Raw genomic sequence first — 57,671 nt, 5'->3', positions numbered from 1 at the left:
CAAGGTGCCGACATCGGATAGCGACACGGCCTGCAGCGCGCCTTTCCGACTGACCGGTAGACGCGCAACATGGCTGCGTACGAAGGGGCGCTTAAGCAATCGCCCGATGTCCTTCGGTAGTTCGAGCCCGATCACGCCTGGCTGGCCCGACCACACGAGCTGTACGGTCGCGCGTTCACTACCGACGGACAAGGCGATGTCGAATTTAATCTGGATCGCGCCCCGCGCGGTAGACTCGTTTCGGCGATATTTCTTCTGACGCGCCTTGGCGCGGTCAAGCAACTCTTCATAGGCGAAGAGGTACGGTACATCCCACTCGACTGCGGGGCCGATCAAATCCTTGAGGCCGCGATAGCGTAGGCCGAAGGACAGCCCGACATCGGCGTTGAGATCGAGGAACTGGTTGCGTGTGCGCCGCGAAGACTTGATCACAAGCTTTCGCGATCCGCCAACAAGATTAACCTGTCCGAACAGGCGTTCGATAGCGCGTAGCAGACCTTCAAGGAAATCCGTACATTCAATCGGGCGGCCGAAGATGAACCGTTCCCATTTGACGCGCAGCGCCTTGTCTTGTCCGAGGTCGTCGCGATGGGCCTCGAAGAAGTCGCGGTCGTCGTCGCGAGTTTCCTTGAGAGAGCGAGTCTTGAGGGTCGCGAGATAGTCTTGGTCGGCCGCGCTCAACCTGTCAGGCAGCGTGAAATCGAAGAAATTTATCGTTTCCTGAGCGAATGACGTCTTCTTGAGCTTGATGCCCGAGAAGAGTTGGAGAACGCTCTGCCCTTCCCATTCAAAGCTCGCCAGCGCTTCGGCCTCAGGCCCCCAACCGGGCGCAGTATCGATAAAGGCATGGATCGTTGGATGGACTTCGGCCGGGATGTCCTCACGCACCTCGTCGAACTGGCTGCGAAGTTCCTCGCTCTCGATTATCTGCCGATTGGGGCGCTGTTTGACCAGCAGCGGTTTGCGGTCGGAGACGAGCTTCTCAAACAGCTTTTTCCAGCGCCGGGGCTGCTCGCGATCCTTGTCGCCGAGCCCCATAAAATAGCCGCTGTCGCGCGGCAAACGCAGTGCCGGCAGTGCCCACCCCAAGGCTGCTGCAACTGGAACCGCCTCTGTATCGATTCGCTCTCGCGTCATCGCGACATAGGTGCCAATTTGATGCAGCGTCCAATCATCAGCGCTGTTCAAACCCTTTAGCGCTGCCTTCCATCCTTCGATCTGGCCTTCACTCAAGCCCAAACCAGCTGCAGCGGCATCGACCCAAGGACCGGACTCCTCGGTGAGCTGCTTTGCCCCAATCAATGTCACGTCACCAAGCGATGCGCCCTGATCGTCGTCGGTGTTCGCCAGAAGCATTGCGGGCTGGTTACAAGCCGAGTTGCGGACCCGCACGGTACGTTCGTCGGTGATGACCGTCTCGGGCAACCCAAATGGTCCAACAAGATCGCGTGGAAGGGCAATCATCAGCTTACTCGCGGTCGCCGGGTCGGCGAGCAACGCGCGTGTGATCGCAGCAACTTGTTCACCGGTCAGCCGGTCGAGCAAATAGCGCGCCAGTTCATCGTCAGGCGTTAAAGCCTCGAGGCGAAAGCGGATGGAGGTCGCGCCAGCGGCACCAATCAGGTCTGACGGGGTCACGCGGCTACGTCTCGCTGGAAGGGGTTCTCTACATAGGCGCAACTATCCGAGAGCCGTTTCAGGAGACCGAGGCTGGCGAGCCGCTCTTCCAAGCGATGGGCGTTGTCTGAAAAATCCTCTTGGTCGGCAGTACCAGAATCAATGAATTGGCGCGCCTGCGCGTCGCCGATTACAAAGCCGTAGCGCTCGTTAATGCGCACTAGAAAATCCTTGAATTCGAGGCGTTCACTTACACAGGCGATGACCAAAGTCTTGAGCAACCGGTCGGTCGGGGCATAGCGAACCCGGCGGCTCGAGCGCCGTGAAGATAATCCGATAGCGCGGGCCCACGTCATATGGATCTTGCCAACATGTTGTTTGTGGCGAACGGTTGCGCGCCCGACGAGTTCATCGACAAAGGCCTGCGGATCAGCAGAGAGTTGGTCGTCATCGCCATCGGGCCACCCAAATTCTCGCTTCAATATGTCGATGGTATTGAGCGTAGGGTCATCCGACGCCAGCGCTTCGGTCCAGGCATCGGTCTCGATAACTCGCCGCACGAAGCGCTCGATGGCTTGCTGAGGCAGCATGTTGTTATGCTGATAGCTATCGGCCGAGAGATCGCGCACCACCGATTTGCGCGGCGAAACGATCTCACACACTAGGCTGATTGGCGGCCGATCGAGCAATTCGCGGGCGCGGTCGAGCTGGTACAATAGGAGGTTCAGGCCGGTCATTGTGACCAGATGCGGTATCGCGTCGTGCGCCGGGATCGGAAGCCTCAGGATCGCCAGCCAGTCAGCGGCTAGCCGGTCGAAGATCGGATGGCTCGAGCAGGGCAGGTAAGCGCCGGCGCGTTCTTGCTTCGCAAGCTGCCGCTCACCCTGCAGCGCATGCGCCATGCTGTCGTAGGGTGCAGGGCTTTCGAGAAAGCGACTGACCAGCAAACCACGCAGGGCGTCGGCATGCTGGCTCCGGCTCAGCATCAAATAAAGCAGTTCGCCGGATCGCGCAAAAAAGCGCCGATCGTTCGAGACGCTACCGCTCGGCTTGACGTTCACATCCTCGTACAACGCGTGCGGGCCGAACGGAAAAACAAACTTCGAACTCCAGCGCTTGTTGCTCGTCCCTTCTATCGCCGAGCCTTGAAGAAAGCTCAGTACGGAGGCAAAATCGTCGAAACTCTCGAACCGGTCGCGCAGATATGCGAAGTCCGGCCTCTCGATACCGCCAGCACTTTCGGCCATTCTTTCGAGCCACATCGCCCAAGCTGCCTCGTCCGATCGAGCCTCGGCGCGAACAGTCATGATGTGCGGGTTGTTGAAGACGAGATTGCGAAGTCGCAGTTGCAGCTGCGGTTTGTATGAAAGGCTGTTGAGGCGGTCCTCCTTGAGCGCCCGGCCCTCGCGATGTTCAGCGAGCAAAACCGTCATAAATTCGAGGAAAATCAGCCAGGGTGCCTGCTCATCGTGCAAGCGGTGACCCCAAATAGCTTCATCGATCCAGAATGCCGGGCCGGAGCGGTCCTCGAACTCGGTCGGACGAGCCAAAATTTCCATTGTCATACCCGTACGATCACCCGGCGCGGCTGGGCGCGTCCATTGGAATTGAGTTCAATAAAGCGCAGGACCAGCTCGCCGTCAGGCGATTCCTCATCGCCGTCGAGCTTGCGGCGGTTTTCGGTCTCACGCAGAAGGCGCGCCTTGAAAGCCAGCAAATCCTCATGGCATTCGAGCGAGAAACTGCTCGGAAGTGCGCCTTCGGCAACACGACCTAAAAATTCGAAGCGTGTCGGAGACAAGGGCAGAAACACTGGGGCGATCTCGCTGCCTCTTACGAGTTTAACCAAAACGCCGAAGCCATCGGCTTGATCGGCCACAATGCTGACTTCTTCTCCGCCCGAGCGCGGGACCGAAATAAGTTCGTCAAGAAGCGGGCTGCGCTTCGACTGCGAGTAGCTGCCCGAAGTCGCCAGCACGAGCTCGTCTTGGTTTTGCACGAGCATACCGGTAAAAATGCGATTGAGACCGCGCACTACCATATTGAGCGCTTCCCGTGGCACCGCCTGCCGCGCCGCAATGTTCTCGGCGACCGCAAGATAGAGGCCGGCGTAGCGGAAGACGGTTAGGTCCCAGAGATCATAGTCGGCCGCTTTGGCATCTGGCAAAGTGAAGAATAAACGCTGTCGCTGCGCTCGAAGCACCCCTAGAAAGCCCGACCTGTCGCCATCATCGGCACCTTCGAGGTAGCTGCGCTGTGCTGTCGCATAAGCAGGCGTAGCGCCGTAGACCGGATCGTTGAGCACCAGCGCGGCGTAGTCGGCAGCGTAGGCAGGGTCATCGGCCCCATAGACAAGGAGATTGTCGACACGGTTGCTCGTCTCGGCACCGATGCCAAAGGCGTTAAGCTTGCGGAACAGCTCAGTCTTCTCAGCCTTGCTGGGTTTCAAGTTCTCACCAAAGACATTGCGGTAAATGCTAGCAAGATCGGACTTACCGGACGCCTGTATCGTCGTAACATCGTTGCAGCTCATCAAGCCATCGCGTGCGTCGGGATGTCCGAGGATCGCATTGGCGACCAGCGCAAGCAATTGCCGCACGGGGAAATGGCTACCATTGCGCTCGCTCAGTTCGATCAATTCCGTCAGTCTACGCTTGAATGGATCGTCCTGATCGTCACCGATCAGCCGACGGCGGTTTTCGAAGATCGGGCATGACCCGTCGCCGTTGGCGTTGCAGCTATCGCAACCTACCCAATCCTCATGCCCGGTTACCTCATTGATAATTGCCATTGCCATATCGGCGGCCGGCGATCTGCTGAGATCGGTCAGATCGAGTGCTATGCCCTCATCGGCGCTGACGTTGGTCACTAGCAGGTCTTCGACCACCTTGCCGACCCGCGTCACCTCGGGTGTGGATGGTGCGGATTTGAGTTTCTCGAGCAACTGCCCGTGGTTGGCTGCGAACAGGTAGAAAGTCTGAGACGCCGGATTCGCGACGTCGCGTGCAAACTCGACGATCAGTTCATCGCTTTCATCGTCGCGAAGCTCGCTCAAATCCTTGACGATTACGAGCGTTCGTTCCCCTATTGCCAGACGTTGAATCTTGTCGCCTTGGTTCCAGGAAGTAATATCTCCGCCGAGTTCGGTCCACACCTCCCGGCAATGATATGTTTTCCCATCGCCGGCGGTGCCTGTGATAATGTGGGATACGGGCGTATCGCCCTTGAACATCTCAACGAGTTCTTCACGGAGGGGCGCCGGCAACGTAATCGGACGGATCTTGTGGCGTCGCAAAGCCCGCTGGATCGACTCGTCGTACATATTGTCGTTGGTCGGTATCGGTCCGTAGTTCCGAAGGAAACGTACCCATGCCGCAGTTTTTGGATTCGCCGACAAGCTATGTCCCCAAAGTTTTCGAAATGACCCGCATGTTATGCATCGCCAGTCGCTCCCACACGCAGACCATAACGCCATATAGCCATCAATAGACTGCAAAATCTTGCGGAAATGATTGATAAAGCAAAATTTGGCTGCCCTGCTCACCAATCTTGGGTACCAATGAGCTTCCCTCCTTTGGGTGTAGTGGGTTGCGCCAGCCTATCGCAATGGCAGCAGCAGCGCGATCACAAAAGAACTCGACAGAAAAGCCAAAGCCGCTCCCTCTGCCAGAAATAGTCAGCCGACAGGGGTTTGTTACTGCCCTTGGACAAGGTGGCAAGCGACCGGTTGCCGTGCAAAAAATGCATTATCTCGAAGGCCCACGCATCCTTGGTAGCTAGTGATACAGTCTTGACATACGGCCAACCGCAAGGTGACTGATAACAGGGTCGAAACGAGCATTGAATGGCAAACTATGTTAGCGTCCGCGCTCGTGGTGTAATTTCCGGTGTAGGCGATGGTGTATTCCGGGGTGGGGCATGCCCCACCCCGGAATGCGGCGTCGCTGGTGGCCACCGGGTTCATCGTTATGGTGGAGTTTGCACACTTCAACCGTGACGAAGAGGAGTTCCCGATGACCGAGGACAGATTACTGATCGAAGAGCTTGCTGCGAAGGGCGGCCAACCGGATTTTTTGCGCACCATCGCCGAGAACGTGCTGCAGCTGATCATGGAGGCCGACGTTGATGGCCTGATCGGCGCGGGTCGCCACGAACGCAGCAGCGAGCGCGCGACCTGGCGCAACGGCTATCGCGACCGTTCGCTGGATACCCGGGTAGGCACGCTGAACCTGAAAATCCCCAAGCTGCGTGCTGGGTCCTACTTTCCGGGCTTCCTTGAGCCCCGCAAGATGGTCGAGAAAGCGCTGGTTGCGGTGATCCAGGAAGCGTGGATCGGCGGGGTCAGCACCCGGCGGGTCGATGAACTCGTCCAGGCCATGGGCATGACCGGCATCTCCAAGTCCACCGTCTCCAAGCTTTGCAAGGACATTGACGAGCGCGTCCATGCCTTTCTGAAACGCCCGCTCACCGGCGAATGGCCGTATCTCTGGCTCGATGCCACCTATCTCAAGGTACGCGAAGGCGGGCGGATCATCAGCGTTGCCGCAATAATCGCCATGGCCGTCAACACCGAGGGCCGGCGCGAGATCGTCGGCCTGCATATCGGCCCCTCGGAAGCGGAGGTCTTCTGGTCCGACTTCCTGAAGGACCTTGTTCGGCGCGGTCTTACCGGCGTGAAGCTGGTCATCTCCGATGCTCACGAGGGCCTCAAGGGCGCGATCACCCGCGTCATGGGCGCCACCTGGCAGCGCTGCCGGGTGCACTTCATGCGCAATGCCCTGTCCTATGTGCCCAAGGGCCAGAACACTGTCGTCGCCGCCGCGATCCGCCAGGTCTTCCTGCAGCCCGATCAGAAAAGCGCAACGCAGGTCTGGCGACAGGTCGCCGACCAGTTGCGCACCCGTTGGCCCAAGCTCGGCGCCTGCATGGACGAGGCCGAAACCGACGTGCTCGCCTACACCGGCTTTCCCACCCAGCACCGCACGAAGTTACACTCAACCAATCCGCTCGAGCGGCTCAACAAGGAGGTCAAGCGCCGCGCCGACGTCGTCGGAATCTTCCCGAACGAAGACAGCATCATCCGCCTCGTCGGGGCTGTGCTGATGGAGCAGAACGACGAGTGGCAGCTCCAGCACCGATACATGCAGATCGAAGGCATGGCCGAACTCAACCAACCCATGATCGAGGAGGAAAATCAGCCCCTACACATCACCGCCAAAGCCGCCTGACGATGGCCCACGGCCACAGCCGAAATTACACCACCTTGACGGACGCGACCCAAACTATGACGACGCCCTGAAAGTAATGGACGCGGTCGCAAAGTACCGTGAGGACGAGAGTTTGCCCGACGACCCGCACGAAATCGACCGCCTCTGCGAGCGGTTGTTCTCGGACGATGGGTTTGACGAAGTCGCCATCGCATGGAAACGTATTTCGAAATACGAGCGTGAGGTACACGGAGGTGATTGGCCAAAGGCCGATTGATGAGAATTGCTGTCATGCTACTATTACCGCATGGCGAAACGGATTGAGCTCTACCAGGAAGCTGCCAAGCGCATGGCGATCAGCCCTGACGCGTGCATGGAGCAAATTCGGCGCTGCAGCATCAGTTCCAAGTTCGGATATGAGGGCACTGACCCAGCCTCGCTTGCCGCGATCGTGGGAATGGACGCAGACTGGGGTGCCGCCGCATTTGCGGAACTGCGGAGCACCGGTTTCATCATAACGGACTGGGCCCGTTTCAAATGGTACCAGCCCAGCGGCAAGGAACTCGATGATAAGATAGCCGAGCTAGCGGCAATCGAAGCCGCGGCAATCATCAGACTGTCGTCCATGGACTGCGCGTCGGCACTACCTGCTATCCGCGCCTTGGTTGAGAACTTCCTCGAAGAAGCGGATGGCGGGGACAAGATTGCGACGAGCCTTGCTCATAACAGGATGATGCTGGCGGTTGTCAGCGCCACCGGCGAGCTTCGTCTCATGGAAGATTATGTCAAACATGCCAGTGTGGCGGTCGCCTATGCAGTTGCGGCTCGACTTGAGGCTGCCGACCTCGAGGGCATGAAACGTTCAGCTAATGTCATTGTGGACCTCATCGGGACGACCGAACCGCGGGACTGCGCAGCCGAAGCGGTCGCCATGCGGCTCCACCCCAGAGAGCCCGTGAACGCGTAGGACGCCTCACTCAGCAAAGGGGCAGCGTTACCTGACCGACCTCTTCCAGAGGCTCTATAATCGGCGTGAATGTGCGGGAACTGCCTGCATAGGTTGGATAGCCCGCGATGTTGTCCTCGATAGTCTGGAATCCATCCTGGCGGTCGTTGACCGGATAGATGCCCTCGCTCATCTTTTCGATCAGCATCTGGAGCGAAGGGGCGATGCCATCAAAGAAAAGCCGGCTAGCCGCGCGAACGCCTGCAAGGTCGCCTGTCCTGGCTGCATCAAGAAACCGGTCGCTAGCCTCCACCAGAAATCCTGTGCGGACAGAATAAGAGTCTGCCATCCAAAGGAGGCGGAAAAACGCCTGGGGGATGAACTGCGAGACAAGGTTGGCAAGGGTGCTTTCCTTGCCACCTAGGACGATATGCGTGAGCCCCATTGCACCGAGAAAAAATTCCTCGTGTTTCACAGAGACGTTCCGAATGCGTTCGTCGATGAATGCCGCGAGTGGGCCCAGAGTTCCGCCCCCGGACTGCGCCAACCGGACTGCCCCAATCTCGACGATTGCGCCCAACGAAAGGCGCCATTCCTCAACTTGGCTCTGCGAGAATGTTGAGATGACATAGGACGTGCCCGAGCGGGTAAGATAGCCGCCGACCTTCAAGGCGACCAGCAACCTGCGCGCCATATTGATATGAAGCCCGTAGTACGCAGCCATGTCCTGGGCAGAGTACGGCGCTCCAGCCTTGAGCTCGCCAAATAGAATGCGCTCTCGAAGATCGAGATATGTCGCGTCAGTCTTCGATAACATGCTCTCAACGGCTCGCTTGAATTCAGCGTAACCGCTCCCCTTCTGGTATGATTCTGGCACCCCACGCAATCGCTGATACAAATCGAATCGGCAATCGACTCCTAACCCCTCGCAGCGTTGAACCTATGATTGTCTTTTTGGCGTAAAAACGCTACGGAAAGGCTAGGAGAACGCCGATGGACGATTTCAACAACAGATCGAACATGGATCCGATTACCTATGCTGTGATGACCGGCGATACCTCGCGAGGCGCATCGATGAGTGACCTTGGACGAACCTATGGCAGTCTTGAGGACGACACAAAGGATCTGACCTACGGCGGAACCAACACAGGTGCTGGCTCACTCCTTGCCCTCGTGCTGTCGATTGCCTTCCTCGTAGTCGCTATTCTCAGCTGGTAGCCGATTGGGATGATCGAGCGCTCAGACAATCAACGCTGATCTTTGTCATAGAAGCGTTGATTGAAGCGATCGTCGGCACCGCCCTCACCTTTTCGATCCTGCTGAAAATCCTGACGGCGCTGGCCGGATCGCGTGACATTGGTCTCATAACGCTGTCCGAGAGACTGACCGCCTTCCTCAATTCGATTGCCGATCGCGCTGTCTGACGACCCCTCGACAAGATTGCGCGGCGATACGGCTGAACGACGGGGACCCTGTCCGCGTAAGTCTGTCTCCGTAAATGCGCCCGGGCCCGAGACATTGCCAACAAGCGAACCGGGCTGCGGGATCAGATCATTGAATGGCGCCACGCGCTGATCATAATAGTCGGCGATGATAGCCCGCGCGACCACTTCAGCAGTCGCCTGCTCTTGGGGGCTAAGATCTGTGCGTGCCAGACTCGGTGCCGTCAGCCCCAGTTCAGCGGCCTTTTCCTGATACCGGCTTGCGATAATCTGGCTGAGGTCAAAGGAGAGATTGGACCCATACCCATCCCTGCTCGAGGTATTGCTGCTGAGGGATTTCGAGACCTCGTCGATCGCCGCAATGCGCTTATCAATCCGCCGAACGTCCTCAAGAGCCTGTTCCCGGGAAAAGGCCGCCTCAGAGTACCCCTCGCTCCGGCTGAAGCTGCCGCTCTGCGAATAGCTGCCGCTGTCCTGCGTTGCGTTGGATCCATTCGAACGATTGTCAGATGTCGATGAGTCGAAGCCCTGGCTCTGATTGGCTTCAGTTCCTCGGGTGACCGTATCTAGCCGCGCACGAGCGCCAGTAATGCCAGCTTGAACACTACCACCAAGCGCACCATTGGCCCCACTGCCGCCTTCACCATTCGCAGCGCGCTTCCCGCCGCGCCCCGCTGAACCACCAACGCTCAGCGAGCCACCCTTGGTTGTTTCGAGCCGATCCGTATTGCTTTGCTGGGCACCCTGCGAGGAACTCACACGATCGCTCTCCGAGACGGTGTCGCGTGCATCAAGCGACTGGTTGTCAAACCGCTGCAGGTTCTCGCCCGACCGGAACCCTGCAGAACTCTCGGAACCGCTGGAATTGCGGGTGCCGGTCGTTTGCCGGCTCGAAGTTCGATCAGCCAACGATAGCGCGCGGGAACGCTCTTCGCTCAGCGTATTGCGTGCGGTTTCCAGTTCGGACAGCGTCTGCTGGCGCTCAGCATTCGCGAATTGGCTGACAGAGGATGCAAACGCGAGGCGGCTCATCGCAGGTGAGGTATCGTAAATCGTCGCACCATCTGATGTTGTTCGGGTTATCGCGGCATTCGCACCTACGCTCGAAATGATCGGCGCGCCCCCGGAGAAAGACGGTGCCGTGTTCCACTGATCAGACTGCCGGTTGGAGCTCGAGAGGTTCATATAGCTCTCGTTGCCGTAGGCATAATTCCCGGTCGTGCGTTCCACTGCTGCGGCCTCGGCAGCTGACTGGGCAGGCGCCAGCATCGAGGTTGCCTGTGACGAGACCGCCATCGCGCCTTTGGCCATGCCCGCAGCCAGGAACGGGATCGACATCATCAGGAAGCCAGCAATCGTTGCCGTATCCGTGTTGACGGCATCGATGCCTGCCATCCCGGCCATCGTCACCCCGCCAGGCGAGGTCGCGTTCATCGCATCAGCCGTCCGGTCCATGATGAACATGTGCAGGACCACGTAGAGCGGTCCCCAGGCGGCCAGGTAGAAGAAGCCGGTAAAGTACCCCTTCAACGCAGGCGTGCCGCTGCGCGGGATGAGGAAGAGCGGGAAGATCACCGGGAACATCGCATAAAAGACGACCGTCAGGACGATGTTGAGGAGCGGGACCCAGGTCATCGCCTGCTCCGCTATCGACGTATAGGTGTTGCGCGCCTGCTCCTCGGCACGCAGGACCGCGAAGGTGTCACCATCGGCCGCGCCGAGGTTGGCGCGTGCCTGAAGGAAGGCGTTGACGAGCGAACGCTGTTGAAAAATCTGCTGCGCGGACTGCGAACTGCCATGGAAATGGTTGGCGACAATCGGAAGGTCCGCAATCAGCTTCGAGCGCGCGAGCGCAGGGGTTAACCCAGGGAAAATCTTGCGACCTTCTTCCTCAAGTGCCGTGTCGGAATAGGTCGTAACGCCGGTGGCGATCGCCGTATAACCGGCCTGACAAGTGACGATGGTAGGAGGGCCGCTTTCAGGGATGAACTTCATCCCTCGCGCGGGCGAGCCCGGTCCCATCTCCGTCAGAATGTCGTTTGAGTTCGCGATTGTGTCGAAGGATTTGAAGCCGAGCAGGATATCGTAGAAGAGGCACTGCTTCATGTACTCTTCAAGATTGGCGCTGATGCGGGGATCGCGGATACGGAAGTCCTGGGTGCGGTCCCAAAGACGCGCGCCGTAGATCATGCCATTGCTCGACATTTGCAGCGAGCCCGGCATCACGAAAACCGTCTCAGCCGTGCGCGTGAGCCAATCACCAGCAGTCGAACTGACCGAGGCTATCATTGCCAGCCCCAGAGGGACGTTTGCGACCGTAGCGGGTGCCAGGGATGGATTGAGGCGGTCGGTAACCCTCACCGTCATCGTGGGTACGATGAGGGCGCCATACATCAGCGTCGCCCCCAGAAACCAGTTGAACCAGGCACGCCAGTTGAGGCTGAACGCCACCACTAGCAGCGTGTAGATCAAGCCCATGACCATCACGACGCGCAGCAGCGAACGAAAGCCCCCACCCCCTGTCCAAGCGGATACCGCATTGAAGACATTGACGATGTATTCGCCCCCGCCGATCGTGAAGATCTCCATCATGGCACGCGGTCCCTACTGGATGCCCTGGCGCGAAAGCGACGTGCTGAATGACAGCGCGGCCGACATCTGCGGCGACAGATTGTTCCTGAGCGTGCCCTCAAGAAACACCGCGCGCTGAACCACATGCTGGGTCCGGTCGAGGCGCAGCTTCATGCCTTGCGAGTATGTGTCGAGGACCTGTCGGACCGAATTGATCTGATCGCGCCACTGCGAAAGAGCTTCCTCATTGGCGTTCTGGAAGGTCCCAACCCCGCGCGAGGCATAGCCATAATACTGCTGCGCAAGCGCATCGAGGAGATCCATAGCCACGATTTCGGCGAGGTCATTCATGTCGTTGCTGGTCATGCCGCCGAGGGTTGCGGCAGCGTTGACCGTCATGATCTTGTAGAGCGGTATCGTGGTCGCCCCGAGCAAGCCAATCTCGTCACTGGTGAGCGCGGCATTGCTGCGAACCTTCGCGTTCATGCTCTCGATCATCGCCCGGACCCTGGGTTTCAACGCCTGCGATGCCGAAATCGACATGGCCTGAGTGGTCGGGTTGAGGCACTTGTCGTTGGTGTCGCAATTCAGCATCGTGACCGAGCTGGTGCCGTCCAGAAGCGCGGTCAAAAGGGCGCGGTCGCCCTGCCCCACGAACTGGAACCCACGTTTGCCACTGGCATCGCCATCCTGGTAGAAGATCACCGTTCCGACGAAGGTCATGAGGTACTCACGAAACTCGGTCGAGAAACTGGGGTAGCTTTGCTTGAGCATCTCCCAGGTGAAGTTGTAACTCTGTGCGGGAATGTCGGGATCGCTGTTGGCCGCGATCGTCGAGGCACGCTGCCCACCTGTCCCGCATTCATGGCGGCTCTTGGCCCAATCGGAGAACAGCCCCTGGCTGTTGCCGACCGACTTGCAAATCTCCGAGGACATCCGATCGGACTTGCCCCAAAGGCCGCCGACGAGGTTCTGCGCCACTTCGCAGCTGTTCATGTTGAACTGGTTCATCTGCTGAACCTTCTGTGCCATCTCCTCGATGGTCGAGGCGATCTGCGGGCTGATCGACTTGATTGCGAGCTGGAAGGCAAAGCCGAGCGCGTTGTTGGCAGTCGCCTTGAGCATCGCCACGATCTCATCGGTGTTGATGAAGGAGAAGCTGCCAGAAAAGACGTCGATACCACCGCATCCGGCCTTGACCCCGGGCAGCTGGAGATTGACCGGGTTCACGTTCTTTTGCGGAAAGCGGGTCCAGATGTTGCCGCCCGAGTAATAGCCTGCCGACTGGCCCTGATAGGCGACAGGGCCGGTGGCATTGGCAGCGGCACCCATGTCGTCGAAGAAGCTATTGAGCTCCGAGCCGACATTGGCACTGACCGGGGCTGCAGCGAAACTCGCTGCAGCAAGCACGGCAAGGGCCGTCCCCGACGAGCGGAAGAGGCGGGCGGCAAAGCCGCGCTTGGTCTGGCGTGCCATCAGTAGTCACTCCCGGGCTCAATCTGGGTGAGGTAGAAAATGCGCTGCATCACATCGTCGGCCGCCATCACGCCGTAACCGATGGGAATCGGCTTGCGTGTCTGGGTGTCGAAAAGGACCAGGGCTGGAACAGCGCCGCCCTGAAGGCCCATGCGCTGGTATTGGCCGCTATCGACGACATAATTGGGGAACGCTTCGTTGGGCCCGCCATCCATCGAGACCGCGAGCACCTCTAGCCCGTATGTGTCGGACAGTGCCCGCATTACCGGCGAAAAGGTTCGGCAAGCCGAGCAGGACGAGGAGTAGAAATAGAAGACCCCGTAGCGCTCGGTGAGCGCCGCCATCGAGCCTTCACGCTGGGCTTTGCGATCTTCTGCCCAAGTCTGCTTTGCGAGAGTCGAAACAGGCCGTTCGAGCGTATAGTCGAGATCGGGGTTCTGCCAGATCGAGCGACCCCACACATCCGCGAATGTCGAAGCGCGGTCGAGCTGCTCGCGCTGGAACCGGATATAGCTGACGATGTTTTCTGACGTTGGCTCAAGAATGGCCCGTGCTTTGAGCTCATCGAGCTTCGCCGTAATCTGAGCCATGCGCTCGGTCGCAGGAATGGCTGGCGATGCGGGCCTTGCCTGCTCGCGTGCCTTGCGCTTTGCCTCCTCGGAGTTGCAGTAAAACCAGCTCCCAAGCTTGCGCTCGTCGCAGTAGAACGCATCGCGATTGGCATCTGCCGGTGGCTGGGCGAGCAAGGGAACAGCCGCCGCCCCGAGGGCTGCCGCAAGGCTCAGGAGCGCTAATCTCGTCATGGGCATTTTCCTTTTTCAAGGTCGAGCATCTGCAAGAGGAAAGCAGTCTTGAAATGACCGCGGCCCCGGTCGATCATCCGGATCATTCCCCCCGACAGGGTGGTGGTCGCCTCCACACCTGCTGGCGTGAGGCAAAAGTCGAAATCACCATCACTCATCCGAGTGATGGTGCCGCGATCAAGAAGACGCTTGATCGATGCTGCGAGCTCACCGACCGTCGCAGGCCGCAAGAACCAGTCTTTGATGAGTGCGAACATCTCGGTCTCGCTGCGCGCCAGATCACGACCGATGGCGACGCTGACCGCGAGATCGAGCACCTGCGCGGGCGGAAACGGCTCGCTATGCGGGAAGGCTAGAATATCAGCACTGCTCATGGGTCAGGTCCCACCGTTGGTGTTGTAGTAGTTCTGAATTTTCTGCTGGATCTGGATCGACATATCGATCTCGTCAGGCAGCTTTGCCGCATCAACGAACTCGGCATAAACTTCCCGGAAATCCATGCGGCTCAAATCAAGCTGCTGGAACTGGGCGATCAGAAAGCCTTCGCAGTCAGGGCGCTGCGGCGTCCCCCACCGCATCCCAAGCTGCGCCTTGCCCTGCTCATTCAGAATCCGGACGAGCTTACTGCCGTAGCAGCAGTATGACTGCTTGCGGGTCACGCAAACGCCGAGCACGCGGGCTGAGCAATAGGTCCCGATAAAGCGGCACAGACCTGCATCATCCCGCTTGTCGACCTCACGGTCCTCGCGGTCGCACAGGAACGGCGTGAGAAGCGGCACGCCCTTGCCGCTGCAGCAGTTCGAAAGGCCAAAGACCTTGCGGGTGCAGCGCAAATGCTCGCCGCTGAAGATCTTCAGCCGGTCGGGATCAAACCCGTCCCGCAGCTCGCCCATGACGTTCATGGCGACCATCGCGTCCTTGAACTCGGTCGATGCCTCGCGCTCGACCTGAGTGCATTCCCCATTGATGCAATAGAGATCCCCTGCACAGACATAGGCGGGCGGCGGCGGCGATCCCGCGCCGGGAATGGCGCACTGATACCAGCGATCATGGACGTTGCAGGTCACACCATCTGCGTCAAAGCTCAGGCACTCGTCATGGCTGAACCTGCAATCGCCACGCGCCTCAAGGGCACCACAGTCATTGGCAGGAGCCACCCCTTCACACTGATAGGTACGCTGCCACTCCCAACAGCTGCGCGTCACCGAAAGACCATTGATGACCCGCGTCTCTCCAGGCGCCGTGCAGACCTCGCTTGCAAGCGTGCAGGTGGCACCATTCGTGGCGCTCTGACAGGCGGCCTCGTCAACGCTCTCGCCGACGATCCGCGAGGTATTGCGTTCAATCCCGCCCGGTACGCCGCTTAGCCGAAAGGGGCATTGCCAGAACTGGCGGAAGAAGGGCTCACCCGGCTCAGCACACCACCTGCGACCAAATTCCTCTTCCACCCACTGCAGGCACCTTTGCCCTACCCGAACGGTGCGCTCGAGAGTGCAAGAGCTGGAGCCCGGTGCTTGGGCAAGCATCGGACACATCTCATTGCGATCAGCAAACTCTTCGGTTTCGCAAGAATACTCCCAGGTGCGTCGTCCCTCGGTCTGGATCTGCAACGACGCATTACAGATGCGCGCCTCCGCAAAGGGCTGCGAGCCGGCATTGCAGCTTTCGAGATAAGTCGTGGTGCCCGTCCCTCCCGGAGGCAAGGGGTTGCAGGCTCCTGCTGCTCCTCCGGGCCCACCACCAGCGCCTAGATAGGCGTCGGGGTCAGCTTCAATCAGGCGACCGGCAGACAGGTCGACAGTGTCGGAATCGAACCGGGTCCTGTAGGGATCAACGATCACGCGGTACTCATCGCGATACCGCTGCGCTTCTCCCGCCGCCGTCAGCCCGACAGGATCGTCGACAAAATCGCGCGAAGGAATATCCGTGCCCTGAAAGCCCGGCACGTTTGCCGCCGAACCATTGCCAAGAATGCCCGATGACGTGGTGTCACGAACACCCTTTGCGATTGCTTCGCCTTCTACCCTCGCATCACTGGCCGCCATCTGAGCGTGCGCAAGATGACCGCAAGCCGCAAGCGCAAGGGAGACCGCAAGGATGCGCAGGCCATTCACCTTTTCCCCCTCAGATTGGCAAGAGCTAGACGGGCAACCGGCGCGCCCGGCCCGCCCGCCCCGGCGAAGGTCTCGAGCACATAAGCCACACTGGTATTGCCTGAGATGCGATCATGCGGCGGCGGCGCGGTCACACAATCGAGCTGATCGCAGGGCTCGAAATCGGTCGCGAGAGCCACATAGGTGGGAACCCGGTCGACACCGAAGGATCGAAACAGCCGGGGATCGATTGCCACATTGCTTGCGCCAGACTGGTCGACAACCTTGCGGATACCGCTGATGAAGGTCTGCGGATTGCCGGTGGAGAAGCCGCGGAAAACGACAACGCCGCCTGCCTTGGTCGTGTCAGCGATCATCTGTGCGAGCGCCTCTTCGGGCATCGACAGGCTCGCGAAGGCCACAAACAGCGGCGCACCCTTGGGGCGGGCCATGCCGGCCCTGGCGCCAGCCACCATTTCGTCGAAGTCGACGGGGCCATCTTTCCCCGCGATCTGCGAGACATCCAGGCCTTCAACCGCCTCATAGCCTTGCGCGACAACCGTCTGCGCCTCTTCGCCTTGGGTTTGCGCGTTGGCGGTAGCATAGTCGAAGAGCGCCTGGGCGTCGGCCTTGAATGTATCGGCCCGCGCCTCGATCGCTTTGGGATCAAAGTCCGTCAAATCCTGAGCAACGACGGCGGTCACACCAAGCAGCAGGCTGGCGGCGAGAGCGGGGAAGAGTCCTCTGCGATTCATTGGCGCGACCTCACAGCATGCAACAATTGCGTTTGCGCCAGAGGAGGAAGCCGACATCCTCGCCTTTGACGGGATAGACCTGCCCAGATTTGGGCAAGATCGTGGTCGCTCCAATCGGAGAACAGGCTTCGCGGCCACTCACCATGGGCGTCGGATTTACCTGCTGCATCCGGTACTGGCTCTTCTTGAGGATCGGCATGATGTACTTGGAACACAGCGCTTTCGATCCGCTGGTGCCCCAGGCCAGACCCTGACGGTGGAGCTTGTAGACCATGCGCTCGGCCGCGAGCCGCGCTGACTGCTTGATGCCGATATTGGCACCAACATTGCCGTTCATCGGATACATCGAACCCTGGCAACCAGAGCACCAGAACAGCTCGTCCATAGGCAATCTTGCGCTGGCCGAGATGCAATCGGCTGAGCAGGCGGCCTGCGCGATGACTGAGGTGAAAAGCGCGGCCTCGGGATTGAGGAGAGATGCCAGCTCGTCGTCCTGCCAAAGCGGATCGATCTCGCTCATATAGGCAACGTCGAACGAGCTCGCCTCGAGACACAGGAAATCGGTCACCACTTCGAGCCAGTACAGAAGCGGGTAGATGTAATAGTGCACGTGGTATTTGGCGGTGCGCTGGGACTGGCCCCCTAGCTGCGCGCCGTCCGAGGCATAACCGTTACCGATCGGAAAGCCGGGGTCGAGCTTGATGCCGCCAAGGTTCGGAAAGCACCACGGCTTGGTCGAGACATCAATCAGCCGGACCGGCTCCCAGAACCCGATCGCAAGGCCGATGCGCGGCACCGGCGTGCCGCAGGCGCAGATCGGAAGATCCGGATTGTCGGTGTCGGCACGCGATGATGGCCAGATCTTGAGCGAGCCCAGCGACAAGGGGAACATGCAGCCCCAGCACACATCGGTCACCGGATTGACGAAACTGCCTGAGCACCGACCAGGCCCGCTGGGAAGACCCTGAGCCAGAACCGGGGGAGCCAGCACGGATGCCGCCATGAACAGGGACGCAAAGCCCAGGAGGAGCGCAAGGAGCCTAGAGCGCATCGTCTCTCTCCCTCATCAACCAGGCATCATCCGCCGCGTTTTTGGCCCGGACCCAAAGGACCCCCTGAACCAGAGCGAAGGTCGTAGCGCCTGCGAACAGTGCGAGAGCAAAGATGCCGGATAGCGCCCGAAGTGCCCCGAACGAGACAACGAGGGCAGCGACCAGAAAGAGCCCTGTCATCGTGCGCAAACGTGCCGCCTTGAGCCCGCGCGTTTCGGGGGCAGCAAGGGGAGCCGGAACCAGATTGCGCCAGGAGTTCATGCCCCCCTCCCCTTGCGCGCAATGGCTTGCTCAGTGACTATGAGGACGTCGCCGCGCTGCTCGACCAGCGCCGGGGTCCGGCGTATCCCGAAATAGGTGGTAAGACGGCCGTCCTGATCAAAGTAGAACCGGCGCTGGTGAGCCTTCATGAGCTCGAAGGGAGAGCCATCAACGAAGACGATCTTGGCGCGCGCATCGCCCCCGTGCTTCATCGCCCATTCGACTTCTGCCGGATCGTCACCATCAACAAAGAGGAGCTTCTTGCTAAGCGCAGCGGCGGCAAGAGGATTGACGCGCTGACCCGCCACAGCAATCAGGTTCCCCTTGTGATCACGGATGTCCTTGTCGATCCGGATCGACGGATCGAACTCCCAACTCCGGGTCTCTTCTGCAGGCGAAATCCCGGAGACCGGGACCGGGCGCATCACCCTCGCCTTCACCTTCTCGGCGAACTGGCGATTCATCTGATCGAGTTTTCCGGTCGCAGCCGCATGGTCGAGCCGCGCCTTGATAACGCTCAGGAGATCTGGCTCAGCAATGGACCATGTCTGGCCCATCTGCCCGTGGTCGACGCTTTGCCCCGACACTGCCCCGCCGCTCGAAGCCGTCGCTGACACCGCAAGTCCGCCAGCAACAAGGAAGGAGAAAGCGACCCTCACAGGATTGGCTGCCCGGTGCCGACAAGCCGGTCGCGGCACACAAAACCGATATGCGCATAGCGGCTGTCGAACCCGTCCTTGTGCGGAGTGCCTGCAAAAATGCAGCCCTCCGGCACAACTCCAAGCGGGCCAGCGGCAAGAGGATCGGCTCGCTTCGTCATAGGTTTGATGGTCGCCACGCGCTTCCCGTTGACGTGCACATCATTGCCGATGCGCGTCACCGTGTCGCCTGGCAGACCAAGAGCGATCTTGGTGAAAGCCGCCGGCTTCGCCCCAAAATACTTGACCGTAATGGGATCATGACCGGGATGGAAAACCACATAGTCCCCGCGCACCGGAAAACGCCTCGCCTCTACCATGAACGCCCAGTTCGGGAGCGAGTCCGTCACGTTGATCATCAGCGCGTGGTTCTCGCTCCACTTCGAAGCTGCGCTGAGGGCACCTGCAACGAGACAGATAGCAGAGATCGCCATAAGCCTGCCGCCGGTCGAAAGGCGTCTGGTCCTGCCTGTCGTCGCAGGAGGCTCGTCGTCCGACAAAAGCGGAGCAAACCCCTTGCGCTGAGCCGAACGAAGGAGCGGATCAGGGTTTGCCATCGCGCTGACGTCCCTGATTGGCAGCCATAAAGGCCTGCATCTCTTGTTCAACGCGGGCCGCCTGCCCCTGAGGAGCAGCGCCGAGCGCCTGCGCCGGTTGGGGACGCGGAACCTTTGCGTAAACGGCAGTCTTCACGCTCTGCGTAACGTCGGGAACTTCGCCCCCCACAATCGCCTCGTGAACGAGCACGACTTTCCCGGATCTCGACAGGCCGGAGACGGTCTCATCCAGCGCTGCCATGAAGACAGCGGTTTGCCGTGCGGCGGTTTGCTCGTCAGCGTTCGAGCGTGCCTGTGCCTGGAGATACTCCCCGATGATGCCCTGCAGCTGAAGCTGGACGAATTCCTGCTGCCCTGACCCCTGTGCGGCAACACTCTTGGTGACCCAGGCCCCCCAGACAAAGGTCGTCGCCGCGCCCGCGAACAGGAGGATTTCGCGAGCCGACAGCGCGGCAAAGCGACTGCGAGGTCTGACCTGCGAGGCCTTTGCAGACGCGGGTGTGGCAGGCGCAGCCATATGGTCGAAAAGGTCCGTCATTGGTCATCTCCGGCTACAAGGAAGGCTGAAATCAGGCTCGCGCGGCGGAAGAAGGCGATCAGCACAAAGCCTGTGAGCATGACGCCGAAGCTGATGGCCGCGAACTGGCCGCGTCTCGAAGCGTCTGCTGCAACGAAGCGCGACGCGAGATTGTCCAGCTGGAGCATCAGGCCATCGAGAGTGAAGCCGCCAAGGACAAGGAAGAACAGGGTGGCGATGCCGAGGGTCGCAAGCGCGCTGGTGGCAAACCAACCGCTGAGCCGAAGAGCGATAACGAGAAGATCCTGAGCGGCCTTCTTGCGGCGCGCAGTGGCCGAGTGACGCATCAGGGAACGGCCAAGGGGACAGGCCAAGGGACGAGAAGGCGTGCTCATTCCGCAGCCTCCCTCATCGGAAGATCTTCAGGCACCTGATGTTGTTCAGGGAATGCGACTGCCTCGATCGCTTCGGGCATCCGGTAGCCACGGTGCAAATAGTCCTCGATCTGAGCGAAAACGTGCGGGCTCGATGAATAGAGCGTGCCCGAAAACCGGTCGAGGACGAGCCGAGCGACGCATTCGGTCTCTGGACCCCGGATGAAGATGTCCGAATAGTCGGTGCCGTTCCGCTTCAGTGACCGCAGCAAAGCCTCGGTCATGTTGTCCATCTCGAACCGATCCGAATTGCGAAAATCCGAGATGGTCTCGCCCTTCTGCTGGAGGATGAGGAACCAGTCGGAGTTTTCGAGGGCGGCCCGCGAGCCTTCGGATTTGTAGTAATCGTGGATCGACTGCGTCGCGGTGATCAGCGCGCCGCCATATTTGCGGCAGGTGCGCGAATAGGTCTCGACGAAGTCGGCCATCGCCCCACCCTTCAGCATCTGCCAGGCCTCATCGATGATCAGCGGTTTCGGGATCGCGCGGTCCATCCGGCGCATAACCTGCGAGGCAATGAACATGATCGAGGTCAGAACGACGCCGCGCAGCTCCACCCGGGTCGCAAGGTCCGAGAGCTCAAACACGGTAAGATCGGCCGACAGATCAAGGTTGGCATCGCCAAGGAAGAACTTCCCATAGGTTCCCTTTGCAGCGAACGGCAGCAGCGAGGTCGCCAGATCATAGGCGAAGGGATGCTCGTGGCCCTTGAGGGCCTGCATCACGTGATCGATTGTGCCGTCCCGCCCATGGGTGTCCCAAACAAGATTGACCGCCTGGTCGATCAGCCCGCGTTCTGTGTCATTGAGCCGGGTCTCGTTGCGCGCCATCTGCGAAACGATGGATTTGAGCATCGCAAGGCAGTCCACCAGATAATCGTCGTCCCCTTCGGCAAGGGTCTCGTCGATCATCCGAAACGGGTTGATCGAAATGCCCGAAGACAGCTTGAACTCGGTGAAGGTCCCGCCCAGCGCCTTGGCCATATGCTCGAAGCTGCGGCCGTCATCGATCACGATGGTCTTGGCCCCTACCCCTGCAAAACTAGCCGTGAGGTCCTGTAGCAGCACTGACTTGCCCGAACCGGACTTGCCCGAGATCGCGACATTGTGGTTGCCGGCACTGTTCTGGAAGGGTGACCAGAATTGCGGCTGCCCTCGGCGTCCGATGAAGAGCAGGTGCGGGATGTTGCCGCCGATGTATTCGCCCTGGATCGGCGCAATCGCGGCAAGATTCGCCGAGCGCATGGTGCGCATGCGCTTCATTCGCTTGAGGTCGCTGTCGAGCCCGTCAGCCAGCAGCAGCGGAAAGTGCGCCATGAAGGCGGGAAGCTGGATATGGGTTTCGTCAATCAGATCCCACCCGCTCGCCTTGTAGAGAGCCTTCAGGGTCCGCTCGCAGGGCTCGCCCCGGCCCTTCGGGGCGATGATCGTGACAGCATAGTAGCAGGACACGAGCTTCTCGCCCTGCTTGACCCGGTCGGCCACGAACTGCCACTCAGCCGCTTCGGTACGCAGCTTGGGCACAAGCTTCACGCCCTTGCCTTCCGCAAGCGAGCTGGTGCGTACGAACTTGTAGCCGGCCTTTGCTTCAGAAGACTCCTGGTTGGGGATCACCCCACAAGCCGTCTGCAAGACGGGACAGGGCAGCGAGAGCTTGGGATTGAAGATGTCCCCAATCACCTTCTGGCTATCCCAGGGTGCCCAGCGATCCGGAAAATTGCGCACCGCCATGGTGCGCACATCGAAGCGCTCAGGCACGTAGTCCTTCAACTCGGGCACGCCATCGACTGATGACCCGGTGGGCCGCAACGACTGTGCCTCAAGCACGAGGCGGTCTCGCCCGACATGGGTGACGAGATCCCGCCTGATGCATTGCTCATTGATGGGATCGAACCGGTTGTATCCCGGCACTTCATCGCCAGCGCCAGTGGACGGGGCGAGGACCTCATCGAAGAAGCGGATGAGGTCGGTCGGAGCGAATTCCTTGACCGGGACATCGATGGAATCGAGGGCAGAAATGATCCCCTCGCGCATGGTCAGGAGGTCATCGGTCGAAAGGCCCGAACCGTCACTTATCCCGACTGCCAGCAACACGCGAAAGCTCCGCACAAAGAACGGGCCATCGCTGGCAAGTGTCGACCATGCTCCATTGCGCAATTTGTCGACGCGATGGCGGGCGAGCGTCTGGAAAACCCCCGAAGCCTTGTAACGCGGCAACGCCCAGGTCTGCAGTTTCTCGGCAACGCGCGGGCTCGAATAGTTCGTTACCGAGAACTTGGTGCCGGGAAGAAGAATGTCGGAAAACAGCGACCCGATCACATCATTGACCCGGTCGTTTGCACCGACAAGCGGCGCGAGCTCGATGATGAAACCCTTCGAGCGGACCTGATGAAAGATACGCTTCTCCTCATCGAACGAGCGATATCCGAGGAAATGTGAGAGCATTGGAACGCTGGCAGGCCGGGCGTTCTGCTCAGGCTTGCGAGCATCGCCGGTTACCAGATCGATGATATTGGTGAAGGCCTGCAGCATGGCGCGTTACTCCGGCGTTGCAGGGAATGAGGTGGCCTCGCGCCTCGGCAATCGCTGCTGTGATGCGAGGCGCTCGGAGACCTTCGCCTCGATCTCAGCGATCGGGTTGGCAGGCTGAGAAGCCGCTTGCTGGGCTGGGGCCTGCTGGATCGGCGCTGGGGTCTTTGGAAGATTGGACGCCATGGCAGTCTCAGCGCTTAGGGAACCCGGCTGACCGTCATCCAAGATGCCAGGGGCAATCGCCATGAATTGCGGTGCGCTCTCGGCGGCCGCCAACAACCCCTGAGCACGCGCAGGCTTTGCACCTCGTAGCGCAATTGTCTCGAGAGCATCGCCCCGGCCCGGGAGCATCGCCTTAACTGGCACCGCGATGCGGGCATGGGCTGTGCCTGCGGCATCCGTGTAGCCCGGAAACACGACAGACAGCTCGTAACTCGGCGACGAACGCGCAACGAGTGCTTCGGAACCGAGCGACTGGCCCCGCACAGGCGCGGAGATCCCGTCGTCCATCCGGAATGGACCTGCAGGGTTCAGAAGATCAGCCGAGGTCGTTTCCTCGATCCGCGCAATTGCGCTGTCATCGATCACCAGCGAAGGCGCGCAGATACCGTCTGCAGCCTCGCAGCGAAACTTGCCACTTACGTTGGTACCGAGCGTCGTACAGGCCGACAGCCCGAACGTCACAGCCGCGATTGCCATTGCGCCTTTGGTGTTCATGACACCTTCTCCTTCAGCCAGGTTTCAAGGAACTCGCGAGGGCGGAAGCCGTGGAGGACAGCGCCATCGTCGCGCACAATGACCGGGGTGCCGGTGAACCCATGCTTCCTCGCAAAGGCCTCATTGGCATCGAGGCCCGAGGTATCGCAGCGCCGACCGCTCGTGATCGCGCCTCCGTCATAGGCTTCGTTCACCGCGCGGCGCTTGTCGCTCGCACAGATGACCGCCTCTGAGATTGGACGGGTGCCGAGAACCGAAATCGGTCGCTCAACGACCTTGACGTCGAGCGTCGCGAGGGTTTCGTGGAGGCGTTTGCAATACCCGCACCGGAAATCGCTGAAGACGGTGAGCGTCCGGCCACCCTTGCCCATCACGACGCTGCCGCTCGAGGGCAGAGCTGCCAGCGCTGCGAGATCGATACGTGGCAGTGGCCCTGCGCCGCCCGCCCCTGCCTGACGTGCCTGTGTTGGTTCGGCCGCGCCCTCTTGGCTCTCGCCAGCGCCCCCAGCGCCAACCAGCATGTCCGGGTTCATTTCGAGCAACCGAGCGGCTGTGAGATCCTGCTTGGTTTCCATGTCGTAGACACGGCCAATGATGAGATAGCGCGCCGAGCGGTCGATGTAGAAGAGGTTCTGGCGTGCCTGAACTTCGCAAACGCCCTCGATCTTGTCGCAGTCGATCGTGGTGATCTCGGTCTTGGGGAGACGTTTGACCAGCGCTGCCTTGATCGTCGCAGCGTCGTCTGCCGCCGCGGCATGAGCGGCGGCTGCAATTGCAGCGAGGGAGCCAGTGAGCGCGAGGGCGGCCCCTGCCACCTTCCATGTGGTCCATTTGAATTCCATGACGGGCCTCAATTCCTGATAAAGGTGCCGTCGAGGAAAACGACCTCGACCGCAGCACCGGTGGGCATCTCGACGACCGGCTGATATTGCTCGGCCCGTTCGATCAGATAATCGGAGAGAGTGTTCCCGGCGTTCGCCGCGCCGCCGCCAATGGCCTGAATGCCGACATCGGAAGCTGACGGGAGCACGGGATCTTGGGAAATCCGGGGGATCTGGTTGGCGCCCTGGAAGGCGTTGCCCACCCCGCTCACCAGCCCTGCGAGAAACGCTTGCGTGGTCAGCGAGCCTTCACGGCTGACAACGCGTCCGCGAACGCCGACTTTGCCGCCAAAGGCAATGAAGCCCTTGACCTCTGACACCGCAAAGCGCCCGCCGGGCTGCGCGCAGGTCATGCGCTGCAGCTTCACATAGACCTTTTCGCTGGAGAGATCGCCGTAAGCCGCACCATTGACCATGCAGCCCTGCACGCGGGTCGCGAGCAGCTTGCCGTCACCATAGACCGAGCGCGCCGGCCCGGTGATACGCAGAAGAACCGGTAGAGGGTCACTCTGGCTGCGGGTATTGGTCGTCGCATCAACGCCGACCACCACGGTAGCATTCGCGATCGAGTTGGGTGGGAGGTAGTTCGGGGAGTCGGTGTAAACCGCAGGGGCCTTGGCCGGATCAATGCGCGAGCCCGTCCCGCCCGCTTGCGCGAAAGACACCATCTGCACATCGTTGCCGCGGCGGGGCAATGCGGCGGAAGGTGCGCCGGACGCAGCCGGCGAAGGCACGCCCATCTCACGGGCAGCCGCGACCGGCCCGGGGGCAGTCGGGCGGGGGTTGCCCCTGGTAACCTGCTGGCGCAGTTGCTGGTTCTCACGCTCATAAGCCTCGAGCACCTGCTGCCCGTCGCGCGCCATCGCGGCATTTTCACCCCGCAACGCCTGAATCTCGCTCTGCAATTGTGCAACCTGACCGGCCTGCGCCTCTACGCCTTTGAGGCGCTGATCCTGAGAATTGACCTGGCCTTCGTAGATGGCCATCCATTCCTGATCGACGCGCTGGCGGTTCATCAGGGCATCGGTTGACACCTCGGTCTCGTGCCCAGGCTTGGTTGCCTCTTCGACCACGGTTTCCGTCCGCAAGACATACATGGTCGAAGCCACGACCGCGACACCACCGAGCCCGAAAAACAGCATTCTCTGCCGCTTCTGTGCCTTGTCATTGTCGATGATCGAACCCGTTTCATCGACCGCATCGCGGCCATCGGTCTCGGCGCCATCCAGATCCTTGGACTTGCGCTTGAGAAAATCCATGAGGCTTACCTTCCTGCAGGCACGACCACGTAAGCAGCAGTCGCCTGCCCGCTTGCGAGGTTGGGGTTGGAAATTGTGACGGCGATTGCGCCGTCACCGGCGATGAGCTCTTCACGAAGCGCGACCGGTGAGGCGCTGGTATTCTCGATGCGCAGGACCTTTCCGGTCATCGTCGGACTGCGATACTCGGTGAGGAGCTGAACTTTCATGTCCCCGACGTTGACCGGGGCACGCGCCGCATCGCGGATCTCGAAGCCGGTCACCGGGCGCTGTTCGAACATGGCCCTGACGAGCCCGACAGCGCGATCCTGCAACGAACCCGATGCTGTAAGGACCTCAGGTTTGGCGGACGGATTTTCGATATCGGCGTTGCCCACGAAAACCTGCACGGCGCTTTCACCGCCAATCTGGCAGTCGAACTTGTAGACAAGGCCCTTTTGCGTCGTCCCGAAAAAGGAGATGTTCGGCTTCGAATAAGCTTCGGGGACCGAGATGTAGATATCGCCGCGGGTGGGTTCATGGACGATCGAGAAGTCTTGACCCTCGACGCCAGTTTGCACTCGGGATACCGACACGAACCGGTCATCCTTCAGCGAAATACGCGTCAGGTCGGCCTTGGATGCCCGGCAGCGAACCTCTCCATTATCGACGGCGAGGATGTTTTCGTCAGCAAAAGCTGGCGTGGCCGCCATGACGAATCCGACAGTGAAAAGTGCAGCGCCAAGCCCGCGAAGAAGATGGCTGTCGATGCGGAAAAGCAGCGGCGCGCCCGAGGCAAGGCAGAGCGTCGAGACAGAGAAGGTCATTGGTTGGCTCCTTCCTTCTTAACGACGACACCAAACCCCTTCAGGCGCAGCGACACGCCGGTGTAGGTCCAGTGAAATTCGAAGATCTTGTGCTCGCGGCGCACGTCCTTGGATCCGACGATGGTATGAAGGACGCCGCCGACCTGGCTGGTGAGGTTTTCCGGATCAGTGCGGATCCAGTTGATCGTGACAAACTGGGTCACCTGCGACCCCTCCTGCTCAGCCACGATCCGCAGGAGCTTGGCCTTGAGAGCCCCGCGCGCCTCCGGCGCGGAAATGGCCACGATGCCATCAAGCCAGTACTGGAGTGTTTCGGGCGAGCGGTTGAGCGCGAGCTGCGCGGTGTCGCGCGTCACGGCCTCAAGATATTCGGGCGTGAGCGCCGCAGAGCTCAGCGTCATCTGGCTGGGCAGGATGGGCTGCAGCACGACCTCGCGGTCCCGCGTCGATGCCGCGGTGAACATAACCACCACGAGAATGCCGAGCACGACACAGATGAGCGCAAGCAGGTTGCGCTGCTTGAGGGTCCGCTGCGACGCCTCATGAGCAAAAGAGATTTCCATATCAGCCCGCCATCACACGAAGATGAGATGGCGGAGCGACCTTCAGACCGAAGAATTCTCCCGGCAAATGCCAATAGGCAAAATGCAGGACCCAATGCATCGAACGCCCAGCTTTGACTTTGCGATAGCCGAACCACGCAGCCAGGGCCAAAAGGAGCCCGATGACAACGTGCTGAGCGAGGATGCCCCAGGTGAAGGGTATGACCATCACCAGGAATTCATCGAGGGTCCAGAACCCGATCAGTTCTGGATCGTCGAGATGTTTTGGGATCGAATACTGGTCCAAGGATCAACTCCGCCAGAGGGAGGACAAGGAGCGGCAGCCCAAAAGGTGAACTGCGGTACCCTTGCCATCATGAAGCGAGGGCGCAGCGTTCAGACCGTGCCGGTAACCGAGGCGGTGACAATCGGAATGCCGGTCCCGGCGCCGACGCCGACTCCCACAGGGATTGCGACCTGGCCGAGCGAAAAGCGGCCCGACGCAAGCGCCACGATCCCGCCGGCGAGCGAGAGCACGGTGATGATCCGGCCACCGGAGCCTTCAAGGAAGCCGGTGAACTGAGCGAGAGCGGTGTTGAAGGTCGTGTCGGCCCCCGCCATTGCGGCATCAGCGCCGAACACGCTGGCGGCCGCGAGCGCCGCAATCGCAACAGCAAGCGTGCCGCTGCGATTCTTCAGATCGAGACTTGTCATTGAGATTTCCCTTTCGGTTGGATGCTGGCGTCTGCCGCCACAGCCAAAGTCCGCCCGGGAGGAACCATTTCTCAACACCGAAGTGTCAGGATTTCTAAGGAAATGAGAGGTTGGGGCAGAATTGAACCCCGCCCAGGATTCGATTCGCTCCCAGACTGGGAATGAGAATTTCCCACCGTGGTCCAATTTGCGACCCACACCGGGGATGTTTGTGCCCCACAGCGGGCGAAAATCAGCCCCAAGGTGGAGAGGAATCCGCCCCACGGGTAAAAATGCGCAAAAAGGATGACCCGGAAACCGCGCAGTTGCAGGATGACAAGTTCAGACGCTGCCACATCGAGAGAAAGGAGATCGAATTGAGCAAAAACACGTATGTAGCCCACGAGATTTCCATCAGCGCACACGCCTTCGAAGATATCGTCAGGGCCATCGCAGCACTCAGCCTCGAGCAGACGCGCTTTGTGACGTTCAAAGACGTCATTCTCCATGCGCTGGAGCGGTACCCAGCCCTCAAAGATGGACATTCCGCAGCGCTGGAGACCCTGCTTCCTGTGGACGGACCCGTTCGGATCTATGTCCGTCTCAATTCCAAGGACAATGCGGCGGTCGAGCGGCTGAAAGGCGAGCTGAACGCTGCTACCAAGGCTCATTGCGGGGTGCGCGAAACACTGATTTTCTGCGCAATGTTAGTAGCAGAGGGCGAATTTTCCGCTTGCAAAATGCAAATGGACAAAGTCAAACTATGAAACTGCATGGAGTGGAATACATGGGATCGTGGAGGCACACATGTGCGAAGGGACAGAAGATGGAGTCGCCAGCAGAGCTCACAGCGTAAACCAACTGTATGCAGCGCTCATCAAGGAACAGATGAGGCTGCAGAACACAAGCTTGCGCAAACTGACCGATGAAGGCGTGATCAAAGAGAGTCGGCGGAAGAAGTTCTTCGACAAGGTCGAAGATGGAAATCTTACGATCGACGAATTCCAACGCGTCCTGCTCCATCTGAAAATCGACCCTATCCGAGCAGGCCTCGTTCTGCTGTGCTATGAAAGCGCTAGCTCCTACGAAGACCCATGCTGCGAGACGACGGCATTGGTTGCGGTCGCACTGGCCGCCCGGCTACCAAGCGAACTCGCAGCCTGCGAAGGACAGTTCGAGACCATTCGTCAAAGCCTGTGTGACACGATCGCCCGTAAGACATCGTCGGCCATCGCCAAACACCACATGTCGCTTGAAAGCCGGCATAACGGCGGCGGTTTTGAACATGCGTATGCTTGAGCCTTGTACGGCGAAACGAGCCCACGCTGCATGACGAACCGCGTTACTGGTCACGGGCAGATGTCCTGTACCACACAGCGAAGCGCAAATATGGCGCAGCACCCGAAAGCGGAGCAAAGACGCAAACGCCGTCAGGGTCGTTTGCGCCCCCTCGAAATCTGGCTGCCAGGAGCCATGATTGCGATGATTGACGAGCTCAAAAAGGATGATCTGTCGTCCCGAGAGGCGATCATCGCAGCGATTGTGGCGACAACGCTCAGCGTCAGATCACCTGAACCATCAGAAGGACAACCGATGATGCTCTGAAATTGAAAAGGGGCCCCGCGCCAACGGGACCCCCTTTAACGCATCCTGTTGCCAGAGCGCCAAGTTCACCTCGCTTTCTAGCAACAGACCGAATGGCAAACAAGCGCTTCTGCGCGCGATGAAACGCGCCCGAACGCTGCCAAGGATCGCCGCACCAGCTGGTGCATATGAAAGGGAGGTCAGCGACGCAGACATGAAAAACCCGGGCAGCGCCCGGGCCTTTCGAAGGAAGCTGTAATTTGCCGCGCCAAAGCGTGGCGAGAGACAACGGCAAGCTACCTGCTCCCTGACAACTTGCAAGCATTTTCCGCAGATTTTGCGGGCAATGTTCTTTGTCTGTGCCGCACCTCAGGACTGAGGGAGCGAAGGGATGACTATTGTCCAGAATCAGGCAGCTTGGGAGGTGAATAGCCGCCGCCGGGGAGCCGCAGCGATCGGTGCCTGTCTGCCAAAACTGGGGATGGTCGAGACTGAACGGCTGACCATGATCACTTTCATGGAAGACCCGCTAGATCGGGCGAGACATGCAGCGCGCGTCAGCAAGATGATGCGAGCGTTCGGACATACCGGGGCCGAAAACGCAGGCAGAGAGCGTAGGCGCAAACTGCTCGATATCATCGAGACCTTCGCGAGAATGCCGCCCGTGACGATCGATGTTCCGAGGATCGTCTGGCGCGATCTTTACGATGCCGCCGCGAGCATCGCGGCCATGAATATCGACTGGGACAGCCGCTGCGGCCCGCTCATTGCCGCCTCGAACGACCATCTCAAATGCCGGATCGGATGGACCGCCGCGCGCAAGAACATCAGGCGCCTTGCCGAATACGGCCTGATCATCCCCCATTGCCTCGCCGGCAACGGCAAGCGATTTCTTGGGTCACGAGACAGCGAGGATCGCTCCGACGCATCAGGATGGTCGCTGGCGCCGCTACTCCTCCTTGAGGATTACCTCACACAGCTGGCCGCCACCGAGAAGGCCTTGGCCGCGCAAAACCTGATCCTGCCCAACCAAATTCGAAGGGCAACAAGCAGCGCGTACCGGCTGCTGCGGCCGTTCGAGCAGGGCCACCTTTGGGCTGACAAGGCCAGAAAGAAGCTCGATGCGATCGCTGCGGCGCGGCGCACATACCAGAGGCGGAAAGGATCCATGGACGCGATCGCAGTGCTCGGCCGCCTCGCCGAGGTCGCGACCCGGCTGCTTGATCGGTTGTCAGAGCGCATATCGCTCGACGACATTGCGTCGCTGACACCTTCCGGGGACACTAGGGTGCGCCGGGATGGCCACCATCAATACAGCCCTGAAGAAGCTCTTGAATCTGTATACGGCTTGGCAGAGGGCGCTTGCCGACGGGAACCTGATGACGTTCGAACCACGCCTGATGCCGACAGGGTAAAGCAAGAAACAGCCGATGCTTGTCAGAACGCGCAGGTCTCGGCCGACGCGAATGATGTCTACGGCATCCATCGATCGGGGTTCGTTTGGGCCGAAGCCCCTGCCCTCTTCCCCTTTATCGACGGCATGGTCGAAATTGGAACCCGACCGGGCCTGACCGAGCTCCACGAGGTCGCCCGCGTCTGCCAGATAGGTCAAGCTACGGCAGCGCGGGCAAGTGCGACACTGGGCACAGGGATCGCACTCCTGTGCGCGCTGATCACCGGGCATCACCTGGCCAACGGACAAATCCGCAAGACGCCCGATGCATACATGCAGGCGCTGGTGCGGCGCGCCCGCAGCGGTGAGCTCAATCTCGGCCACACGCTGCTCGGCCGCAGAAAGGCAGTATGCGGCCAGGGGGATACAAGAGCTTCGAAAATGCGTATCTCTCTTCGATCATCGCTGCACTAGGTCCGACTCATGAAGCAGGAAGCCCTTATCGCTTGGACATCGCTCTACATCGGCGTGGGAATGATGGCGCTGATCTGCGCAGTGCTCGCGGTGGTAGTGACTGCCGACGACTGGCGCAGTGGCAGATGGCGACCCACGCACCAAACGGGGCTCCAGAAAGCTCTGGTCATCCCGAAGCTCTGGCTGCGCTGGCAGCTCAACTACCTCAAGGGCGCGCCCGTCATCCTGGCGATCAGTGTGTACTATGCGTGGCACGTTGGGTTCTCAGTGTTCTGGAACGTCTGATCGTCCTTCGAACGAGGCAAGCATCACCCGGCGAAACGGATTGGGCGCGGGATGCGCTGCCGAGGTCAGTAAGACACCGCCAGTCGAATTCGGGGTGGCAATCGAGCCCATGATCGTGCGCACATAGTTGCGGGTCTCACGAAACGGGGGGATACCGCCAAACTGGTCCACACGGCCCGGGCCTGCATTGTAGGCAGCCAGTGCAAGCTCCCATGTCCCGAAGCGATCCAGCTGCTCGCGCAGATATCGCGCACCGCCCACAAGGTTTTGCCGAACATCCCAAGGATCGGTGACACGCAGATATTGGGCCGTGCCGGGCATCAGCTGAGCCATGCCCATCGCACCGGAGTTGCTGCGAGCAAAGGGGCGATATCTGCTTTCCTGCGCCAGTAAGGCGTCAAACAGAACAACGGGCACGCCGGCATCGCAAGCGACGTCGACGATCAGATTGAAATAGGCTGTCCGGCGAGCCTGGGCGTCTCTGCTGATACCATATCGCGGGAAGAAGCTGCGGGACTGGCAGAGTGTGTCATCCTGCACAGGGCGGAAAGGTGAAGAAGCAGGACCCATGAATGATGCACCTGCCCGCATCCACGAAGGAACAGCGGGACGCGCGGCATAGGGATTGATCGTGAAGCTGTGAGGGATCAACTCAAAGTCGCCGTTCAACTCTTGTGAAAACGCATCCACTGGAGCCGGAGGCGGTTCCACTGATTGCTCGAGATCGACCGCCCCGCGCAACTGTGGGGCGAGCACAGCGAAGTCCGGTTTTGCCTCTGGCGAAAACACGTCGAGAATTGCTTCGCGCGCCGATGATGGCGTCGGCGTCAAAGCAACCAACAAAAATAGAAGATTTTTCATGACCACACCTTTCGGCGTGGTTCGGATATCGCCTCACGTTTCTAAATGAACAGGCGGCGCATGGCAATCGCCCACAATCTGGCATCGCATAGACGAAAGGGGCATTGGCCATCGCGAGCCGTGCTGGAGAAGGTCGAGCCGATCCAAAGGGGAAAGATGGTGAGGCTGAGCTGAGAGGAGCGAGTTTATGCTGATTGCGCTCAAACCCACCCAGCAGACCATCGACATCGTTGCTGCACTGAAGGGCCGTTGGCACGGCTCCTACGCGATGTGCGTCTGCCCCGCGCACGCAGACAGAACCCCTTCCCTTTCTGTCAGGCAGGGCGAGCGGGGTATTCTGGTTCATTGTTTCGCGGGCTGCCGCAGCGACGATGTCCTGCGCGAAATCGGTCGGACCAAACCGATCCTGAACTCCCCTCCCCCGAGTTACCGTCCTGCAGGAACTGCGCCCAATGTCAGAAGGATCTGGGATCAGGGCACAGAAATCCGGGGGACCCTCGGCGAAGTCTACCTTCGATCGCGGCGACTGCCTTTCGACCTCCCCGACCTACGCTTTCATCCAAGGTGCCCGTTCGGCCACAAGCCCAAAACCATCTTCCGGCCCGCGGTGCTGGTCGCAGTCAGAACTGGGCACCAAATGACGGCTATCCAGCGGATCAGGCTCACGAACGACGGAACATGGCATGAGGGCAAGTTTATGCTCGGAAAGCCCGGACAGGGTGCTTGGGCACCACGGTTCGAAGGCAACGTGCTCGCCATTGCTGAGGGCATGGAGGATGCAGCAAGCTATACACTGATCAGGGAAATCCCGTGCTGGGCAGCGCTAGGAAATGAGCGCCTCGCGCTTATCGGAGTGCCGACCTACGTTACAAAGTTGTACATAGCTGAAGACAATGACGGACCGGGACGAACAGCGGCCATGGCAGCTGTCGACGCTCACGGCATGCCGAGGCGGTGCATCAATAGGGATGCGCCGCCGAGCGAATACCACGACTGGGCAGATGTGGAGAGAAAGCTGGTCAACCTATGGGATTGAAAGAAAGCCATAAAGCACGCCGCCTGCGCAGTCGACTTTTCTCGCTTTGATTAAGCTCGTCGGACTTCTCAGTCATTCACGGCGGATGAGCAGCGAAAACAGAATGGCGAAGTTTGCGAACTGTCCGAAACAACCGCTTTCAGATGTACAAATTGAATAGCAGACATTCGGACGCGTCGGTGTCAGTCGGCTTTGGCCGAACTCTGCCGTACAGCGCAAAGCTCTTAATAATCAGCTGCTGACCGTCCGCTTCCAAATTTCTTTTGCGGCTCATCAATCTGGTTTTGCAGAATCTCGAGAAAGTAGACCGGTAGGACCCACCTGCTTCACGTCAGCAACCGGCGGGGGGATATTTCCACTCGCCACTGCTGGCGAGGCCATGCTGCCGGCGCGATTTCATCTCCTCGATATCGTCGATCTCGAAGAATGAAATAGTTGCCTGCGGCTGTCCATGGGTGTGGAAGACCTGCCGCCTGTATGGGCCACCCTTCGGCATGTGCGCGTTGCTTCCTCCATAGGCACCGTTATTGGCGACCAGCACAAGCTGAAACATATGGTAATGCAGGGCCTGAGCCATCTGGTCAAAAGTCCCGACATCGCGATTGAGTGCGGGGATAGCGAACACATCCGATATATCGCGCAAGTCGCTGGCAAGCTTCAGGTCTGTAGCGTCGTAGCAGACTGAGCCGGTTAGCCACAACGGGTCCTTTGCCACGTCAGGTGACCACTCATATCCCACGAGCCACTGGCATGGTCGAAACCCGATGATCTGTTCAGTGGGGACATTGAACGGCTGCTCGACTGGCGAGAGGTGCTGTTTGCCTTGCCTGCGGATGATCGTTTGCAGTCCCTGTCCCTCGACAATCCGTGGGATGACCCACAGCGCCGAATTGACGAGCGGCTGCCCAGGCACGACCTGTTCATATACCATCCCAGCCAGGATCGCCGTCTTAAATGCACGCGCGAATGGCACGAGATGCGTAGCGACGTCATCAGGATGTACCGACAGTTCTGGCAGAATCAGCCAGTCTAGGCGCTTGTTGTCGGGCTTATGCGTTTCTCGCAGGTCGAGCATCTTCTCAACCGCAGCGAGCGCCGTCGATAGGTGCTTGCGGTGCTTGCGACGAAGACTTGGCTCGCGCATCTCAAGGTCGCTAGCAGAAAAATCAGCCTCTTCGGGCATGATCGACTGGACAACGCACGCCCGAAGCGGTCGACCCTTCCTCCGCGTGCCTGGAATTGGGGCCGCAACCTTGATCATCAAGAGCCCAGTCGCAGATCCAATGGCCGCGTGCGCGCTGGCAACCGCCGCCTTGACATTAGCAAGGGTCGTTTCCAGCGAAAGCTCGTCTCCGTCGTCCTTGCTGTCCCGGCATCCAGGCCAGATAAGAAGCGAAAATAGAAGGTCCTGGGTAAATTGTGAGATTGGAAGCCAATCGTCACCAAACGCCTCGTGGCCATTGTAGAAGCCGTACTGACGCTGGAGCCAGTGGCCACGCGTCGGGCGATACAGTGGCTGTGCTTCCTTCCAGGACAAACGACGTACCGGGAGGCTGAAATCTACACGCGTCGTCAGAATAAAGCGAAGCAAGTAGCCCAGTTGGAATCGCCAGTTCTGGGTTTGGTCTGCCCATGCTGGTGGCGCGTAGATTGATTTATCCCACATTTCCCAAGTAAGGCGCTGATTTCGCTGTCCTGACCATTATATTTCCTATATAAAACATGGTGTTGAAGGCTGCGAGGGGCGCGTTTCATGGATCACCCAGAGGGTGCGGGCTTGCAACGGGCAGATCGGGTGGATTTCGACCCTCGCGTGCGGCTGGAATTTCGCGGCACGCAGCTCAGTTCCGACGGCGGCCTTCTGGTGATGCGCGAGCTTGATGACGCGCTCGGGTTGTCCGATTTGGCGTCAGCGGCGCTGCGCGATACTCGCTCTGGCAAGAACACGGTCCATCGGCTCGACGGCCTGTTCCGGCAATCAGTCTTTGGGCGGCTGGCCGGATACGAGGATGTCAACGACGCCAACCGTCTCGCCTGCGATCCGGTCATGCGCCAAGTTGTCGGCGGCAGAGCGGTCGATGCACAAGCGGCCTCGGCATCGCAGATGGGACGGTTCGAGACCGAGACGCTGGCTCTGGCCGGGAACCGTGCCGCGCTGGCCGACCTGAACGGGCAATGGATCGACCGGTTCCATGACCGTAACGGGCTGAAGTACATCGTTCTGGACATGGACAGCTCGGTCAGCCCGACCCATGGCGACCAGGAAGGGTCCGCCTGGAATGGCCATTTCGACTGTAGCTGCTATCACCCCAACTTTCTGTTCAACCAGTTCGGGATGCTGGAACGCTGCGCCCTGCGCCATGGCAACGTCCACAGCGCCGATGGCTGGCGTGATGTTCTCGACCCCGTCATTGCGCGCTACGCGGAGCGCGACCTTGGTGGCAGGTTCTTCCGGGCCGATGCTGCCTACGCGATCCCGGCGATCTATGAGCGATTGGAAGAAGCGCGGTTCTTCTACGCCATCCGGCTGCCCGCAAACGCGGTCCTCAAGGACAAGATCGCGCATCGGCTAACGCGCCCTGTCGGGCGGCCGTCACTGACCAAGGTCAAGCGGTTCTTCGAGGAATTCGAGTATCAGGCGGCGTCCTGGGACAAGGAACGCCGGGTGATCGCCAAGATCGAATGGCATCCGGGCGAACTGTTCCCGCGTGTCGGCTTCATCGTCACCAACCTGCCGATGGAGCCGGACTGGGTGGTGCGGTTCTACAACCAGCGCGGCACCGCCGAGCAGCACATCAAAGAGGGCAAATACGCCTTTCGCTGGACGCGGCTGTCGTGCCGGAAGTTCCGCGACAATGAGGTGCGGCTGCAACTGCACGCCCTGGCGTACAACCTGGCCACCTTCTTGCGCTGCATCGAGCTGCCCGAGGCCATGGCCGACTGGTCGTTGACCAGCCTGCAACTGAAGCTGATCAAGATCGGGGCACGTGTGGTCCGTCACGCCCGCACCATCACCTTCCAGCTGGCCGAGGTCGCTGTCACCGGCACGATGGTACGCGCCATCCTCGCCGCTATCCGCCGATTGCGAGCGCCACCGCTATGCGCATGATCGCGATCCACGCTCAAACTGAACGAAAGCGGCTGGACAGATCTGTCCGCTGCGCTGAAAAACGCCGCCCCTGGGCAAGGAAACAGCGGCTTCGCGGTCTGATCCGTCCAGATCCAGCAGTCTGCGCGACCGCAGGTGCCGCTTGCGGCAGAAAATCCTTGTCTAGCGCTCGGATACAGGCGATCTTCACCTCAAACGCCACGCCACTTGGGGAATGCAGGATGAATCGTTTTTTCCTCGCCGCCGCCGCGCCGGTGGCTATCCTCGTTGCGACCCCGGCGCTGGCGCAGTCTGCCGAAAGCCTTGCGGAGATGCATCAACAGATCGCGGAGATGAAGGCGGAGCAAGCGCGCGCCGGTGCACGCATCGCACAGCTTGAAGCGCAGCTTGCCGCTGCCCAGCCGGGCAACGCTCAGACCCCGGCGCCCGCGGCAGCGGCGCCCGTGATGCAGCAGGCATCCCGCGCTTCGAGTTCACCAGTGCTTTTCCAGACGGCGCAATACACGCCGGGTGCCGCTGCGCCCGTCAACCCGGCGGGTGGGTCCGCCCCGGGCCCATTGCCGGCTTCGGTGCCCTCAAAGCTGACCGTGAACGGTGACTTGCGCGTGCGTTACGAGTCGAATTTCGGCCGCACCGGAGTCCGCGACCGCGATCGCGGCGTGCTTCGCGCACGTCTGCGCGCGGCATATGCGGTTAATCGGTGGCTGACGATCGGCGGGCAGCTCGGGACCGGCGACAACGACGACCCCAATTCAACCGACCAGACACTCGGCAATTTCGTGGACGACCTGACCGTCAGTCTCGACCAGGCCTATATGCGTGGCACTTTTGGCGATTTGACGCTGGTTGCCGGCAAGATCCCGCAGCCATTTGTCCGCACCGAGCTGGTGTGGGACGGCGACGTCAATCCGCAAGGCGTGTCCGGGGCGTACAGGCTGCCGCTCGGCGGGGGCGCTTCGGCCAAGGCGGTCGGCATGTATTTCCTCATCGACGAGGCCACCGGCGGTGAGGACAGCCGCATGATCGGCGGCCAACTGCAGTTAGAGACGGCGGCTTCCGCGCCGGTGAAGGTTGAGCTCGCGGCAAGCTATTACGACTATCGGCTGTCGAGCCTGGCCGGTGGCGACACTGGCGATTTCCGCACCAACCGTTTCGCGGCGGGGCAGTATCTGTCCGATTTCAACCTGCTCAACCTGATCGGCGCGGTCCAGTTCAACGGGCTGGGAGAGAGCTGGCCAGTGCGGATCGTCGCCGACTATGTCCACAACTTTGGCGCGACCACCGATCAGGATAGCGGCTTCGGCGTCGATCTGCTGTTCGGACGCGGGAGCAAGGTGCATGATTGGCGGTTCGGCTATGGCTATGCGGAAACGGGTGTCGATGCCGTGCTGGCGGCATTCAGCCACGACAACACCGATCTGGCGACCAACTATCGGCAGCACACGCTGCTGGTCGACTACGTCGTGGTGCCGAACGTCATCCTGAACGCCACTTATTATCGTTATCAAGCCAAGTCGCCGCTATTTACCCCGGCGTTCAGCGCAAGCGAATGGGCCAACCGTTTGCGGCTCAACATGCTGGTAAACTTCTGACGCAATTCAGGCGCGCTCCGAAATATTGGTTGATCAGCAACGCCACTTCCGAGCGCGCCATCCAACCGCGGGACACTCGCGTCGATCGCTTGCCATCGGATGCAGGATGCCTTGCTCGTCATCCCTGGCCGCCCATGCCCAACGCGTTTGTACGCGCTAGGCAAATTCTTTTGCCTTCCGGCAGCAGAATGGCAGCGATTTGCGTTATGGTAGTCGCTTGAAACAGAGAAGATTGACGTGGATGCATCTTCAAGGTAATCTCATCTCGATAGAGAGGCAGCATAACGGGAGAGCAGCCAATGAAACTCGCGCCGATGAACCCCAAATGTGGGGTCGAGATTTCTGGCACATCGTTGAGCGATTGTAGCGATGCCGAAATGGAGGAGATCAAGCAGGCGATCTACCAACATGGCGTAGCCGTGTTCCGCGACCAGGTGCTCTCGCCGGAAGAACATATTGCCTTTGCCAAACGCTGGGGCGGGATCGACATCAACAATTATTTCCCGCTGACCGATCAATATCCCGAGATCGCAGTGGTGCGGAAGAAGGCCGACCAGCAGACCAATATCGGCGGCGCCTGGCACACCGATCATTCCTATGACCAAATCCCGGCGATGGGTTCAATCCTGGTGGCGCGCGTCTTGCCGCCCACTGGAGGCGACACCTTATTCGCGCACATGGGCGCGGCTTATGATTCCTTGCCCGGCGATCTGAAGCACGAGATCGAAGGTCTGGAGGCGTTTCACACCGCCGACCATGTATATAAGGCCGATGGGATCTATGCGCAGACCGATATGGCGTCGGAGCTGCGTGGGCATGATCTCAAGACCGGCGCAATCCACCCGGTGGTGATCCGCCACCCGCACACCGGGCGCAAGCTGCTCTATGTCAACAGCGCCTTCACGATCAATTTCATTGGCAAGACGCGCGAGGAAAGCCTGCCGCTGTTGCATCGGCTCTATGATGCGGCCGTAAGTGCCGACAACCAATGCCGGGTCGAATGGAGGCCGGGCACCGTGGCGATCTGGGACAATCGCACCACCTGGCACAATGCCTTGAACGATTATCAAGGCTATGCCCGCGAGATGCACCGCATCACGTTGAGCGGAGAAGCACTGGCGGCGTAACTATTCGCCGCTGCCTGCGCCGCCAGTGCGCACATGCGGCGCGCAGCTATAGACCAACCGCTCGTTGGGCCGGGTCGGGAGCATGGAGAGCACGCCTTGTTGCTGTGCGCCCAATTCTTGTGCAGCGTTATCGGCCCCACACATCGGCGGCGAATATTCGGCGCGCGCGTCGCGCGCTTTAGCCATGGCGGCCCGGCCGAGCGGATAACGGTCGGTCCGGAAGGTCTGCGTCTGGGGGTCGAAGACATTAACCGAAATCGCATCCTCGTCGTCCGGCACGAATACCCGGCTCCATTCGCCATTGGCATAACCATATTGTGTGCGTGTGTTGACGCAGCCATCGTCCTGCCAATCGAACTCGACATCGTCGGTCTTGGCTCCGGTCACCCGGCTGCGTTCGGGAACGAGTGTGCACAGCAAATTGCTTTCACTTGCCTGCGCCACTGACTGGCCGACCAATCCTTGCTCGCCATCCATGGCCGCCGCCACACGTTCGTCTATTTCGCTCAGGCCCGGGCGGGTCAGCCAAACGGCAATCGCGCCGAGCAGCGCTGCAGCTGATACCGCGACGGCGATCTTGAAGCGTTGGTCGGTTTCGCCCTTCTGGCGCAATTGCATGGCGTAGATACCGGATGCGCCGGCCAGCATGATCAGTACCAGCGCCAATGCAACCATACTCTCGCGCTCGTCCTGCACTGCGACCTGCGCTTCCAATTGCGCGCGGGCGCGCTTGTCGCGCAGCTCGGCCTCGCGGAGAGCAAGTCTTTCGCGAGCTTCCGCACGTTGCTGCACCACTCGGGCCCGCTCCGCCGCATCGAGATCCTCTATGCTGCGGCAGGGGAGTGAATTGACCTGGGCGTCGATCCCGTTCTCGCGCAGGAAGGGCAGCAGCTCGCGGGTCGAAACGGCGAAGTAGAACTCTGCATCGCCGGCTTCGGAATCCGCGCCAAAGCTGTTGACCCCGATCACGCGCCCACAGCCATCGAGCAGCGGCCCGCCCGAATTGCCGCGCGCAATCGGCGCGGTGTGCAGGATCGAATCGAATTGGCGACTGGGTCGTTCGCCCGACAGGAATCCTCGGCTCTTGACCGGAGGTTGAGCGCGGAAGATGTCACTGATATCCAGACCCTGCGCACGATCGACATTCATCGGATAGCCCACGGCGGAAACTTCACCCATATCGCCCGAAACGCCGCCCGAAATGGTCAGTGGTGGGAAGCGCAGGCTGCCACCGGTGATCTGGAGCAACGCCAGGTCGTTGCGCGGACTGACCGAAATTGGTTTGGCATAGGCCGCCTCGTCACCTTCTGACGGGACAATCCCGATCCGCAATGTGTCGTCATGCAGCGCCTCGCGGATGACATGGGCATTGGTGACGATCATGGTCGGAGTCACGGCAAAGCCGCTGCCATGGCTTACCGGGAAGACTTCCTGCCCGTCGGTGCCAATCAGGACCACCCGCACCACGCCGCGCGCAGCTGCATCGATATCGGCGGGGTCAGCCCTGGCGATCATCGGCAAGAGGGCCAAAACAAGTGCCATCAGGAGAGTGAGAAGACGCATCATATTCTCGCTGTTTGACGGTCAAATGTTTTGACCGCAAGCTTCGGGACGCAATCATCCGGCGGATAGGTCAATGAAGTCTCAACAGACACAGGAGCAATTCAAATGACCTATCGCATTCGCGGGCTCGACCCGCAGCAATTCACGCCCGTGTTCGCGATGGACGCGGATGGGCTCAAGCGCGCACGCGGGTCGCGTCCGTCAAGGTGGTGTAATTTCGGCTGTGGCCGTGGGCCATCGTCAGGCGGCTTTGGCGGTGATGTGTAGGGGCTGATTTTCCTCCTCGATCATGGGTTGGTTGAGTTCGGCCATGCCTTCGATCTGCATGTATCGGTGCTGGAGCTGCCACTCGTCGTTCTGCTCCATCAGCACAGCCCCGACGAGGCGGATGATGCTGTCTTCGTTCGGGAAGATTCCGACGACGTCGGCGCGGCGCTTGACCTCCTTGTTGAGCCGCTCGAGCGGATTGGTTGAGTGTAACTTCGTGCGGTGCTGGGTGGGAAAGCCGGTGTAGGCGAGCACGTCGGTTTCGGCCTCGTCCATGCAGGCGCCGAGCTTGGGCCAACGGGTGCGCAACTGGTCGGCGACCTGTCGCCAGACCTGCGTTGCGCTTTTCTGATCGGGCTGCAGGAAGACCTGGCGGATCGCGGCGGCGACGACAGTGTTCTGGCCCTTGGGCACATAGGACAGGGCATTGCGCATGAAGTGCACCCGGCAGCGCTGCCAGGTGGCGCCCATGACGCGGGTGATCGCGCCCTTGAGGCCCTCGTGAGCATCGGAGATGACCAGCTTCACGCCGGTAAGACCGCGCCGAACAAGGTCCTTCAGGAAGTCGGACCAGAAGACCTCCGCTTCCGAGGGGCCGATATGCAGGCCGACGATCTCGCGCCGGCCCTCGGTGTTGACGGCCATGGCGATTATTGCGGCAACGCTGATGATCCGCCCGCCTTCGCGTACCTTGAGATAGGTGGCATCGAGCCAGAGATACGGCCATTCGCCGGTGAGCGGGCGTTTCAGAAAGGCATGGACGCGCTCGTCAATGTCCTTGCAAAGCTTGGAGACGGTGGACTTGGAGATGCCGGTCATGCCCATGGCCTGGACGAGTTCATCGACCCGCCGGGTGCTGACCCCGCCGATCCACGCTTCCTGGATCACCGCAACCAGCGCTTTCTCGACCATCTTGCGGGGCTCAAGGAAGCCCGGAAAGTAGGACCCAGCACGCAGCTTGGGGATTTTCAGGTTCAGCGTGCCTACCCGGGTATCCAGCGAACGGTCGCGATAGCCGTTGCGCCAGGTCGCGCGCTCGCTGCTGCGTTCGTGGCGACCCGCGCCGATCAGGCCATCAACGTCGGCCTCCATGATCAGCTGCAGCACGTTCTCGGCGATGGTGCGCAAAAAATCCGGTTGGCCGCCCTTCGCAGCAAGCTCTTCGATCAGTAATCTGTCCTCGGTCATCGGGAACTCCTCTTCGTCACGGTTGAAGTGTGCAAACTCCACCATAACGATGAACCCGGTGGCCACCAGCGACGCCGCATTCCGGGGTGGGGCATGCCCCACCCCGGAATACACCATCGCCTACACCGGAAATTACACCACGAGCGCGGACGCTAACCGCACGCGCAACGCGGGTCCAGGCAGGAGAAGACGGTAAGTATCCCTGCCGCGTCAGCTTACTTGATGCCGATCCCGGAGACGAGCTGGCGCTGGTCCACTTCACCAACCACGATGTCGAAACGCCCTATCGCAATGCATTCGCGATTTTCATTCGCGAATGCGCTCAGGAAGCCGCAGAGTATATCGATTTATAGGTCTTGGCGGTCTCTGCCGATCGAATCGTGACCGCTTTCACCGCCGCATAATTACCGACGCCTTCCAGTGAAACCTGTATCGTGGAGGGCGTGACCACCGAAGGAATGTTGCCTCGCTTTGCCTCCTCGAGGAACTTCTCGGCAAAGCTCAAGACACCCAGTTCATTTCGTAGCGCGTTGATCGGCCCCTGATCATGGACATACTGCTGCAGCGACTGCATGCCCGGTCCGCTGGACCATGCAACGATACCTAGATCCTCCGCAATTCCAGGCGCGACGATGACCTCGTGCCCGACGGCCCGATATAGGTCGCGCGCAAATTCGATGTCGCGAGCGGCGATTTCACTTAACCGTCCCGGCGTGAGCGACATACGGATCAAGTCAATGGCGCGTTCCTTCGAGAGGAACGATCGGCGAGCGACTACCGCAGTTATCGCGAATTCCCGATCCGCTAGCTTTGCATGGTTACCCTGAAGGAAAGTGATCATCCGCCAATAGGTGACATTAGACCGTGGAAGCCTAGGCGGACTCGCGAGCGCGGGATCGTGCACGGTAATGAACAGAAGAGCTTGCTGCACTACATACCAAGGGGCATTGCTGGCGCCCCCTACGACGATGCGGACTGCGCATTTCAGCAGCATCTGTCGATAGCCCTGCAGGTTAACATTGTCAGGAAGGCATTCCGGATCTTCGATGAAGCCTGTCTCCGTCGCGCCCGCACGCAGTACCTCAGCGAGGCAGTAATAGACGATGCGGCGCAGCTCAAAGGCACCGATGTCGCCAGCGAGGTAAGGCTCGAACAGCTTAAGAATTTCCGACAATATCTGGGGTGATGGCCAAAGATCCAAGGCAATCCTCAAGAGGCGCACGTTGGACGGATCGGTGATCCATCGTTCGATGAGCATGAGCGCGAACGCGTGAGCATCGTCGTCCAGTTCCGCTTGGGAGAGGCGAGTGCGCCTGAAAGTCTCCTCTCCCACATCCACCGAATCCTTGAAGGGGCGGTCGTCAAGCAACGGTCGCAGCGAGCGGAAAGTCGTCCGAAATCGACCGGCTGCAAAACGCCCGATTGTCTCGTCCTTCACATCGGGTACAGCTTTCAACGCCACCGGCCTCGATGCATCTGCTGATCCATGCAAGCTAGCTTGGGACCGAACCAATGCCTCAATGGCTTGGATGACTTCTTCGCCGCCACTTGCATCGAAGCCGCCCGATATAGCGCTCTGAATTCGCTCCATCTTCCTAGATTGACGCACCAGCGGCCGTTCCTCGCCACCGAAGGACGCCGTCGCCGTTTTCTCAGGGGCGACTTCGAGCCCCGCACTATACCGGTCGAGTAGAACGCCTAGCCATTCAATGACGCGTTCCTGCGCCTCTGCTGGCGTGACGCCCGCTGCCGTCGAGATGGTGAGCCTGATGTCATCGACATACCGACAGGCGTCGCGAAGCCACACGCCTGGCACAATCTCTCGTCCGAGCGCGGAAAGGACTGCTCGATCAAAATCGAGCATCACGATGTTCGAAAAGAACCCTGCGGCGACAAGTCCCTGCGGGAGCGCGATCCTCTCAAACTGCGGTATGCCGGCCCGCTGCTTATAACGAAATACCTGTTTCCGATCTGGGTCCGACCAGCCCCAATCGAGGATGGTTTCGGCGAGATCGAAGAATGCCTCGTCATCTCCTGGCTGCTGGAGCTGTCGAATCTTGGCATGCAGCGCCTCAGGTGTGACGCGGTCATAGAATTGCTTCAAATCGGTCTGGACGATGAGTACTGACTGATCCTCATCGATAAGACTTGCTGCCACGGTCTCGGGACGGTTAAGAAATATGCGATAGTCTTGGAAGAAGGCTCGATAAAGTTTCGATGATCCCCAGCGATGGACCATTAGATCGCCAGTTACCATAGGATCGCAGAACAGCCTGTTGCCATAGGACATGACCGATCGACGCCCGGCTGCCGATCGGTAGTCACAGCGTGGATCACCTTGAATGGTTTCGACCCTTTCGCTTAGGCAGAGAAGTACTGCGGTGGCGGCGACCTGATCAGGAAGCGATACATGTGCGAGAGGGCGAATCTTTGCCCCCCCGGTCTTTTGGGGTTGCCAGCGTCCCTTGCTGTCAACGTACCAGCGCTGGCTCTTGGGCGCCGGAACAAGTTTCAGCGCGCTGGTCTCATAAGCACCCGAGCGCAGCTTTTCCGAGAGCTGGGTCAAAAATTCAGGAAGGTTCGCGGCAGCACGATCGAGCTCTAGCGTATCGGAGAACCAATTATGGTGCCGAATATAGGATGCTGACTTCTTCCACGCTTGGACGAGTACATATTCCTGAGTGACTAGGTCCAACGACGGAAATAGGCGCTGCATGTCAATCAGTCCTCAAATCGAGTACGGCCAACACCGCTGAAGGCGCGTCGGTCTCTTGGCCATCGTAGCAACCTGTCACGCCTGCGCCACGAAACTTATGCGATTACAAAGTCATTTGTTGCCAAAAGCCAGAGAAACCTTGCCGCCATTGGCACGCATTGACGAGGTATCGGATTGTGCCGGTGCGTAAGATCTATGCGCGCGCCAAACGGCAACAGGCCACTTCAGAACGGAGGCTGATTATATTGAAACGCGCACCCAACAATGACGTCTGTCGGTTGATAGTCTCCACTCCAACCGCGACTGCGGCCACGCTCCGAAATCAGATGCAGGTTTTTGCGGGCCCGCGATGACACCACGTAAACGAGCTTCTTTGCCGTCTCGATCTGCGCTGGATCGCTGAAATGCGGAACCATCCCCTCCAGCAACCCGTAGGCAATCACCGCGTCAAATTCGGCTCCCTTAACCCCGTGAATCGTTGAGATGGTGATGCCAGTCCTGTCCGCAAAGACCTTCTTGAACATCGCGACCTCTGCGATCGCCGGGGAGCCTTCCTTGACCAGAAGATCGACGCGCCTTTGCGAGCAGCCGAAAAAGGCGTCATGATGCTCCTTCAGCAACGAATATGCGCCGTGATCGATGCCGAGCGCAGCGCATAGTTGATCGAAGAACGCCCTAAGAAAGGCCAAGCCATCGGTCTCACCGATCTCGATTGCATTGCAAGTCCGAAGCAGTCTCCTTCGATCCAGGCCTGCAGTGTCGACGCCAGCGTCGTGTAGGCCAGCGATCACATCGCCCGCCCATCGCATCCGGCGAACGTAAAGCTGCGGGGATGCTTCGGTCAGGATTATGCGAGCAAGCTTGTACCAGAAATTGTCCACGTCGCGCGCAAAGGGCACCATTCCCGGGCCATCAAACGAGTAGCCGGGGAGCGCAGCAACTAGCCGCCGTGTCATGCTGGCGAGGTGAACCCACCGTGGTGCTACGATGCAGACTTCGTGCGCGGCTATTCCCTGCGTCTCGACATTGTACTTTATAAGCCGCACCAACTCGGCCTCAAGGTCGTCGCGGTGAGTCTGCTGGTCAAACGACACGACGCTCGCATAATTTTTGTTGTGACCGACCGCCTCGATCTTCGAAGCGAAGACATTGTAATTGCCGAAATATCCAACGATGCGGGAGGATGATCGGTAATTGTCTACCAACTCCATCTCCTTGAACTGGATGCCGCACCGGGCTCCGAAGTCGGCTGCCGTGATCGCGTAGCCGCCGAGAGAGCTGTAGATCGCCTGATTAGGATCTCCGACCACGAAAGCGCGTACGCGACCTTGCGAGGCCTTCAGGATCGAGGCAAGGATCGCGTATTGGATCTCCCGCGTGTCCTGAAACTCATCAACGAGGACGCACTCGAAAATGGACCCGAGCAAAACACTGATCGAGGGGTTCTTCTTGATCAGCTGATAGGCGCAGAAAAGAATAAGCTCAAAATCTATCTTCCTCTCGTCGCGAAGCGTTCCCCAATATGTCTTAAGCACCCCCTTGATAACCGGGTGTTTATCTGTCGCGGTGCTCGTGAGCCGGTAGCCGGACGGCGTGAAATAATAAGCGCAGTCGTAGCGGTTGAGGTTCGTACCCTGCACCTTGCCGCAAATATCATCGAGCATTTGCTCCGTGTCATGCCCATTGATGACCTGGAACCCGTTTGCGAGCGCCGGGTAGTAGATCCCATAGGGCTTGAGGATCCATTCCAGGCAGAATGAATGGATGGTTCCGATCCAGAGCTGACTCGTATCGACCCCGAGTTGTTCGATCCGTTCGTGGATCTCGTCCGCAGCCCGGTGGGTATAGGTAATCGCGACGATGCGCTTCTTGTCCGATTTCAGCTCCGACAGAAGGCGTGCGATCTTGAAGGTGAGGGTTCGGGTTTTGCCGCTTCCAGGACACGCAACGAGAAAGACGCTGCCCGGCTGCTCGATTGCCGCCACCTGAGCGTCGTTGAGATCCGTCTTGTCCAAGACGAACACCTCAAAAGCTCGCGAGTATGACGTTGATGCCGTCGGCAGGGAATGCAGTGAGCATCTCGGATCGAACGCCAGCGAAATCGATCTCGCCACGGCTGTAACGGCGGATCTGCTCGCGCATAGCGGTGATCGCTTCGGGCGCATGGATGTCCGACTGAGCGAGAACGCCAACTCGATACTCCAGCACGTTTGCCCATGTCTGGGTCGTGACAGGCAGATGCGCCTGGAAGATCGCATCAAGGATATAGTCGGGAATGACCGTCTCCGGCGTGATCATTCGTCCGAGGATGATCGCAAACCACCCTTTGCCAGCGTAGCGGGCCATCGTCAGAACGCGCGTTCCGAAGCGCTCGATATCGCCGGATTCCAGCTCCTCCTTTGATACCGCGATTGTTCCAGCGTCTTTATAGATGTCACTGAGAACCGATACGACTGTCCCCGCGTTGCCAGCGGCCACGAAATCGACCTCAAACGTATTGTCAGCGAAATGAGCCGTGAGCCATGGATTGCCGTCGCACAGCAGCTTGAGCGCCGCTTCGCGCCGAAGGCCTGCAACCTGCGACCCCAACGCCTTCTTCTTCGCTGCGGCATCTTCTTCGCTGTCGAGAATGTCATCGTCCGTATCGATGAAGGCGCGATCGAGATCGGTGATGATCGCACAGCGCTTGCGAATGCGATCGTCGTGGAACAGGACCGCCACATTCTCGAAGCCGGTGCTGCGGATGTTGATTAGGCTGATGCCGAGCTCGTCCAGGCTCAGCCCGAGGACTCTCTTCACCAGAATCGGTATGAGAATTTCCTCGGCATCGCCTTCGACGAGCACCACGCTCTTTGCAAAAAGCAGATTGCTGCGAACCGCGTCGAGGTAACGCTGAATATTGCCTATCTGGCCAGAATCCAGACCCGCGGACGGCTGGAAGACATCACATCGTCCGCCTTGTCGACCAAGGATATTAATGTTCTCGACGTTGCTTACCTCGGAAATGTGGGTCGAGTGAGTCGAATAGATGACCTGAGTGTCGTCATAGTTCAGGCGGTCGAAAAGCGTCTTCTGGATATGGGTGTGGATGTGCGCCTCCGGCTCCTCGATGACGAGGAAGTTAGCGAAAGACTCCTTCTGCTTCTGATATTTGAACTCGAGCAGCTTCAACGTCAGGTAGATGAGGTTCGCGCCGCCTAGGCTGAGCTCATGGATCGCGCCTTCATATTGCTCATCGGATTCGCCCACAAACAGCTTGAGCGACTGGAACAGGCGGTCCGCCTCATCGGATAGGTCCGAGCGAATCGAGAGCGAGCGCGGTGAATAGGTTCCGCCCGCCGCATCGGTGATGGTCTCGCGGATATCAGCGCGAATGGTCCCGACATCGGGAAGACCCTCGATCGCGTCATTCAGCCCTTTGACCAGAGCGCTGATCGGTTGAAAGCTCGCCGCATCAATCTCGCCACTCCTGCCCTTGAGCAGGGTGAGCAGCGGATTGGTCCGGTTGTTCTGAAAATCAGCGACAACATCACGGAGCGCTTGGACGAACGTGAAGCACACTTCGCGCGAGATCGAAAGCATCCCTGGGATCACACCCCCAATCGCAGGATTCGACAACTCCTGGGGGAATTCCACCGCGTCGAAATCTCCGACGAGTTCCTTATAGGTAGCGGGATCGCGGAAATCCGCGACGCTCTTGCCGGTGAATATGGTCTCGTAATCGTCGAGCGTGATCTTGGATCTGACGGCGGCAAGGCCGGAGGTATCGCCAACGGGGAGATCACCAAAACTCCGCCGGATCGCTACCTTGGGCCGAAAGATCAGGTTGTACGTCGCCCTGCCAATGGTGCCGTCCGCGATGTTGCCGGTGCCGTGCAGAAATAGGGACTGGATCGCCTCATCTTGAGATACGTCCTCGAACTCGAGGCTGATGATCACCCAGTGACCGCGCCAGTCTCCCAATCCACGATGAAAGTCCTTCTCATCGAGCCGATACGCCGACCGTAGCAAAGTGTCGTCGAGCAGGAGGCGGATTGCTCGGAACAGGTTGGTTTTGCCCGACCCGTTCTCGCCGATGATCGTGTTGACGCCCTTGTTGAAGACGACGTTCGCTCGCTCGAAATTCCGGTAATTGACCAGCTGTAGTCTCGAAATATGCACGAACGACGTTCCCCATTTAATCTGCAGTCATTTAGTTTTGCCTGTCCGAAAACCGATTGTAGGCGTCCATCCTGTGCACCAGCAGCTCGACATCGCGTAGATAGATCTCCCTGCGGAGGAAGCCGATTTCCGCTTCGCGCTGAGCATCGTTCACGTCGATGTACCAGGCGCGTGGATTGGGGTTCCCGTCACCGTTCCAGCGATAGCCACGCGCCTTCAACGCATCCTTCAGGTCGAACGGGGCATTCTCTGCCCAGATCCGCCAGGTCGGTAGACGCGCGGAATCGAGCAAGCTCGCAAGTGCAGTCCGGTTCGTGACCGGCAAATCCGACGCGAGCAATTCGATCACTGCGCGGCAATCATGCTCGGCCCGGTGCCGATCGTAGAAGAAGCCCGCGCCCGCCGCGAGATAGTGGAGCTTCGTTCCCTCGAAGCCCTCGGCTGCCCAGTCGATCTGCGACATCGAGCATGCCCATGGTTTTGTCGTGAAAACATCGCTCAGCCGCTCCGCGAAGCGCCGGTCGAACGCAGCATTGTGGGCGATCACGAGCGCCGCCGGACCTGCGAACGTGGCAACTTCGGCAACGTCGATTTTATGCCCGGCGACCATGGAATCGGTGATTCCGGTAATCCGAGTGATTTCTGGTGAGATCGGAGTGCTAGGCTCTTGGTAGCGATGGAATGTTTGCCCGATCTCAAACACCCGCCCGTCCAGGGCGTAGGTGAAGGGTATCATCGCCAACTCGATGATCTCATCCTTTTCAAGATCGAGTCCGGTAGTCTCAACGTCGATGACAATTGCTGATTTGGTCGGCGTGCCGTCGGGCGGAGTCACGGTCGATCGTGGCGACAAACGCCGCTGGACGCGATAGTCGCCGCTCGCGCAGAGCAGATGAGCCAGTTCTTCAAGGTTGGGTGTGGACTCGTTCATTGAGGTTCGCTTCTAGCAAACCAATGTAGAGAAAGGCAGTTTTATAGTGGGAGCTTTGAGCTACAATAGGCTTTCGAAGCATTGCCCGCAGGCCAGGCCCGTCAGCATGGTTCCAACACTGATCGTTCCCCGTTTTACCCTCGCCCTAAACGTGGGCCTTGCACCGCCCTGCGTGGGATCAAAAAAACGCGCAGGCACATGTAACCCCGCCATCCGGCCCAGTTACTGTCATCCCACGGAAGCCAATTGGAGACGAAGAATCTTCTAATGACCGCTCATTCAAACCCAACAATGTCAGCAATCCGAGGGCAGTGGGCTTTAGGAAGGTCAACCCCAAATTAGCGACAAACGCCGACTAAAGAAAACTCTCCCCAGCATGATTGTCGAACAGCGCTGCGTCGCGGACATAGCCGAGCAGCACTTCAACCTTCTTCTGGCGCGAGACTTCCTGCATCTTCGGCAATGAGGCCCCTGCCTTTGCAGCTTCGGTCAGGAACCCCGACCGAAGGGAGTGCGCTCCCACTCCAGCAGGATCGAGTCCAACCTTGTCCGCATACCGCTGGATCAACCTCGCCACCGAGCGATCAGACATAGGCTCCTTCGTCATCAAGCCCTGAGCATCGGTTCGATAAAATAGGGGGCCCGCCTCTCCTCCCCTTACGCTCAGCCATTCGTTGAGGCGGGGACCGGGCTTTAGCACCTTGCCTGAGGGAACCGCGATGACCTGCCCTGCCCCCTCCTGGTCGGTCTTGGAATGCCGGATCGTCAGCTTGAGCCCTTCCCGGACCAGCTCGAGGTCAGCGAGTTGCAGCGCGACCAGTTCGGAACGCCGCAGTGCCGCCGCCAGCCCAAGGGCCATCACCGCCCGGTCGCGTATCGCTCGCGGACTCTGGCCTTCGGCCACTGCGATCATTCGGGCTAGATCGGCGGCCAGAATTGCGCTCTTCTTCCGCGTCGGGCGCGCACGCTGCTCGCGGCGGATCCCTGCAAGTGTGTCGCCAATGACATCGCGCGGATCGCGATGCTGGGGTGCGACTTGTCCCGCCTGCCGGTGTTGCCAAGCGATAGCTGCAAGATGCCGCCCGATGGTGCTGTCCGCCCTCCCCGCCTGTGCCAGCGAGGCAAGGTATGTGGCCACTGCCTCCGGCATGGCAGGCATAGGCTCAAGATCGCGCGTCCAACACCATTCCTCAAACTGGCGCCAGTCACTATCATAGGCCCTGACCGTGTTGGCCGCCTTGGACCGCGCCCGGTATGAGCGAGCCGCTTCGATCTCAGCCGCCAGCTGCGGCGGGATCGAATTCCCCAGCGGCTCGAGCGCGACGGCATCTGAAGGCCTCAAAGCCTTGTTGCTGTGATCGTTCAAGGCGTCACTCCTCATGCTTCAATGTCGGTGCTCTGCCTTGCGCTTCCCTGCGGGCCTCGGGCGAGATTGCAGCGAATTTGGCTCCCTCTATATAGATAAATGGATCGTCCGTGAAGGGCGCTTATCGGACATCAAAGGCACCGTACAAGCTGGGTATACTTTTTAGGTCATTTATATACTATCTGGCCGATGGCATCCGCCCCAGCACTCTGGCAACTGACGCTTGCTCGCATCGAAGGCGCACTCCCCTTCATCTCACCCGAGCTGTCCGAATGCCTTGCGCTGGCCTCACTCCGGCGCCTCTGGCGCGTACAAGTGCGCGATTATCCGTTTGATAATATTGGAATTGAACACAATCCGGGGCTTGAGGCCGACGAGCTTGTGCGCTCGTGGTACTCCGAAGAACGCCGTCAGTTCTTGTCGTGGATCAGCCGGCGAGGTCACCCTCCTCTCGCCCATGCTGCCAAGCTGGTCATGGCCGCGAAAAGTCACTCCGAAGGATTCAGCGAGACATACAGGCCTGCTGATCGCGCGCTCGAACGGCTCGATGCGCTGCTGCCGACCAGCGATCCGATGGGCACCCTCCTTGAATGGCTTGCGGAACTGCGAACTGAGGAAATCGACTTTCTTGAAGGCGGCAGCGAGATCATCGAGGTCAGTGGGTTCGCGGTCACACGTTCGGCGCCCCGGGGGGCGGCCTGGGCTGCGTCGCTTGCGGCCGCCATGCGCCCACACTTGTTTGGGCTGGGCTCGGCGCCAATGGCGCTTGCTGGGATCATGCCGCGGGCTCTGTTCCGTGAACTTCACGAGGATCCCCTGCCCGTCCTATTACGTCGTGCGCTTCAGGCTGCTGCTGAGAGTGCAGCCGCAGACCTCCGTGCCATGCAAAGGGCTCACCTGCAGGCTGAGGGAGCACTTTCAGGCCTCTACGCCTCGTCGACGGCTCCCCTGGCTTGGCGTCTTGTAGCCGGCATCGGACCTCTTACCCGTGCGGAGCTTGCCAGAGGCCTTGAGGTGACCAAGCGAACCGCGTCACAATCAGTTGCGGCTATGGTGACTGCCGGCATGGCCAGTCTTCGAACTTCCGATGGCGCAATCGTCCGAACGGACACGTGAACGTGTCATGGACCCCGGAATACTTCCCGGTAGCAAACGCCAATTCGATTTTGTGAGCTCGCTCTGCGGCGTAGCAGCTGCTCTACGAACTTTTTCGCCCTGCCCGGGTCAGCGAATGACAACTTACGTCGCTGTCCACGCGTTCCAATCCGGCCCCACGAGAATTCAACAATCGCAACACCGAACAGGTCTTGGCTCCGAGATATGGCATAGCGCCGTGCAACATTGAGATCGGGATTTTTGGCTTCGAGCCAAATGTGACACTCGTTCTGATCATGCTCTAACATACGGAGGAGTATGCGACAGCCGCCTGGAGCTAGGCCAATCGGAAGTTTGAATCACAGGTCTCTATGGTGATTCAAGGAATCGATCCTGAGGCTGTGACCGCCGCTCAGCTGCGGACGTCTGATTCTTATGGAATTTGCACGTCTCTCGGGCGAGGTCATTCTCGAAGCGAGAGCGCGATCTTCCTTAATCTTGAATCAAATCAATAACAAATCCGCCGCAGGCGAAAACGTTAGGGGATTTAGATTCTAAGGTTAAGAGGTTACCTGCTCGCCATCAGCCTGCAAACTCCTGATTTCTCGCGAGTCGGGGTCGCTATGTCGAATCTGATAACACGATGTTCGGTTTCTGATAGCACGACCGCCAGATTCTAATAACACGTCATCTGATGCCCGATCACACGTTGGCCACCTCCCTGCCCTGTTGATAACTTTGAAAGCACGGCTCAGAGCGTGAGGCCATAGGATCAGTTAGCGTTCCGATTCACATATGGTGCGTCGATCCCAAACTTTCCGATCGCCATTTGTCCCGAGGCTGAAACGGACGTGTTTTCGGAAATCTGGTATCTCCGGTTGAACGTGTTTTCGGGAATGGCTTTTGGCGGCGTCCTTTTTCCTCCAGCTTGCCGGCTGACCCGTCGCGCTTCTTGGAAGCTGTGCCCGAAGTGGAGGCTTAGGCGATCTGCAAGCTGGTCCGACCTTTCCACGTTAGATGGCTGATTTCAGTCAAAGATGACCGGCTTAAGCACTCGCGGAGTGTTCAATGCTGGTGCTCTTGGGTCTTGTCGGCAATTCTTTAGCAGGTGCCGAACGTAGACGTAGTTTTCTGATCGGGCGGGGTAAGTGGCGTGATTCCCGAAAACACGTTCGGTATCGGGCGTACATCATGAGACCGTTCTTATATTTCCGATCAATCGCGATGCTTGCCGCAGACTGTCACCGGTCTGAAGCTGGGCGACGGCGCTACTAGCGCGCCGGGCGCACATAACCGGTCCCACAGACGGGCGCGACCTTCAAAAGCCCGGAAGCGTATGCTTGTTGCGCTCGTGGTGCTTCTTCATGAAGCCGTAGAACCGCTTCGAGTAGTTCCTTGGCAACTCATGGGGATTGCTGTTCAGAAAGGAATCGAATTGCCGCATCAGCACATCGAGATCCCAACCAGGACATTCAGAACGGATGGCCTGATAGATTTCGGGATCAAGAGTGTCCTGCGCGCCCCCTCCCCTCCGTCGTGACTGAGATTGGCTTGCGTTGCTGTCCAATGCGGCTGATGCATCGGCTTGCTGTTCGGGGCGCAAGCTCGCACTCGTTGTTGCAAGGAGCTTGCGCACGAGGGCAGGATCAACGAATTCCGGCGGAGGGCTGACCTTGGCTGCCTTTTCGGGGGTTGCGCGCTGAATGCGCTGGGCTCTGCTCTCCGTGGTGACAGAGCCACTATCCTCGATTTTTCCAGAAGGTTTTTCGAGATGGCGACGCATCACCATCTTCAGCTTTGGACGCGGCGTCTCTGCTCCAATGACCTCCAGACTGATATCCGGCAGGTTGTTAGCTCGCGCCAATTCAAGAATCTTGTTCTTGAACGAGGGTAGGGAGCTTTCGCTGCCGCTTTTCTGATGAAGAGTTTCGAAGCCAATCGTGAAACCTTCTGGCCCATTGCCACCAGCGTGCTTGCGAGCGGCGCGGTAGAGCCATTTCCCAAGTCCGCTCGTTATCTCGAAATACAAAGGCGAAATCGCAAGGACATTTCGCTTGTCCATGACCCCGTCGAAGAACCACTTGGAAAGCGTGATTTCCATCCCAAGCGAACGCTGGGTTCGTTCATCAACGAGATGAGTATAGCTATCGATCCACGAAAATGTGGTCTCGCGGGATTTGGAGTTCGCGCGGATGTTCGTCTTGATCGTCGTGGCCTGAAGACGATCAAGCGCTGCGATCAGTCGCTCATAAGCGCGCCCGCTTACACCCCAGCAGATTCGCTTGAGAAGATCGCCAGGTTGAACACGAATGGTCGGCGACAGGTCGTTGTCACCCCGCTCGCGCAATTCGTTGAGGTGGGACGCCAGATAGATCATGATATCTGCATCCCAGATGGTCGCCATCCCATAGGCTGGGTTGGCTGATACATGCACGGTGACCGACTTATCCGGACTGAGGTACTCAATGGGTTTCAGGCGCTTCTTCTTCGAAAGGCTGAAGAAAGGACGCTGCATGGTCTCCTGATAGTCCCGCAGCGAGATGTCGCTGAAATCAGGCAGCGTGAAGAACATCTCGAACTGCACCCGGCGACCGGAGGAGGACTGATCTTTCTCGCTCACGTTCTTCGCTCGGTAAATCTGCCGCTGTCCCACACGTGGGACAAGTTAGTTAAACATATGAAATACAACGATAAAAACCACATTTTCAGAGTGCTGAACACATGGCCATAGGTGGGTCCGAAACCCTCCTTCATGGGGCAGGCCTTTTTAGAATCTTCGCCTTCTCAATCAGAGGGCGCAATGCATCGAGGATTTCGTCAGCGCTCAAATCAGTGGGGTTGATCGTTATCGTGAGCCCTCGTGCACGATCCTTTTCGATGACACCAATGGACGATCCCGCCGCTTCGATTACGGCTTTCTGAACACGGCCAGGCCTGCCCGAAACTGCCTTGAGCAGACGGACAACAACCTGAGGGCCAGAAATTGGCTCTTCGTCTCCGGATTGCCGGAAACTTTGCTCCGCAGCGATCTGCTTTGCTGCTTCCTCCATCCTAGGGCGCAGCGATGGGTTGCGTATGGCTGGAAGAAGCTTGTCACCGTACCGCACCTGAAGTTCCATTGGCGACGCAAATGCGCTTACGATTGTTTGCGGAATCTCTGTCAGGCCGATGTACCGGGCGAGCGTAGATTTCGAGATCTTTACGCGTTCAGCAAGCCGGGCCTGAAGGCCATCGTAATAAGTATCGACTGCTGCCTTGTAGTTCAAACCGCGCTCTAAATCTGAGATATCTTCCCTCTCGCGGTTCTCGATATCAGCAAGGCGGAACGCAGCTTCGTCATCGAGATCTTCGATAATCGCGACGAGCTCGATATCCGGGTAGTGATTGGCGTTGAGCCACGCGACGGCCCAGTGGCGCCTTGTGCCAATGATCAGTTCGTACTGCAGCTCACCTTGCTGTTTCCGGCGCACGACTACTGGGATGCGGTTCCCGTTTTCTGCTTGGATCGATTCAATCAGAGATCGCAAACGGGGTTCGGTGAGCTGTTCGTAATCACGGGCGTTTCCCGGCCAGATCGAACATTCTGCAGGTTTGAGCCGGATGGTCGGGCGCTTGACCATCCGCGCTGCTTCCGTGAAGCCTTCAAGCCGACGTGTTGTGAAATTGCGCGATGCGGTTGCCCCTGCAGCGTCCTTGGCTTCAGAGACGGAAGGCTGGTCAGGGGCAGGGGAGGCGAGGGCCTCGCCAATCAATGAACGACGGCTCACGCTGCAACACTCCCTGCCGTGTCAGATGACCGTCTCGAAATGCTCTTCGACGGCCACTGCTCATGTATTTCGTTCAGAACTTCTCCGAAGACTGCGTTGAGATTGTCCCGGCAACGCTGGTAGGTTGCGTGCGCAGCTGAAGGCTTGCTTTCATAGATCGACCGGAATGCTTGAGTGGCATTCTTGATTTCCTCAGAAGCTAGGATCGGCTGATTCAGCAGGAAATTGGCATATGTGGCCTTCATCATCTTCCACATGTCGGCTTCACCTGGCTTGCTGGGGGTGTAGGCCGAGCAGACGACGCGAATGAACCCGTAATCAACAGGCGTTCCGTGATCCTCGAGGATCTCGATATTCTCGGCGATGGTGTCCATGAAATGGATGGTTGAAAGATAGTCGAGCTGCCTTGCCGGAACCGGGATAAGCATACCTGTTGCGGCGGCCATCACATTGAGGCCCAGGAACCCCATAGCCGGCGGAGGATCGAGCAAGACGACGTCGAAGTCCTTGATGATGGTGTCGATGCCAATACGGAGACGCTGAAGTCCCTCGCGCACTGCTTGTCCGCCCTCCGTCAACGTTGCCGTGAGGTCCCACTCTGCATCCTGCAGGCCAAGGCTTGACGGCACTATTTTGATTGTAGGCCAAGCGGTTTCTCGGATTGCCTTCCTGAAATCGTCGAATGTACTGCGAGGCGACAGGAAGTTTCCTAAAGTCTCCTCTTCGTCGATAAGTGCTTCGGGCTGAATGTCGAACATAGTTGTCGTTGACGCCTGCGGATCGCAGTCGATCACGAGAACGCTATATCCGTTCAGCGCGAGAAAATCGGCGAAATGCTTGGTAATCGTACTCTTGCCGACGCCGCCCTTGAAATTCTGCACGGCTACTACAACCGCATTCTCATGGGCTAGCTTGCCCGGATGAATGTTCAGCGCCTTGCGAATATGAGTAAGGTCTTCGAGCGTGTAATAGCGGCGGCCATTGTTAAGCTGTTTCGGAGGCGCGAGACGCCCCTCCTTCTCTGCCTTGGCAAGCGCTTCAGGCGTTCTTCCGACCAATTCCGCTGCCGCCGTAGGCCCAAAGGTGATATCGAGGACCTTGCGTTCATCAGGTTTGAACACCACAGCTTTGACCCGATCGCGCATCATTTCGCAGGATCTGGTCATGTTTCGCAGTGTGTTCACGGTGTAGGACATGCGTCTGCCTTTCGATGAATCGCAGTTCTGCGACCCAGTTCGTGTTTTATGATCATTTTCGGCGGTAGAAGTCAAACCGATATCATCGGAATGGTGCCGGTC

Annotated in this window: 50 protein-coding genes (1 of these 50 running past the window's edge); 14 read left to right on the top strand and 36 right to left on the bottom strand. The window is 59.3% G+C overall.

From position 1 onward, the window contains the following. The 3 genes in view from LH19_RS27170 to LH19_RS27160 are tightly spaced (at most 2 nt apart) and all read right to left on the bottom strand, a layout consistent with a single transcriptional unit that may run on beyond the window. Positions 1–1,638: the 5' portion of an FtsK/SpoIIIE domain-containing protein gene (locus LH19_RS27170; protein ID WP_054735565.1), read on the bottom strand. It extends 3,837 nt beyond the left edge of the window; the window shows 1,638 of its 5,475 coding nt (coding positions 1–1,638); its start codon is at positions 1,636–1,638; its stop codon lies off the left edge, out of view. After that, on the bottom strand, positions 1,635–3,176 hold the full coding sequence (locus LH19_RS27165; RefSeq protein ID WP_054735563.1) for a hypothetical protein: 1,542 nt from the start codon (positions 3,174–3,176) through the stop codon (positions 1,635–1,637). Before LH19_RS27165 ends, LH19_RS27170 begins: the two co-directional genes overlap by 4 nt. Positions 3,177–3,178: 2 nt before the next feature. Next, the gene (locus LH19_RS27160; protein ID WP_234716265.1) at positions 3,179–5,014 is read right to left on the bottom strand and encodes a hypothetical protein; all 1,836 of its coding nucleotides are present in this window, start codon (positions 5,012–5,014) and stop codon (positions 3,179–3,181) included. Positions 5,015–5,630: 616 nt separating this feature from the next. Here LH19_RS27160 and LH19_RS27155 point away from each other — a divergent pair. Beyond that, positions 5,631–6,845, top strand: a complete 1,215-nt coding sequence (locus LH19_RS27155; protein WP_006954973.1) for an IS256-like element ISSpma2 family transposase — start codon at positions 5,631–5,633, stop codon at positions 6,843–6,845. Positions 6,846–7,131: 286 nt separating this feature from the next. Then, positions 7,132–7,791: a hypothetical protein gene (locus LH19_RS27145; protein WP_054735554.1), complete on the top strand. Its 660-nt coding sequence runs from the start codon at positions 7,132–7,134 to the stop codon at positions 7,789–7,791. 10 nt (positions 7,792–7,801) lie between these two features. Here LH19_RS27145 and LH19_RS27140 read toward each other — a convergent pair whose 3' ends face one another. Next, the gene (locus LH19_RS27140; protein ID WP_054735551.1) at positions 7,802–8,587 is read right to left on the bottom strand and encodes a hypothetical protein; all 786 of its coding nucleotides are present in this window, start codon (positions 8,585–8,587) and stop codon (positions 7,802–7,804) included. A 176-nt stretch (positions 8,588–8,763) separates the two neighbouring features. Between LH19_RS27140 and LH19_RS27135 the strand changes: the two genes are divergently transcribed. After that, a complete protein-coding gene (locus LH19_RS27135) occupies positions 8,764–8,988 on the top strand; it encodes a hypothetical protein (RefSeq protein WP_145923701.1) in 225 nt (74 codons plus the stop codon). A 29-nt stretch (positions 8,989–9,017) separates the two neighbouring features. Here LH19_RS27135 and LH19_RS27130 read toward each other — a convergent pair whose 3' ends face one another. The 19 genes from LH19_RS27130 to LH19_RS27035 all read right to left on the bottom strand — a co-directional run bounded on the left by LH19_RS27130 (position 9,018) and on the right by LH19_RS27035 (position 27,879). Further along, positions 9,018–11,804, bottom strand: a complete 2,787-nt coding sequence (locus LH19_RS27130; RefSeq protein WP_054735546.1) for a conjugal transfer protein TraG N-terminal domain-containing protein — start codon at positions 11,802–11,804, stop codon at positions 9,018–9,020. Positions 11,805–11,816: 12 nt separating this feature from the next. Beyond that, positions 11,817–13,259, bottom strand: a complete 1,443-nt coding sequence (locus LH19_RS27125) for a conjugal transfer protein TraH (RefSeq protein WP_054735543.1) — start codon at positions 13,257–13,259, stop codon at positions 11,817–11,819. Next, a complete protein-coding gene (locus LH19_RS27120) occupies positions 13,259–14,062 on the bottom strand; it encodes a conjugal transfer protein TraF (RefSeq protein WP_054735788.1) in 804 nt (267 codons plus the stop codon). Before LH19_RS27120 ends, LH19_RS27125 begins: the two co-directional genes overlap by 1 nt. Continuing rightward, positions 14,059–14,436 (bottom strand): hypothetical protein, encoded by a 378-nt coding sequence (locus LH19_RS27115; RefSeq protein WP_066110861.1) that lies wholly within the window; start codon positions 14,434–14,436, stop codon positions 14,059–14,061. Before LH19_RS27115 ends, LH19_RS27120 begins: the two co-directional genes overlap by 4 nt. Positions 14,437–14,439: 3 nt before the next feature. After that, complete coding sequence (locus LH19_RS28275) at positions 14,440–16,176, bottom strand: conjugal transfer protein TraN (RefSeq protein WP_082396449.1); 1,737 nt, start codon at positions 16,174–16,176, stop codon at positions 14,440–14,442. After that, on the bottom strand, positions 16,173–16,910 hold the full coding sequence (gene trbC / locus LH19_RS27105) for a type-F conjugative transfer system pilin assembly protein TrbC (protein ID WP_054735533.1): 738 nt from the start codon (positions 16,908–16,910) through the stop codon (positions 16,173–16,175). The genes LH19_RS28275 and trbC overlap by 4 nt, the downstream gene beginning before the upstream one ends. A gap of 10 nt (positions 16,911–16,920) precedes the next feature. Next, the gene (traU, locus tag LH19_RS27100) at positions 16,921–17,961 is read right to left on the bottom strand and encodes a conjugal transfer pilus assembly protein TraU (RefSeq protein WP_054735530.1); all 1,041 of its coding nucleotides are present in this window, start codon (positions 17,959–17,961) and stop codon (positions 16,921–16,923) included. A gap of 258 nt (positions 17,962–18,219) precedes the next feature. Further along, positions 18,220–18,840, bottom strand: coding sequence for a type-F conjugative transfer system protein TraW (traW, locus tag LH19_RS27090; RefSeq protein WP_234716264.1), 621 nt, complete (start codon positions 18,838–18,840; stop codon positions 18,220–18,222). A gap of 38 nt (positions 18,841–18,878) precedes the next feature. Beyond that, positions 18,879–19,355, bottom strand: coding sequence for a S26 family signal peptidase (locus tag LH19_RS27085; RefSeq protein ID WP_082396448.1), 477 nt, complete (start codon positions 19,353–19,355; stop codon positions 18,879–18,881). Positions 19,356–19,464: 109 nt separating this feature from the next. Beyond that, entirely contained in the window at positions 19,465–20,016 is a 552-nt protein-coding gene (locus tag LH19_RS27080; RefSeq protein ID WP_054735524.1) for a TrbI F-type domain-containing protein, read from the bottom strand. After that, positions 20,013–20,390 (bottom strand): hypothetical protein, encoded by a 378-nt coding sequence (locus tag LH19_RS27075; protein ID WP_145923700.1) that lies wholly within the window; start codon positions 20,388–20,390, stop codon positions 20,013–20,015. Before LH19_RS27075 ends, LH19_RS27080 begins: the two co-directional genes overlap by 4 nt. Further along, entirely contained in the window at positions 20,387–22,960 is a 2,574-nt protein-coding gene (gene traC, locus LH19_RS27070) for a type IV secretion system protein TraC (protein ID WP_054735517.1), read from the bottom strand. Before traC ends, LH19_RS27075 begins: the two co-directional genes overlap by 4 nt. A gap of 6 nt (positions 22,961–22,966) precedes the next feature. Beyond that, positions 22,967–23,677: a hypothetical protein gene (locus tag LH19_RS27065; protein ID WP_054735515.1), complete on the bottom strand. Its 711-nt coding sequence runs from the start codon at positions 23,675–23,677 to the stop codon at positions 22,967–22,969. Then, a complete protein-coding gene (locus tag LH19_RS27060) occupies positions 23,674–24,519 on the bottom strand; it encodes a DsbC family protein (RefSeq protein ID WP_145923699.1) in 846 nt (281 codons plus the stop codon). The genes LH19_RS27065 and LH19_RS27060 overlap by 4 nt, the downstream gene beginning before the upstream one ends. Positions 24,520–24,527: 8 nt before the next feature. Next, positions 24,528–25,817 carry a TraB/VirB10 family protein gene (locus LH19_RS27055; RefSeq protein WP_054735512.1) on the bottom strand — a complete coding sequence of 430 codons (1,290 nt, stop codon included), beginning with the start codon at positions 25,815–25,817 and terminating at the stop codon, positions 24,528–24,530. A 5-nt stretch (positions 25,818–25,822) separates the two neighbouring features. Then, entirely contained in the window at positions 25,823–26,623 is an 801-nt protein-coding gene (locus LH19_RS27050) for a type-F conjugative transfer system secretin TraK (protein ID WP_054735510.1), read from the bottom strand. Further along, positions 26,620–27,186: a type IV conjugative transfer system protein TraE gene (locus tag LH19_RS27045; RefSeq protein WP_054136667.1), complete on the bottom strand. Its 567-nt coding sequence runs from the start codon at positions 27,184–27,186 to the stop codon at positions 26,620–26,622. The genes LH19_RS27050 and LH19_RS27045 overlap by 4 nt, the downstream gene beginning before the upstream one ends. Before the next feature lies 1 nt (position 27,187). After that, positions 27,188–27,472 (bottom strand): type IV conjugative transfer system protein TraL, encoded by a 285-nt coding sequence (gene traL / locus LH19_RS27040; RefSeq protein ID WP_054136666.1) that lies wholly within the window; start codon positions 27,470–27,472, stop codon positions 27,188–27,190. A gap of 89 nt (positions 27,473–27,561) precedes the next feature. Next, positions 27,562–27,879 (bottom strand): hypothetical protein, encoded by a 318-nt coding sequence (locus LH19_RS27035; protein WP_054590550.1) that lies wholly within the window; start codon positions 27,877–27,879, stop codon positions 27,562–27,564. Positions 27,880–28,151: 272 nt separating this feature from the next. Between LH19_RS27035 and LH19_RS27030 the strand changes: the two genes are divergently transcribed. The 5 genes from LH19_RS27030 to LH19_RS27015 all read left to right on the top strand — a co-directional run bounded on the left by LH19_RS27030 (position 28,152) and on the right by LH19_RS27015 (position 31,594). After that, positions 28,152–28,625, top strand: coding sequence for a hypothetical protein (locus tag LH19_RS27030; RefSeq protein WP_054590549.1), 474 nt, complete (start codon positions 28,152–28,154; stop codon positions 28,623–28,625). Between the two features lie 121 nt (positions 28,626–28,746). Then, the gene (locus LH19_RS27025) at positions 28,747–29,157 is read left to right on the top strand and encodes a hypothetical protein (protein WP_054735507.1); all 411 of its coding nucleotides are present in this window, start codon (positions 28,747–28,749) and stop codon (positions 29,155–29,157) included. Positions 29,158–29,247: 90 nt separating this feature from the next. Further along, positions 29,248–29,463 carry a hypothetical protein gene (locus tag LH19_RS28945; protein WP_145923698.1) on the top strand — a complete coding sequence of 72 codons (216 nt, stop codon included), beginning with the start codon at positions 29,248–29,250 and terminating at the stop codon, positions 29,461–29,463. A 370-nt stretch (positions 29,464–29,833) separates the two neighbouring features. Further along, the gene (locus LH19_RS27020) at positions 29,834–31,309 is read left to right on the top strand and encodes a helix-turn-helix domain-containing protein (protein ID WP_082396447.1); all 1,476 of its coding nucleotides are present in this window, start codon (positions 29,834–29,836) and stop codon (positions 31,307–31,309) included. A gap of 9 nt (positions 31,310–31,318) precedes the next feature. Next, the gene (locus LH19_RS27015) at positions 31,319–31,594 is read left to right on the top strand and encodes a hypothetical protein (RefSeq protein ID WP_054735501.1); all 276 of its coding nucleotides are present in this window, start codon (positions 31,319–31,321) and stop codon (positions 31,592–31,594) included. Here LH19_RS27015 and LH19_RS27010 read toward each other — a convergent pair. Next, positions 31,574–32,455 (bottom strand): lytic transglycosylase domain-containing protein, encoded by an 882-nt coding sequence (locus LH19_RS27010; protein ID WP_234716263.1) that lies wholly within the window; start codon positions 32,453–32,455, stop codon positions 31,574–31,576. The genes LH19_RS27015 and LH19_RS27010 overlap by 21 nt on opposite strands. A gap of 187 nt (positions 32,456–32,642) precedes the next feature. On the opposite strand from LH19_RS27010, the gene LH19_RS27005 reads away from it, so the two are divergent. Beyond that, on the top strand, positions 32,643–33,491 hold the full coding sequence (locus LH19_RS27005; RefSeq protein WP_054735494.1) for a DUF7146 domain-containing protein: 849 nt from the start codon (positions 32,643–32,645) through the stop codon (positions 33,489–33,491). A 331-nt stretch (positions 33,492–33,822) separates the two neighbouring features. On the opposite strand, the gene LH19_RS27000 is transcribed toward LH19_RS27005, so the two are convergent. Beyond that, positions 33,823–35,157 (bottom strand): hypothetical protein, encoded by a 1,335-nt coding sequence (locus LH19_RS27000; protein WP_145923697.1) that lies wholly within the window; start codon positions 35,155–35,157, stop codon positions 33,823–33,825. 87 nt (positions 35,158–35,244) lie between these two features. Here LH19_RS27000 and LH19_RS26995 point away from each other — a divergent pair, with 87 nt between their 5' ends. The 3 genes from LH19_RS26995 to LH19_RS26985 all read left to right on the top strand — a co-directional run bounded on the left by LH19_RS26995 (position 35,245) and on the right by LH19_RS26985 (position 39,319). Next, on the top strand, positions 35,245–36,600 hold the full coding sequence (locus LH19_RS26995; protein WP_006473457.1) for an IS1380-like element IS1247 family transposase: 1,356 nt from the start codon (positions 35,245–35,247) through the stop codon (positions 36,598–36,600). A gap of 221 nt (positions 36,601–36,821) precedes the next feature. Next, positions 36,822–38,192, top strand: coding sequence for a putative porin (locus LH19_RS26990; RefSeq protein WP_054735488.1), 1,371 nt, complete (start codon positions 36,822–36,824; stop codon positions 38,190–38,192). A 299-nt stretch (positions 38,193–38,491) separates the two neighbouring features. After that, positions 38,492–39,319 (top strand): TauD/TfdA dioxygenase family protein, encoded by an 828-nt coding sequence (locus LH19_RS26985; RefSeq protein ID WP_054735485.1) that lies wholly within the window; start codon positions 38,492–38,494, stop codon positions 39,317–39,319. Here LH19_RS26985 and LH19_RS26980 read toward each other — a convergent pair whose 3' ends face one another. After that, positions 39,320–40,885: a trypsin-like peptidase domain-containing protein gene (locus LH19_RS26980; protein ID WP_054735482.1), complete on the bottom strand. Its 1,566-nt coding sequence runs from the start codon at positions 40,883–40,885 to the stop codon at positions 39,320–39,322. Between the two features lie 237 nt (positions 40,886–41,122). Next, positions 41,123–42,337, bottom strand: a complete 1,215-nt coding sequence (locus tag LH19_RS26975) for an IS256-like element ISSpma2 family transposase (RefSeq protein ID WP_006954973.1) — start codon at positions 42,335–42,337, stop codon at positions 41,123–41,125. An 86-nt stretch (positions 42,338–42,423) separates the two neighbouring features. Between LH19_RS26975 and LH19_RS28940 the strand changes: the two genes are divergently transcribed. Continuing rightward, positions 42,424–42,690 carry a DUF1203 domain-containing protein gene (locus tag LH19_RS28940; RefSeq protein WP_145923696.1) on the top strand — a complete coding sequence of 89 codons (267 nt, stop codon included), beginning with the start codon at positions 42,424–42,426 and terminating at the stop codon, positions 42,688–42,690. Here the strand turns inward: LH19_RS28940 and LH19_RS26970 are convergent. The 5 genes from LH19_RS26970 to LH19_RS26950 form a co-directional block, all read right to left on the bottom strand. Beyond that, positions 42,660–45,053 (bottom strand): RNA-directed DNA polymerase, encoded by a 2,394-nt coding sequence (locus tag LH19_RS26970; RefSeq protein ID WP_054735480.1) that lies wholly within the window; start codon positions 45,051–45,053, stop codon positions 42,660–42,662. The two genes, LH19_RS28940 and LH19_RS26970, sit on opposite strands and share 31 nt — an antisense overlap. A gap of 224 nt (positions 45,054–45,277) precedes the next feature. Next, positions 45,278–47,077, bottom strand: coding sequence for a UvrD-helicase domain-containing protein (locus LH19_RS26965; RefSeq protein WP_054735476.1), 1,800 nt, complete (start codon positions 47,075–47,077; stop codon positions 45,278–45,280). A gap of 1 nt (position 47,078) precedes the next feature. After that, on the bottom strand, positions 47,079–49,214 hold the full coding sequence (locus LH19_RS26960) for an ATP-dependent nuclease (protein ID WP_054735473.1): 2,136 nt from the start codon (positions 49,212–49,214) through the stop codon (positions 47,079–47,081). A gap of 31 nt (positions 49,215–49,245) precedes the next feature. Next, entirely contained in the window at positions 49,246–50,145 is a 900-nt protein-coding gene (locus LH19_RS26955) for a 3'-5' exonuclease (RefSeq protein ID WP_054735469.1), read from the bottom strand. 355 nt (positions 50,146–50,500) lie between these two features. Beyond that, positions 50,501–51,511 carry a site-specific integrase gene (locus LH19_RS26950; protein WP_234716262.1) on the bottom strand — a complete coding sequence of 337 codons (1,011 nt, stop codon included), beginning with the start codon at positions 51,509–51,511 and terminating at the stop codon, positions 50,501–50,503. A gap of 315 nt (positions 51,512–51,826) precedes the next feature. Between LH19_RS26950 and LH19_RS26945 the strand changes: the two genes are divergently transcribed. Next, positions 51,827–52,627 (top strand): MarR family transcriptional regulator, encoded by an 801-nt coding sequence (locus LH19_RS26945; protein WP_234716261.1) that lies wholly within the window; start codon positions 51,827–51,829, stop codon positions 52,625–52,627. A 5-nt stretch (positions 52,628–52,632) separates the two neighbouring features. On the opposite strand, the gene LH19_RS28270 is transcribed toward LH19_RS26945, so the two are convergent. From LH19_RS28270 to LH19_RS26930, 4 genes are all read right to left on the bottom strand, one after another. After that, complete coding sequence (locus LH19_RS28270) at positions 52,633–52,914, bottom strand: WGR domain-containing protein (protein ID WP_082396445.1); 282 nt, start codon at positions 52,912–52,914, stop codon at positions 52,633–52,635. 1,010 nt (positions 52,915–53,924) lie between these two features. Beyond that, entirely contained in the window at positions 53,925–55,178 is a 1,254-nt protein-coding gene (locus LH19_RS26940; protein WP_082396455.1) for a replication initiator protein A, read from the bottom strand. A 178-nt stretch (positions 55,179–55,356) separates the two neighbouring features. Continuing rightward, on the bottom strand, positions 55,357–56,373 hold the full coding sequence (locus LH19_RS26935) for a ParB/RepB/Spo0J family partition protein (RefSeq protein WP_054735461.1): 1,017 nt from the start codon (positions 56,371–56,373) through the stop codon (positions 55,357–55,359). Beyond that, on the bottom strand, positions 56,370–57,569 hold the full coding sequence (locus LH19_RS26930) for an AAA family ATPase (protein WP_054735458.1): 1,200 nt from the start codon (positions 57,567–57,569) through the stop codon (positions 56,370–56,372). The genes LH19_RS26935 and LH19_RS26930 overlap by 4 nt, the downstream gene beginning before the upstream one ends. Positions 57,570–57,671 lie beyond the last annotated feature (102 nt).

Source organism: Sphingopyxis macrogoltabida (genome assembly GCF_001314325.1).
Classification (GTDB): domain Bacteria; phylum Pseudomonadota; class Alphaproteobacteria; order Sphingomonadales; family Sphingomonadaceae; genus Sphingopyxis; species Sphingopyxis macrogoltabida.
The sequence above is the reverse complement of the archived record's forward strand: the minus strand, read 5'-3'. Positions and strand labels throughout refer to the sequence as shown.

Bases quoted from the DNA above. Each gene is read 5' to 3' on its own strand.
- LH19_RS27065 (WP_054735515.1), bottom strand. From the start codon at position 23,677: ATGAACACCAAAGGCGCAATGGCAATCGCGGCTGTGACGTTCGGGCTG.
- LH19_RS26985 (WP_054735485.1), top strand. From the start codon at position 38,492: ATGAAACTCGCGCCGATGAACCCCAAATGTGGGGTCGAGATTTCTGGC.
- LH19_RS26995 (WP_006473457.1), top strand. From the start codon at position 35,245: ATGGATCACCCAGAGGGTGCGGGCTTGCAACGGGCAGATCGGGTGGAT.
- LH19_RS27060 (WP_145923699.1), bottom strand. From the start codon at position 24,519: ATGGAATTCAAATGGACCACATGGAAGGTGGCAGGGGCCGCCCTCGCG.
- LH19_RS27050 (WP_054735510.1), bottom strand. From the start codon at position 26,623: ATGACCTTCTCTGTCTCGACGCTCTGCCTTGCCTCGGGCGCGCCGCTG.
- LH19_RS27015 (WP_054735501.1), top strand. From the start codon at position 31,319: ATGAAGCAGGAAGCCCTTATCGCTTGGACATCGCTCTACATCGGCGTG.
- LH19_RS26970 (WP_054735480.1), bottom strand. From the start codon at position 45,053: ATGCAGCGCCTATTTCCGTCGTTGGACCTAGTCACTCAGGAATATGTA.
- LH19_RS27145 (WP_054735554.1), top strand. From the start codon at position 7,132: ATGGCGAAACGGATTGAGCTCTACCAGGAAGCTGCCAAGCGCATGGCG.
- LH19_RS27075 (WP_145923700.1), bottom strand. From the start codon at position 20,390: ATGAGCACGCCTTCTCGTCCCTTGGCCTGTCCCCTTGGCCGTTCCCTG.
- LH19_RS27130 (WP_054735546.1), bottom strand. From the start codon at position 11,804: ATGATGGAGATCTTCACGATCGGCGGGGGCGAATACATCGTCAATGTC.
- LH19_RS27135 (WP_145923701.1), top strand. From the start codon at position 8,764: ATGGACGATTTCAACAACAGATCGAACATGGATCCGATTACCTATGCT.
- LH19_RS27020 (WP_082396447.1), top strand. From the start codon at position 29,834: ATGACTATTGTCCAGAATCAGGCAGCTTGGGAGGTGAATAGCCGCCGC.
- LH19_RS26930 (WP_054735458.1), bottom strand. From the start codon at position 57,569: ATGTCCTACACCGTGAACACACTGCGAAACATGACCAGATCCTGCGAA.
- LH19_RS26975 (WP_006954973.1), bottom strand. From the start codon at position 42,337: ATGACCGAGGACAGATTACTGATCGAAGAGCTTGCTGCGAAGGGCGGC.
- LH19_RS26955 (WP_054735469.1), bottom strand. From the start codon at position 50,145: ATGAACGAGTCCACACCCAACCTTGAAGAACTGGCTCATCTGCTCTGC.
- LH19_RS27045 (WP_054136667.1), bottom strand. From the start codon at position 27,186: ATGGAAATCTCTTTTGCTCATGAGGCGTCGCAGCGGACCCTCAAGCAG.
- LH19_RS27125 (WP_054735543.1), bottom strand. From the start codon at position 13,259: ATGGCACGCCAGACCAAGCGCGGCTTTGCCGCCCGCCTCTTCCGCTCG.
- LH19_RS27115 (WP_066110861.1), bottom strand. From the start codon at position 14,436: ATGAGCAGTGCTGATATTCTAGCCTTCCCGCATAGCGAGCCGTTTCCG.
- LH19_RS27000 (WP_145923697.1), bottom strand. From the start codon at position 35,157: ATGTGGGATAAATCAATCTACGCGCCACCAGCATGGGCAGACCAAACC.
- LH19_RS26940 (WP_082396455.1), bottom strand. From the start codon at position 55,178: ATGTTCTTCACGCTGCCTGATTTCAGCGACATCTCGCTGCGGGACTAT.
- LH19_RS27140 (WP_054735551.1), bottom strand. From the start codon at position 8,587: ATGTTATCGAAGACTGACGCGACATATCTCGATCTTCGAGAGCGCATT.
- LH19_RS27055 (WP_054735512.1), bottom strand. From the start codon at position 25,817: ATGGATTTTCTCAAGCGCAAGTCCAAGGATCTGGATGGCGCCGAGACC.
- LH19_RS28270 (WP_082396445.1), bottom strand. From the start codon at position 52,914: ATGTTAGAGCATGATCAGAACGAGTGTCACATTTGGCTCGAAGCCAAA.
- traC (WP_054735517.1), bottom strand. From the start codon at position 22,960: ATGCTGCAGGCCTTCACCAATATCATCGATCTGGTAACCGGCGATGCT.
- LH19_RS27120 (WP_054735788.1), bottom strand. From the start codon at position 14,062: ATGACGAGATTAGCGCTCCTGAGCCTTGCGGCAGCCCTCGGGGCGGCG.
- traU (WP_054735530.1), bottom strand. From the start codon at position 17,961: ATGCGCTCTAGGCTCCTTGCGCTCCTCCTGGGCTTTGCGTCCCTGTTC.
- LH19_RS27010 (WP_234716263.1), bottom strand. From the start codon at position 32,455: ATGAAAAATCTTCTATTTTTGTTGGTTGCTTTGACGCCGACGCCATCA.
- LH19_RS27005 (WP_054735494.1), top strand. From the start codon at position 32,643: ATGCTGATTGCGCTCAAACCCACCCAGCAGACCATCGACATCGTTGCT.
- LH19_RS26990 (WP_054735488.1), top strand. From the start codon at position 36,822: ATGAATCGTTTTTTCCTCGCCGCCGCCGCGCCGGTGGCTATCCTCGTT.
- LH19_RS27080 (WP_054735524.1), bottom strand. From the start codon at position 20,016: ATGACGGACCTTTTCGACCATATGGCTGCGCCTGCCACACCCGCGTCT.
- LH19_RS26980 (WP_054735482.1), bottom strand. From the start codon at position 40,885: ATGATGCGTCTTCTCACTCTCCTGATGGCACTTGTTTTGGCCCTCTTG.
- LH19_RS27025 (WP_054735507.1), top strand. From the start codon at position 28,747: ATGAGGCTGCAGAACACAAGCTTGCGCAAACTGACCGATGAAGGCGTG.
- LH19_RS27085 (WP_082396448.1), bottom strand. From the start codon at position 19,355: ATGGCGATCTCTGCTATCTGTCTCGTTGCAGGTGCCCTCAGCGCAGCT.
- LH19_RS27155 (WP_006954973.1), top strand. From the start codon at position 5,631: ATGACCGAGGACAGATTACTGATCGAAGAGCTTGCTGCGAAGGGCGGC.
- LH19_RS27165 (WP_054735563.1), bottom strand. From the start codon at position 3,176: ATGGAAATTTTGGCTCGTCCGACCGAGTTCGAGGACCGCTCCGGCCCG.
- LH19_RS27030 (WP_054590549.1), top strand. From the start codon at position 28,152: ATGCGCAAAAAGGATGACCCGGAAACCGCGCAGTTGCAGGATGACAAG.
- LH19_RS27035 (WP_054590550.1), bottom strand. From the start codon at position 27,879: ATGACAAGTCTCGATCTGAAGAATCGCAGCGGCACGCTTGCTGTTGCG.
- trbC (WP_054735533.1), bottom strand. From the start codon at position 16,910: ATGAATCGCAGAGGACTCTTCCCCGCTCTCGCCGCCAGCCTGCTGCTT.
- LH19_RS28945 (WP_145923698.1), top strand. From the start codon at position 29,248: ATGGCGCAGCACCCGAAAGCGGAGCAAAGACGCAAACGCCGTCAGGGT.